Raw genomic sequence first — 57,671 nt, forward strand, 5'->3', positions numbered from 1 at the left:
GGAGGCGGTATGGAACAGGCCTGCGGCCTGGGCGGCGTCGATGACGCGGTCGCCGGGCGCGGCAGCCGGGAAGGCGCGCGTCCCGTCCTCGCCGGTCACCTGGAAGCCGTCGAGCACGGACTGCAGGGTCTGCCCGTCGATGGCGGCCAGATCGCCGCCACGGCCGAACAGCGCGGCGGAGGCGTCGATCGCGGCCTGCGTGGCCTCCTCGCCGTGCACGAAGCTCGTGACCTCCCAGGCGAGCGCCTTCTGCGCCTCGCGGGCGCCCGGGTTCTGCTGAGACTCGGCCACCAGACGCTCGATCTCGGCCTTGGGCAGGAAGGTGAACGCCTTGAGCAGGCTCTCCATCTCCACGTCCGGACGGTTGAACCAGAACTGGTAGAACTTGTACGGCGAGAGCATCGTCGGATCGATCCACACGGCGTTGCCCTCGGACTTGCCGAACTTCTTGCCCTGTGCGTCGGTGATGATCGGGCTGGTGAACACGTTGACGTCCACGCCGCGCACCTTGTGGATGAGGTCCAGGCCGCTGGTGAGGTTGCCCCACTGGTCGGAGCCGCCGAGCTGGAGCGTGCAGCCGTACTCGTCGTACAGGTGCAGGAAGTCGTTGCCCTGGAGCACCTGGTAGCTGAACTCGGTGAAGCTGATGCCCTCCTCGGAGTTGAGACGGCGGGCGACGGTGTCCTTGGCGAGCATGGTGCCGAGTCGGAAGTTCTTGCCGACGTCGCGCAGGAAGTCGATGACCGTCATCTGCGCGGTCCAGTCGTAGTTGGAGACGAAGCGCACCGGGTTGTCGCCGTCGGCGTCGAGGATGCCTCCGATCTGCGCCTTGAGGCGCTCGGCCCATCCGGCGACGACGTCCTTGGGGTTGAGCGTGCGCTCGCCCGACTGGCGGGGGTCGCCGATCAGGCCCGTGGCGCCGCCGACGAGGGCGATTGGATGGTGGCCGGCCAGCTGCAGGTGCCGCATGTTGATGAGCTGCACGAGGTTGCCGATGTGCAGGGAGGCCGCGGTCGGGTCGAAGCCGCAATAATAGGTGATCGGCTCCCCGTTCAGCGCCTTCGCGAGTCGATCCCGGTCCGTGGACTGGGAAATCAACCCGCGCCATTCCAGTTCATCGAGCAGGGTGGAGAACCCCGCTTCCCTGAAGTCGGTGACGTGAGCCATGCCTGGTGCTTCTCCCTATCGCAGTATGGGTGATTCCGCGCTTTTGCGCATCTTCCAGTCTCGCAGTACGCGGAGACACCGCGGCGGGGCGGCCCCGGCCACGGTAAGGTGGTGGCCAATCGCCTCGGCAGGAGGAGAGGGACATGAACCATGCGACACGCAAGGCAATGAAGGCCCAGGCCCGTGTGACGCTGCGCCGTCACTACTGGCTGCTCGTCGTGACCTGTCTGGCCGCGGCGTTCCTCGGCACGGGATACGCCTCCACGCTGCTGCCCCTGACCGCGCAGGTCGATGTCGCCCCGGCGGACGGGACCGGCGACGTGGCCTCGCAGCTGTGGATGCTGGTGGGGGACATCGCCGGCGGAGACGAGGACAGGGCCCGCAGCCAGGTGTCCGCGAACGAGGACGCCATCAGGAACGGAGACGTCAATCCGGCGCTGGGACGCTCCCGCGGGGTGTTCGCCCAGGTGCTCAACGCCTTCTCCTCGGGACGCGTGGTGCTCTCCGTGCTGGACGCGGCACGGTCGATATCCTGCTCGTCCAGCGTGGCCGTCATCGTGCTCGTCCTCGTGGCGCTTGCCGTCCTCTGCTTCGTCTGGCTGTTCCTCCAGGAGACGTACCGCGTCGTGGACCGGCGCATCGTGCTCGAGGCGCGCACCTACGAGCGGGTTCCGGCGGCGCGGTTCCTCTATCCGCTGCAGACCCGCCGGTGGGTCCGCATGGCCTGGGTCATGTTCGTGCACAGCGTGTATCTGACGCTGTGGATGTTCACCGTCGTGGGGTTGCCCATCAAGACGTTCTCCTACTTTCTCGTCCCCTACATCGTGGCGGAGAATCCGTCCGTGAAGGCGAACGAGGCGATCTCCCTGTCCCGTCGGATGATGAAGGGCCACAAGTGGGAGTGCTTCGTGGCGCATCTGAGCTTCGCCGGCTGGTGGCTGCTGACGATGGCGTCCTTCGGACTGGTGGGAGTCCTCTACGCCAACGGATACCGTTCCGCGTTCTTCGCCCACTACTACGCCTCGCTTCGCGCCAGGGCCAGGCAGGACGGGATGCCCGGATCGCAGCTGCTGTGCGACGACGCCCTGTATGTCAGGCCCGATCCGGCCACGGTGCGTGCCGCCTACGCCGATGCGGAGGATGCCCTTGCCCGGATGCACGACGAAGCGGGCACGGCGCGGCGCCCGACCGGGGCCACCGGCTTCCTCGCCCGCTGGTTCGGCATCCTGCTGCGCCGTGACGGCACCGTGGCGCGCTGGGAACGGTACGAGGCCCATCTCGAGGCCGTCTCCGAGGGACGTGAGATTCTCGAGGGACGCCTCTATCCGGGACGCCTCGCCCCCGTGCCGATGCCGCTGCGCATCGGCGTCTCCGCCGTCCAGGGCGCCCTGCGCAGCTACACGCTGACGCATCTGGCGGCCATGTTCCTCATCTTCTGCCTCGTGGGCTGGGTGTGGGAGGTCGTGCTGGCCTTCCTCACCGAGGGCGTCTTCGTCAACCGGGGAACCCTGCACGGCCCCTGGCTTCCGATCTACGGCTCGGGAGGCATCGCCATCCTCGTCCTGCTCCGCAAGCTGCGCAGCCGTCCGGCGCTGCTCTTCGTCGGCGCGGTGGTCCTGTGCGGCACGCTGGAATACGGCGCCTCCTGGTATCTGGAGGCCGCGCACGGCGAACGCTGGTGGGACTATTCCGGCTACTTCCTCAACCTCAACGGCCGGATCTGCGCCGAGGGTCTGCTGGTGTTCGGCCTGGGCGGCATGGCGATCACCTATCTGCTGGCCCCGGCGCTGGACGAGCTGCTGAACCGCGTCGACGGGAAGGCCTTCACCGCGGTCGTCGTGGCGCTGCTGCTCGTCTACGGCGTCGACCAGGTGTATTCACTGTACCGTCCCAACTCCGGCGCTGGCATCACCGACTACCGGGCGGCGCCGGAGCCCTCCGCGCGTCCGCTGCCGCACACGGGGCATGCCGGGTCGGCGGCGGGAAGGTCGATGCGGCGCACGGCCATGGTCCGCGTGTCCACGGTCAGCAGTCTGCCGGACAGCGATTCGCCGACGCCGGTCAGGAGCTTGAGCGCCTCGGCGGCCTCCATCGACCCCACGACGCCGACGGCCGGTCCGAACACGCCGATGTCGTGACTGGTGGGCAGGCTGCCGGCCTCCGGCTCGTCCGGGAACAGGCAGCGGTAGCAGGGCCCCTCCCCCGGCACAATGGCCATCACCTGGCCGGCGTAGCCGACGACGCCGGCGTGGACCAGCGGCGTGCCGGCACGCACGCAGGCGTCGTTGAGCAGGTATTTCGTCGCGATGCCGTCCGAGCAGTCGACCACGAGGTCGTGGTCGGCGACCAGACCGTCCACGGTGGCCGCGTCGACGCGCATCCGCCGCGGCTCGACGTCCACCTCCTGGTTCAGCGCGCGGATGGCCTCGGCGGCGGAATCCACCTTGGGAAGGCCGGCGCGCGCCGTGGTGTGGATGATCTGGCGCTGCAGGTTGCTGACGTCCACCGTGTCGTCGTCCGCGATCGTCAGCGTGCCGACGCCGGCCGCGGCCAGGTAGAGGCAGACGGGAGAGCCGAGGCCGCCGGCCCCGACGACGAGGACGCGGGAGCGGACGAGCCGTTCCTGCGCCGCCTCGCCGAAGCCGTCGAGGATCAGATGGCGCGCGTAGCGGCTGCGCTGTGCCGGCGTCAACGGCGCGTCATGCGCTGGCATCATGCCCGTTCCCCTTTCCCCGGCGCGGCCGGTCAGTGCAGGTAGCCGGTGGTCGGGCTGGAGGGCACGGCCTGCCCCTCGGTGACCTTGCCCAGGCCCGCCAGGTAGGCGGCGCGGCCGGCCGCGATGGCGTGGCGGAAGGCCTCGGCCATGAGCGGGATGTTGCCGGCGGAGGCGACGGCCGTGTAGGCCATCACGGCGTCGGCGCCCATCTCCATCGCCTCGGCGGCCTGGCTGGGCCGGCCGATGCCCGCGTCGATGATGACCGGCACGGTCGCCTGGTCGATGATGATGCGGATGAAGTCGCGCATGCGCAGGCCCATGTTGGAGCCGATGAGCGAACCCAGCGGCATGACGGCCGCGGCGCCCGCGTCCTCGAGCCGCTTCGCGTCGATCGGGTCGGGGAACATGTACGGCATGACGACGAAGCCCTCTTTCGCCAGCATCTCGGTGGCGCGGATGGTCTCGGCGTTGTCGGGCAGCAGGTAGCGGGTCTCGTGCTCGATCTCCACCTTGACGAAGTCGGTGCCGCACACCTCGCGGGCGAGGCGGGCGATGCGCACGGCCTCCTCTGCGTTGCGCGCGCCGGAGGTGTTCGGCAGCAGCGTGATGCCCTCGGGAATGTAGTCGAGCACGCTGTTCTCGGTGGTGGTGGCACGGCGCAGCGCCATCGTGACGATTTGGGTGCCGGCGTGCTCGACGGCGGCGCGGATGAGGTTCAGGTCGTAGCGGCCGGAGCCGAGGATGAAGCGCGAGATGAACTCGTGGCCGCCGAGGTTCAGCGGCGTGTCCTCGACGGCGCCCTGCGGCGCGGCTGTGCCGACCGGGTTGTGCGTCTCGGGCTGCGGGGGCAGCGGCGTGGCGGCGACGGAGGCTTCGGTGACGGGTTCGATGACGGACATGGGTGTTCCTTTCGATGGAGGCATGGACGTGGATGGGCGGGGACGGGGCTCAGCCGCCCTGGACGATCTGCACGATCTCCATGACGCTGCCGTCCGTGAGCATCGTGTCGGCACGCCGGTCCCTGGGCACGATTCGCCCGTCGAGTTCCACCGCGACGAGCTCGGGCCGGTACCGGTGCGCCGACAGATAGTCGGCGACGCTGACCGGCGCCTCGAGCGTGACGTGTTCGCCGTTGACCTGCATGGACGGCTCCTTCCTGACGGGTGTGGCTGCGTTCAAAAAAAGGGCGCACGGAACCGAGCCGTACCCTGAGTGGTGCGCCCATCCATGAACCCTGTCATGCGACCGGCGGACCGCTGCGGTGGGGCAGGGTCCGGCGGCTTGATTATCGACGTCCGTGGGTCCGGTGCGGCGGGGATTGGCCCGGCATGGCGGGAAAGCTCTCCGTCGGGCTCCCGCACTGGGCGGCGACGTGTCCTTCCGGCGGCATGACCCGCGTCAAGTTCCCCGGTCGAAGCCTGTCGCTTCCTCTCAGCCCGTGGGCTCCCGGTCGTCCTGCGCGTCAGTGTAGCCCGCGAGCGGGACGTGGCCGGCTCAGTCGACGGACTTGAGCGACTCGACCATGTCGATTGCGGCCAGCCTGGGGCGCATCGCCAGCATCACGACGGCGGCGAACAGTCCGGTCAGCAGGAACGCCCACAGGTAGCTCGCCGCGTGGATGGTCCGTCCGAACATGACGACGTCCACCTCCACCGTGGTGATGACGAAGCCCTCGAGCCAGGTGCCGAGCCCCAGCTCGGCCAGCGCGCCGACGAGGACGAGCACCCCCACCTCGCGGAACACGTAGGCGTCGACCTCGCCGCGGCGGAAGCCCAGCACCTTGAGCGTGGCGATTTCGCGGATCCGCTCGCCGATGTCGATCGTCGTCAGGTCGTACAGCACGATGAACGCCAGCGCCGCCGCGACGATGAGCACGACCACGATCACGTCGATGGCGCTGAGCATCGTGCGGTACGTGTCGACGCTGGTCTGCACGTATCCCACGGTGGCCACGGCCCGGTCGGCGCGCAGCGCGTCGGCGAGCCGGTCACGCGCCTCCTGCCCGGCGGGCGCGGTCGCATACTAGGTGCCGTAGGCCAGGTCCGTGTCCCAGCCGTCGGCGCCCCGGGCGAGCCGGGCCCAGGCGTCGGGGCCCAGGTAGACGACGTTGCCCACGTAGTTCTCGACGACGCCGGTCACCGGAATGCGCCGGGCGGCGCCGGTCGCATCTCCCATGGCGTTCTGCCGGGACAGCGCCAGGTCGTCGCCCGCAGCGACGCCCAGCGTCCGGGCGGCCTTCTCGGTGACGAGCACCGAGTCCGCGCCGAAGGCCACGGGCCGGTGTCCGATTCGTTCGCGAAAGTCGATCGAGCGGGACAGACGCGCGGGGTCGCGGGCGACGACCACCTGCACGGCCAGGTCGTCGGAGCCGGAGCCCTTCGCCAGCATGGCTCGCGCATCCACGCGCGTCAGATCCTTCGCCCCGCCGTCGGCGAGCATGCGCCGCACCCGCCCGGCCGAGGCGTCGTCGAGGCCACGCGCGGTGGAGACGGTCATGTCGTAGCGCTGGATCTGGCCGAACTGAACGTCGATGATGTCCCAGATCGCGTCGTGCAGGCCGAAGCCGACGAGCATCAGCGCCGTGCAGCCGCTGACGCCGATGACGGTCATGAGGAAGCGCCGCTTGTAGCGCAGGATGTTGCGCGCGCTGACCTTCCAGGAGAACGACATGCGTCGCCACAGCGGGCCGATGCGCTCCAGCAGGATGCGCCGGCCGGCCTTGGGCGCCTTGGGCGTCATGAGCGCGGCGGGCCGTTCGCGTAACGGCCGTCATGTCCTTATACGGCCGCGCATCCGCGCCGCGGACTCAGTGACGACGGCCCTTGACCGTCTTCAGCGCGAGCGCGGTGGAGACCAGCGCGGCGATCAGCACGACCACCGCAGCGATCGCGGAACCGGTCTTGTCGAGCACCCCGGCCACGCCGGTCTGCTGGCCGGCGGCGGAGGTGTTGTCGCCGGGGTTCTCGACGGTCTCGCCGGGCACGACCTGGGAGTCGTCGCCGGCTGCGGCCGCCGGGGCCTGGAAGTCCTTGGCCACGACCTTGCCGGACTGGCGGCCGGTGATGGTCACGCGGTAGGTCTTGCCTTCGGTGAGCTTGCCGGTCAGGTCGATGCTCATGGTCTGGTCGGTGCGGACGCGCACGCCGGAGACCGGGTCGGTCGCCTCGCCGGAGGTGGCGATCACGGCGTCGCCATTCGTCGGGTCGGTGACGGTGTAGGTGACGGACGCATCGCCGTTGAAGCCGGAGAACTCGACGCGCTGACCCTTCTCGTCGACGACGAGGTTCGCGTCGGCGCCGTCGGACAGGGTCTTCATCTGGTCGGTGGTCTCGGCCAGGTCGAGGGCGTTGGCGATGGTGAAGAAGTTGTCGGTCTGGTCGGTCAGGCCGTTGACGCGCTGCGCGCCGGGGCCGGAGGCGGCGATGCGCAGCTGGGTGCCGGTGTGCTCCATATCGCCCTGGCCGTAGCCCTTGGTCGGGTCGGCGGCGTCCGGGTCGGCGCTGGGGGCGGTGCCATAGGAGACGACCATCCGCTCGCCGAGCTTGTTGACCAGGATGGTGCTCAGCGCGTAGGCCGGCGGCTCGTTGACGATCTGCGAGGTGTGCGCGTGGTCGGCGGTCACGATGATGAGGGTGTCCTTGAGGTCCACCTTCTTCAGGGCGGCGGAGATGGCCTTATCAAGGTCGTCGGTTTCGCCGATCTGGCCGCAGGCGTTGGCGTTGTGGTCCTGCTTGTCGATCGAGGCGCCCTCGACCTGCAGGAAGAAGCCGTTCCGGCTCTTCGGGTTGGCCTGGAGCAGGTCGATCGCCTTGTCGGTCATGTCGGCGAGCGAGGCGGAGTTGCCGTTGGCGTTCTTGTTGCCGAGCCAGTCGGGGTTGACCGCGCACTGGATCGGGTCCTCATCCTTGGCCGGGTCCTTCTTGGTGGCCACGGACGGGGCGAACTGGGTCTGCAGGTTGCCTTCCGCCATCAGGGCGAGGACCGGCTTGCCGGTGTACTCCAGCGCGTTGAGCGCGAACCACAGTCCCCGTTTCAGCTCGCGGCTGACGGTGGCCTTGTCCCGGCCGACCAGCCTAGCCGTTTCCCTGACGCTCAGACCCTGCTCGCAATGCAGCCTCTCGATCCGGATCCGCTCGTCCGGGGACAGGTGCGAATAACATGTACCCACGAGTGCAACACCTCCAGCTGGAACCTAGACACTTCCAACCCTAGGCAGGTGTTGCACTTCTATCTAGAACCCGCGCGAGGTAGTGCGAACCACCGCTGGGCATAAACTCCTCAGCAGTACCTCTTCCAAGGCGCCGATCACGCTTTCGGGCATATGCGACTGGAAGAAGTCACGCTCATTGCACTGCTCGCGCTCCAGCGTGCGCAGCCCCGGAATCGCGGCCACACCGTAGCGGCTGATCTGCGTCATGGCATGCTCCTTGGTGGTGTACAGCATCTGCGCGTCAAACAGGATGCGTTCGCAGTCCGCCTCGACCGGGGATTCGGCCAGGGCAAGCCCTTGCGGGAACAGCACCTGGATCCGCGCCGAGGAGGGCACGTCGTACAGCTTCACGCTCAGGCTCATCGTCTCCGCATCGTAATCCACCATCGTGGTGCCGACCAGGTCCTTGTCCCAGGCTTCGCCGCCGACGATCACCTGCATGGCCGATCGGGCCACGCCACGGAAAATCAGGGTCCAGTCGCGCCGTTCCGGCACCACCGACGTGTTGCCGGTCGGCGCTTCGATGACGAATTGCGGGGAGCGCCCATCATCCCACTGCCAGGTCATGGCGGTCACGGCCGTGGCGGATTCCTGCGCCGCAGCGGCGTCGGCGCACACCTCGCGGAACTCGCCGGAGTCCTCGCGCATGGCGAACGAGCCGTCCGCACCGGGGAAGATCACCACATCCAACGCACGCGGGTTCACGGTCATATCCGAAAGCGGATCGGACTGCATCGGCACGATGCCGCCGGCCTTTGTGAACACCGGAATCCGGTCGATTGTGCGCCACACCGCCAGGCGGCGGCCCGCCGGATCGGCGGCTGCATAGCGGCGGCCGTCGAAGAAGTCGAACCAGTCGCCCTGCGGCAGCCAAGCATCGGCCTTACCGCGCATCGAGGCCTTGTCCATCGGGTCGACCACCGGTGCCACCACCAGCTCGGTGCCGAACCGGAACTCGTCGGGCACCTCGTAGGACTCGCCCAGATTCGGGTTGGCCCAGTACATCGGTTCGACGATCGGATCGCCGTCCACGGCGGCGCGCCAGTTCATCGTGTACAGGTACGGCATCAGCGCCTGGCGCAGCCGCAGCACGTCCACCATCGCCGAACGCACCGGCTCGTGGAAGTTCCATGGTTCCTTGCCGGAGAACGGCGAGCAGCTGGAGTGCAGGCGATTGATCGGGCTGAACGCGCCCAGCTGGTACCAACGGGCTTCCAGCTCCTCGTCGCGGTAGCCGAACATATGGCCGCCGATGTCGTGGCTCCACCAGCCGTAGCCGATGTTGCTCGCGGTTGAGGTGAAGTACGGCTGGAACTTCAGCGACTTCCAGGTGATCACGGTGTCCCCGGAGAAGCCGACCGGGTAGCGCTGCGAGCCGGGGCCGGCGAAGCGCGAGAACGTCAGCGGCCAACGGCCGTCGCGGGCCGAGTCGCAGTAGTGCATGTGGTTGAGCACCCATAGCGGGTCCAGGCCGGGCTGGCGGGTCACGCCGCCCTGCTGCCAGTCGATCCACCAGAAGTCGATGCCGTCGGCCTCCAGGTCGTGGTGCATGTCGAAGTACGCCTGCACGAACTTCGGGTTGGTCAGGTCGAACTCGACCGGCTCCTGGGCCTCCGCATCCACGCCGACCGTGGCGGCGGCCTTGGCGTAGGGCTTCTCGAAGGCGCGGATGCCGTCGCGCGGATGGATGTTCACCGTGGTGCGCAGGCCGCGCTCGTGCAGGCCGTCCAGGAAGCGCTTGGGGTCGGGGAACAGCTTGGGGTTCCACGTGTAGCCGGTCCAGCCGGAGCCGTACTTGGGGTCGACGTCGTCCACCAGATGCCAGTCCATGTCGATTACCGACGCGGTGAACGGAATGCCTTCGCGCTTAAACCGGTCCATCAGGTCCAGGTACTCCTCCTCGGAGTACCGGTAGTAGCGGCTCCACCAGTTGCCCAACGCATAGCGGGGCAGCAACGGCGCCGGCCCGGAAAGCTTCTGGAAGTCGTGGACGGCCTCGCGGTAGCGGCGGCCGTAGCCGAAGAAGTAGATGTCGGTTTCGCGATGGTCGCGCGGGGCGACGCCGATGCCGCCGTACGCCACGACGCCGTCGGGCAGGTTGCCGTCCGCGTCGGCGGTGACGAACACGTTCGACGCGGAATCATCCAGCACGGCCCAGCCATCGCGGGAGATCACGCCTTGTCCGAGCGGAATCGCGCCGTCGGCCTCATCGAGCGTGCGTGCGGTGCCGCCGAGATTGCCTTTGGGATCGTCGCCGTAATGCCAGGTGTTGAACTGCGAGTCCGGCACGCCCTTGACGACGATTGTCAGCCCCTCCTTGCTGAACGGCTTGCGGTCGTAGGTCAGACGCAACGCCGGCGTTTCGACGACGAGCATCCCGCCGCGTTCGCCGGTGGTGTAATCCACGGCACCAGACGGCAGGAAGGCGCGGTCGACGGCCATCAGCGTGGCTCGGTCCTCGAACTCGCCGCTGTCGGACCATTCCAAACGGATCAGGGATTCGGTGATCAGTCCGATGCGCCAGTGCTCACCTTGCAGCGTGGTGGTCGGACTCATTGCGGGATGCATGCCCCGCAGGAAGCGGCCAAAACCCTGAAAGTCCTGAGAAGACATGCGCTTCCAACTCCTTTGTTTCATTGTGCTTCAATGGATGATTACGCTTGCACGCAAGTATAGTGCAAACGTTCGCAAAACACGCCTTACTGTCATGCGCAGAAATTGCCACGCTTGCCGCGCCCTCCGGTGAAGGCCGTCACAGCGGGGCACGCCCGCCCCACCTTGCGCCCGAATCGGGGGATTCTTTGGTTGTTAGCGCAATCATAGGGGCCAAAACGTAAGAATCCCCCGATTCGGACACAAGGGACGGGACCCGGATGGCGTCCGCCCGTCCGACCGAGGCCGCGGGGCTTAAGCTTCCGGTGTTTGGCCATGCCCTGGGCCCGCCCCATCCGCCTGGGAGGGGCGGCTTACTTGCCTCTGCCGGTGGCGATGCCGGCGATGAACTGCTTCTGGAACACCATGTAGACGATGATCACCGGGATGATCGCCAGCGAGGTGGCCGCGAACAGGCCACCGTAGTCGGTACCGTACTGGCCGTTGAACATCTTCAGGCCCACCGACAGCAGCATCTTGTCGCTATCGGTGATCATCAGGAACGGCCACAGGTAGTCCTCCCAGTTCCACAGGAACGTGAAGATCGCGAGCGCGGCGATGCTGTTGCGGCTCATCGGCAGGATGATCTGGTGGAAGATGCGGGCGTCGCTGGCGCCGTCCAGCTTGGCGGCCTCAATGATCTCGTCGGAGATCGAGCCGATGGACTGGCGGAACAGGAACACGCCGAAGCCGGAGACCAGGCCGGGCACGATAAGCGAACGGTAGGTGTCGAGCCAGCCGAACTGCACCATCATCTCGTACTGGGGGATGATCGTCACGGCCCACGGCAGCATCATGGTGCTCAGCACCGCGCCGAACAGAATGTTGCGGCCGCGGAAGTGCATCTTGGAGAAGACGTAGCCGAGCACGGCGCTGATGTAGATGATGAGGACCGTCTTGACCGTGGCGATGACCACCGAGTTGGCGAACAGCCGGAAGAAGTTGAACGTCTCCTGGATGTTGGCATAGTTGTCGAGGGTCGTAGGCGCGGGGAAGATGCCGCCGGTGATCTTGACGATCTCGCTGTTCGTCGCGAACGACGAGACGAACATCCAGATGAACGGCACGATGGTGACGAGCGCCAGCGCAAACAGCAGGATCGTCACGATGATGGAGACAACGTTGCGGGTTTTCTTGGTCATGTCACGCCTCCGTGTTGTCGCCCGACGCCTTGAACATGAGGATCGTCAGGATGCCGGTCAGCACAAACAGGATGACGCTCATCGCCGATGCCGTGCCGAAGTTGTACTTCTGGAACGCCTGGTCGTAGATCAGGTAGCTGATGGTGTAGGTGTCGGTGCCGGGGCCACCCTTGGTCATCACGAGGATCTGCACATACGCCTGCAGGTAGGAGATCAGCGAGGTGATGACGATGAGCAGCGTGGTGGGCTTGAGCAGCGGCAGCGTGATCGACCGGAAGGTCTGCCACCAGTTGGCGCCGTCGATCTGTGCCGCCTCGTACACGTCGCGCGGCAGCGCCATGATGCCGGCGAGATACAACACGGTGGCGTAGCCGAAATCCTTCCAGATGGTCATGATGATGACCGCCGGCATGGCGTAACGCGAATCGTTGAGCCAGCTGATGTCGAGTCCGGTGATCTTGTCGATCATGCCGCACTGCGGATCGAACATCCACATCCACACGAAGGAGACGGCCACCAGCGGGGTGATCGTCGGCATGTAGAACAGGCCGCGCAGCGTGTCCTTGCACTTGACGAGCTTGGAGCTCAGCAGCAGCGCCAGCGCCAGGCCCAGCACCACGCGGAACAGGATGGAGAAGAACGAGTAGATCGCGGTGTTCCACAGTGACTTCCAGAACAGGCCGTCGGTCAGCACGTTGACGAAGTTGTCGAACCCGACCCAGTCGTACTTGTCGATCAGCGGGTTCCAGTCGTGCAAGCTGCCCGCGAAGGCGCTGAAGATCGGGTATGCCATGAACACGGCGAAGTAGACGACGAGCGAGACCACGGCGATGTTGCGCATCGTGAAGATGCGACCCAGCACCTGCCTGGCGCCCGAGACCTCCCCGGAGGCCGGCTGCGCGGCGCGTGCCGCGCTGCGATTGACATTGGTCATGATGTGCGTTCCTCCTTAGTCCTTGCGCTCGTCATAGTGCGCGTAGCGGCTTTCCATCGAGGTGAAGTCGCTGTCTTCCATGTCGCTCATGATCAGCTCCTGCGAGTAGGCGACGGCCGAATCGACATCCTGACCCTTCTGCAACACGTTCTCGAACGCGATCTGCGGACTGGTCTCCAGGGTGGAGGGCGTCGGGCCCGGCCAGATCAGACGATCGAGGCGCGGGGCGATGACGGCCATCATCGGGTTGTCGAGGATCTCCGGATCGTCCTGCAGGGACTTCTTGCCCGGGAACGAATTCAACACGTCGGAGGCGATGCGCATGTAGTCGTCGTTGGCCAGGATGAAACGGATGAAATCCTGGGCGACGGCCTTCTGTTCATCGCTCTGGTGGACGTTGATGCCGGGGGTGGACTCGCCGTTGTACCGGTCGTACGCGAACGGAGTCTCCTCGCTGAACGCCGGCGTGGGGAAGACGCCGTAGTTCACGTCCGGATATTTGGTGGCCAACGTGCCGACGTAGGAGCCCCAGTCGTAGATCATCGCGGTCTGGTTGTTGCCGAAGCTCAGTTCGCGGTCATCGCCGAAGTTGACCGCGCCCACCTGGTACTCGTCGTACAGGGACTGCAGGAATTCGAGGTTCTCCTTGGTGGTCTCGCAATCGTAGTTGGCGGTGTGGCCGTCCTCCTGGAACATCAGCACGCCCTTTTGGTAGTTCAGCCCCTGCCAGGCCGCCTTGTAGCTGCCGTTGATGTTGAAACCGGCCTGCACCATCGTGTCCCCGTCGAACTTGGTGAGCTTCTGCGCCACCTCGATCAGCTCGTCCCACGTGGTCGGAATGTCGGCTTCCGTCAGTCCGGCCTCGGCCCACAGGTCCTTGTTGTAGAAGATGGCGCCGGTGTTGATGACCGAGTCGATGTACTTGACCTCGCCGTTCTCGTCGACATGGGTGTCGACGAATGTGTAGTCGGTCTCAAGGTCCTCGAGCGGAATGTCGTATGGCTCCATATGCGGGCGGATCAGCGCGTCATAGGAGTTGTGGACGTTGAACAGCACCGGGGCGTTCTTGTTGCCCTTGAGCGAGAGCGGCAGTTTGGTCCAATAGTCGTCCCATGCCACCACGTTGACGTCGATACGGACGTTGGGATGGATCTTCTCGTACTGCTGGATCATCTGGTAGATCGGGTCGGTGGCGGCCTGCCCCCACGTCCAGTACTCCACGGTGATCTGCTGTCCGTCATTGACCAAATGGTTGGGGTCGTAGGTAATGGCGTCGCCCATCACCTCGAGGCCCTTGTCCGCTTGGGTATCGACCACAGGAGAGTCTTCGGCGGCACCGCAACCGGCAAAACCGATGATGCCACCGGTTGAACCACTGGAAACACTTGTTTTACTCAACTAATTTGACTATGTTCTGCAACCCGTTACAATACTTGGAAAATTCTTCGGCATAAAACCGGTTCGACTCACATCCTCCGGCGTGTCGCACCTGCATACACAGCCTGCGGTCCGCGGATCAAGGATCAGGCTCCGCCGAAACCATCGCATCCCGCACACGGCCTCAGCATTCCGCCGCGTCAATCCCAGACCTCGCGCGGATCCCACCCAAGGCGGACCCGACCCGCAGCCCCGTCGCCGAACCTCACCGCAGACCGCTCGGATACCCGCCGCTACACCTTGACTCGCGTACGATAGAATTGCAACATGCAGTCACCCAACCATGCACTGCATAAACCAAGTCCGCAATACCGCGCCATACTGCCCCGCAGCGGCATTGCCACCGATTGCAAAGAGGACGTATGAAAGCAAGCGTCAACGATGTGGCCGAACGGGCCGGCGTCTCCGTCTCCACGGTCTCCCGCGCATTCACCCGCCCCGAGCTGGTTTCCGAACGCACCCGGAAGAAGGTGCTGCAGGTGGCCGAGGAGCTGAACTTCTCCGTCTCCCGCTCCGCCGCCGCGCTCAAGCGTGGCCAGACCTTCCGCATCGCACTGTTGTCGGGCGGCCATATCGACTGGTTCTCCGCACGCATCCTGGAGGGACTGAACTCGGTGCTGCATGAGACCGGCTACGACTTCTCGATCTACGCCATCTCCCATGACGAGGAACGCGCGCGCTTCTTCGAACAGCTCCCGGTACGCCGCAACGCCGACGCGATCATCGTTTCCTCCTTCAACCTGAATCGGGACGAAACCGAACGGCTACGCGCCATGGGCATCCCCGTGGTCGGCATCAACGTGGTCTCGACCGACGGGTTCGACGCTTCGATCGGCATCGACGACACCGGCGCCATCCAGATGCTCGTCCGCCATCTGGTATCGCTCGGGCACCGTCGCATCGCCTATCTCTATGAGGAGGCCATATCCCCGCTCCGATTCAGCTCATACCGACGCGTAACGGGATTCACCGATCTGTGCGACGAGCTCGAAGGGGTCTCAGTCACCGCCATCAAGGTCGGCAACGGCGATGATTGCATCAACGCCGCCGTCACCGCCCTGTTCAGCAGTTCCGAACCACCCACCGCCATCTGCGTCCACCAGGATTCCTGGGCGATACCGCTGTTCCTTCGCCTGCCCCAATATGGCATCCGCATCCCCGAGGATCTGTCCATCACCGGATTCGACGACAGCGATTTCGCCGAAGAGGTCGGCCTGACCACCATCCGCCAGCGCCCCGGGATATGGCGGCGACGGCGGCGCGCATGGCGCTCGACCTCATCGACGGCAAAACGCTTGAGACCCCGCACATCACCGCACCCGTGCAGCTGATGCTGCGTCATTCCACCGCCGCCCCGCGGGCCTGAGCGGGGCGGTTCGTCCGACACGCCGAGGGGTGCGGCAAACCACCCCCAGAAGTTTGCCGGGTTCCTTGGAAAATCAAGGAAGCCGGCAAAACTTCGGCACCAGGTTTGCCACACCCCTCGGCGTGTCACACCCTATGCACCGGCCCGAGCCGCATAGACCCAGGCCGCGAAGACTCAGACCATGAGCATCGACCTGACCGGCAAGCTCACCGAAGGCAAGACCTACCGCGTGACCATCACCGGCCGCCAGTCCGGCAAGGTCGTGGCCAAGGACTTCCAGGCCCCGGCGGCCGCAGCCGGCGACGACTCCCAGGTCGTGCCCGGCGAGACCGTCGAGAACCCCGGCGACAACACCTCCGCCGCCGGCCAGCAGACCGGCGTGGCCGGGGTGCTCGACAAGACCGGTTCCGCGATCGCTGCGGTGGTCGTGCTGATCGCCGCGCTGGTCTCCACCGCGCTCGCGCTGAAGACGGTCAAGGGCCGTCGTCACTGAGTCCGCGGCGCGGATGCGCGGCCGTATAAGGACATGACGGCCGTTACGCGAACGGCCCGCCGCGCTCATGACGCCCAAGGCGCCCAAGGCCGGCGAGACGGGCAGCGGGAACGGGATGGGCGGCACCGCGTAGATGATCGCGTATGCGTTCATGACCACGACAGGCAGCAGCTGGCACAGCGCCGCGATGCTGTCCATGCGTTCGCTGTCGGCGCGGTAGGTGGCGTGGGATTCGCTGGCCGTGCGGTCGAGGACGACGATGTCCGGCTTGGCGATGGACTCGGCCTGCCGGGTCGCCTCGTCGATCCGGGCCTGGGCTTGGGCGGCCTGGTCCTGGGCCGCCTGCAGCGCCTGCGCGGATTGCGGCGACGGCTGCTGCTGTGCGGCCTGGGCTGCCTGGGCGGCGGCGAGCTGGGTCGTGGTGCGTTCCAGCTGGGCGCGCATCGCCTCGACCTGTGCCATGGCCTGGTCGCGCAGGTCGTCGCGGCGGGCGGTGGCGAGGCGCGGCACCTGGTCGCGGATCCGGTCGGCCACGGCGTCGACCGTGTTCCGGTAGCCGTCCGAGCTGTCCTGTTCGCCCCGGGCGCCGTCGACCGTGAGATACAGCTCGGTGTAGGGCGTGTCGCCGAAGGTGTCGCGTGGCACGTACAGCACCTGGTCGAGCTGTCCGGTGCCGAGCGTCGTCGTCCCGAAGCTCACGGTGTACGGATAGTTGGGCGAGCTGACGGTGCCGACGATGGTGAGGCGCCTGCCGTCGATCGAGGTGTCGCCGCCTTCGGCGACGGAGCCGATGCGCGCCGTGCCGCCGATGCGCACGTCGTCGTGGGCGTCGGCGAGCGCGACGGCCTCGTCGGCGGCGCGGGGCCATCGTCCGTCGCGCAGGATGAGCCGGTTGAGGTAGTCCCCGTCGTCGGAGGAGACGGCGGCGTCGCCGTCGGCGTGCGACCAGGCCGCTGCCTCGGGCAGGAGGGAGACGCGCACGGCCTGCTGGCGGCCGCCGATCCGCGCCATCGCATCGGTGGCGATGGACGGCATGACGGCGTCGACGCCGTCGACGGCAGCGACGCGGCGCGCGTCGTCGTCGGAGAAACCCAGCGTGGAGACGAGACGCAAGTCCCACAGGTGCGTGCCGTCGTAGTAGCGGTCGGCGGCGGCACGCATGTCTGGGCCGCCCATCGTCAGGCCGGCGAGGAAGCCGCATCCCAGCGCCACGATGCCCACGATCGCCAGGAAGCGGCCGAGCGTGGCCCGGATGTCCCGCCGGACGATGGTGCCGAACGATCCATGTCCGCGCATGCTCCGACCTCCCAGCCTCGATGCTCGATATCCCCCATTCTCGCGCGTCCCGGGACCTCGGCCCTGCCGGCCCAGTCGGCAAGCGTCCGTGGCTTCCGTAGCGACATGCGCGAGGCGCTCGGCAGGGACGTGGACATGGTGCGCAAGGGCTATCTGACGGATCCAATCGAGAACCGGTTGGCCTCGTTGCAGCGCGACTACTTCCTTGATTCCCTATCTGGTCTTGGTCCGTGTCCATCTGGCGGACATGACCGGCCGGCGCCCATGCTCCACAGGCGACGATGGGCGCATGGGGATGGATGTTCGGATCGTTCGGCTGACCGACGGGTGGCTTGACCGGAAGGCGCAGCTACATGCGCAGACCTGGCATGAGACGTACGCGGGACTGCTGGCGGCGCCGGCGGTGGCGATGGTCACGCCCGAGTTCGCCCGCCGGTGCACGATACGCCACGACTATGCGACGTGCCTGCTTGTCACGGTCGGTGACCGGGCCGTGGGATACGCCGAGTTCCTGGTGCCGGCCCGGCCTCCCGTCACCGACCCGACCTGCGCCGAAGTCGCCTCGCTGTACGTGCTGCGGAGTCATCAGTGCCTTGGCATCGGCCGGCGGCTGCTCCGGGCCGCCATGGAGGCGACAGGACGCCCAGACCGGATCGTGCTGTGGATGTTCGCCGGTAACGACCGGGCGCTGGGATTCTACCGTCACATGGGTTTCCATCCGACCGGGCGCAGGCAGCACGAGGACATCGGCGACAGCATCGAACTCGCCAATTTCACGGCGCAGAGCGCCGACTACTGACAGCCCGCCACCCCCACGCAAGACGCTGTGCCGCCAGACGACGGCATCCGCACGATGCCCGTGCGGCAAACCGTACTCTTACGGACGGTCAGCGTACGGTTCGCCGCAGTCTTACGGTCTCCATGCGACAAACCGTACGCTCACGCGCGCTCAGAGTACGGTTCGCCGCAGGGGGCTGCGCGCCATGCCCCCCTACGCCGCTTCCCCGCGGCGGGACTGGGCGGCGGCTCAGAAGGTGCCGGGGGCGCGGTAAGCGGGGCCGTCGGAGGTGGAGTCGGCGAAGACGCGCATCTCCTCGACCTGGCGCTTGGCGTCGGCGATCTGCTCGCGCACACGCCCGTAGGCGGTGCCTCCCTTGCCGTTGCGCGCGTTGACCGAACCGTGGCTGGAGAGCACCTCGCGCACGCCCTTCGCCTCGTCGGCGGGCAGGAACGCGGCGAAGGTGGAGGCGAAGTCGTCGTCCGTCAGGTCCCACAGCTCGCAGCCGCGGCCTTCGGCGATCTTCACGCAGGCGCCGGAAAGCTCGTGGGCGTGGCGGAACGGCACGCCGTGCTTGACGAGCCATTCGGCGATGTCGGTGGCGAGCGCGAAGCCGGTGGGGGCCTCGGCCTCGAGCCGGTCGGCGTCGAAGCGCATCGTGCGCACCATGCCGGTGAAGGCGGGCAGCAGCACCTCGAGCGTGTCGACCTGGTCGAACACGGCTTCCTTGTCCTCCTGCAGGTCGCGCGCGTAGGCGGTGGGCAGGCCCTTGAGGGTGGCGAGCAGGCCGGTCAGGTCGCCGATGAGGCGGCCGGACTTGCCGCGCGCCAGTTCGGCGATGTCCGGATTCTTCTTCTGCGGCATGATCGAGGAGCCGGTGGAGTAGGCGTCGTCGAGGCGCACGAAGGCGAACTCCTGCGTGTTCCAGATGATGATTTCCTCGGACAGGCGGGAGATGTCCACGCCGGTCATCGCGGCGACGAACGCGAATTCGGCGACGAGGTCGCGGGCGGCGGTGCCGTCGATGGAGTTGTCGGTCACGCGGGCGAAGCCGAGCTCGCGGGCCACGGCCTCCGGGTCCAGGCCGAGCGTGTTGCCGGCGAGCGCGCCGGAGCCGTACGGGGAGGCGTTGACGCGGCGGTCCCAGTCCATGAGACGTTCGATGTCGCGCAGCAGCGGCCACACGTGGGCCATGAGCTGATGGGCCAGGAGCACGGGCTGGGCGTGCTGCATGTGGGTGCGGCCGGGCATCACGGTGTGGCCGGCCTTCTCGGACTGGGCGATGAGCGCGTCCACGAGCGCGATGAGCTCGCGGGCGATATTGCGCGCATGGCGTCGCAGCCACATGCGGATCAGGCAGGCGATCTGGTCGTTGCGCGAGCGGCCGGCGCGCAGCTTGCCGCCGAGCTCGTCGCCGGCGATCTCCAGCAGGCCGCGTTCCAGGGCCGTGGCCTCGTCCTCGTCGTCCTCGACGGGCGCGAAGGCGCCGGAGTCGACGCGGCGCTGGAGCTCGTCGAGCGCCGCCTCCATGCGCGCCAGCTCGTCGTCGGTGAGCAGTCCGGCGCGGCCGAGCGCGCGGGCGTGGGCGCGGGAGCCGGCGATGTCGTCGTCAGCCAGGCGCCAGTCGAACTGGGTGGACTTGGACAGGCGCGCGAGTTCCGGCGAGGGGCCGGAGGAGAAGCGGCCGCCCCACAGGGCGAGATGTTCGGTGTCGTTGTGTTCAGCCATGCCACCCACTGTAGCGGCATGGCCTCCCCCGCCGCCGGAGTCGCCCTCATACCGGATGCGCGGGCCGTGCGACGAATACGGCGGGAGGCTCCCGGATGGGGAGCCTCCCGCCGTGACTAGGCATGGACCGGCCGGAGCCGGTCAGCGCAGGCACGTCACTCGACGGTGTTCTCCGGCACCTCGATGCCGTTGCCGAAGCGCACGTCGCGGGCCGCGGCGACGCGGGACGGCAGGCCGTAGATGTCGATGAAGCCGTTGGAGGACTTCTGGTCGAAGGTGTCGCCGGAGTCGTAGGTGGCCAGCTTGTAGTCGTACAGCGAGGTATCGGAGCGACGGCCCGTGACGACGGCGCGGCCGCCGTGCAGGGTCATGCGAATCTCGCCGGAGACGTACTTCTGGGTCTCCTCGATGAACGCGTTGAGCGAGCGGACGGCGGGGCTGAACCACTGCGCGTCGTACACGAGCTCGGCCCAGCGCTTGTCCAGGTCGCGCTTGATGCGGTGCTGCTCGCGCTCCAGGCAGCAGTTCTCGAGCTCCTGGTGGGCGGTGATCAGGGCCACCGCGCCCGGGGCCTCGTACAGCTCGCGGGACTTGATGCCCACGAGGCGGTCCTCGATGAGGTCGATGCGGCCGATGCCCTGGGCGCCGGCGCGGCGGTTCATCTCCTCGATGGCCTGCAGCGGGGTCACGTCGCGGCCGTCGATCTTCACCGGCACGCCTTCCTTGAACTCGATGGTCACCTCGTCCTCGACCGGTGGGAAGGCCGGGTCGTCAGTGTAGGTGTAGCAGTCCTTGGTCGGCGCGTTCCACGGATCCTCGAGGAAGCCGGTTTCGATGGCGCGGCCCCACACATTCTGGTCGATGGAGTACGGGCTCTTCTCGGTCTGCTCGATCGGCAGCTGGTGCTCCTTGGCGAAGGCGATCTCCACGTCACGGGTCAGGGACAGGTCGCGGATGGGGCTGATGGCCTTCAGCGTCGGATCGATCGAGGCGATGGACACCTCGAAGCGCACCTGGTCGTTGCCCTTGCCGGTGCAGCCGTGGGAGATGGTGTCGGCGCCGAACTGGTGGGCGGCGCGCACGAGGTGCTTGGAGATGAGCGGACGGGAGATGGCGGAGACGAGCGGGTACACGCCCTCGTACATCGCGTTGGCTTTGAGGGCCAGCATGCAGTACTCGTCGGCGAACTCCTCGCGGGCGTCCACGACGTACGCCTCGACGGCGCCGCAGGCGAGCGCGCGCTGCTTGATGGTCTCGAGGCTCTCGCCGCCCTGGCCGACGTCGAGGGACACGGCGACGACGTCCTTGCCGGTGCGCTCCTTGAGGTACGGGATGGCGACGGAGGTGTCCAGGCCGCCGGAATAGGCCAGGACGAGGCGGTTCTTATCGCTCATGGTGACAACCTTTCTTCAACGTTGCTGCAAGTATATGCATAGGTCTGTATAACTATGCATGGCGTGTGGCCGTGGCGTTCCGTTTCGCCCACACGCGCCCCCTCATTTGGCGGATACGAGGCCCAGGAGCCAGTGGCTCCACGCCTCGGCGGTGGCGTCGTCGGCGCAGACGGCCATCACGGTGTCGTCGCCGGCGATCGTGCCGAGCACGCCCTCGATGGGCTGCCGGTCGATGACGCTGGCCACGTACTGGGCGGCCCCGGAGGGCGTGTGCACGACGACGAGGTTGCGCGCGGCCGCCACCGACACGACGAGGCCGCCGAGCACGCGGGCCATCTGCTGCTCGGTGCGTTCGGCGACGATCCCGGCCGTCGCCTGTTCCAGCGGGGTGGCGTTGCCGGGCACGGCGTAGGCTATCGTCCCGTCCTTGAGACGGGTTTTCGTCGCGTCCAGCTCGTCGAGGTCGCGGCTCAGCGTGGCCTGCGTCACCTCGATGCCCTCCCGGGCCAGGATGTCGGAGAGCTGGGACTGGGAGGTGACGACGTGCCGGGCCAGGGCCTCCTCGATGGCGCTGAGGCGGGCGGCTCGGGTGGCCGGCCGCCTCAGCGGCATGCTCGCATCGCTCATGCGGCGTCCATCCGCTACGCCAGCAGGCTCTCGTCGCCGCGGGCCATGCCGGTCAGCCAGGTGAGCAGGGCCTTCTGCGCGTGCAGACGGTTGCCGGCCTCGTCCCAGACCACGGACTGCGGACCGTCGATCACGGAGCTGGTGACCTCCTTGCCGCGGTAGGCGGGCAGGCAGTGCTGGAACAGCGCGTCCGGCTTGGCGAGCGCCATGAGCTCGTCGTTGACCTGGTAGTCCCAGAACGGCTTGGATCGGATCGCGTACTCGGCTTCCTCGCCCATCGACACCCAGGTGTCGGTGAACACGCAGTCGGCGCCGTCCACGGCCGCACGCGGGTCGGTGGTGACGGTGATGGAGCCGCCGGTCTCGGCGGCGATGCGCTTGGCGTCCTCGACGATGTCCGGGCGCGGCAGGAAGCCCTGCGGGCCAGCCACGCGCACATCCATGCCGGCGACGGCGCCGCCGAGCAGATAGGAGTTGGACATGTTGTTGGCCGCGTCGCCCAGGTAGGCGATGGTCTGGTTGCTCAGGTTGTCCACGCCGCCGCGGTGCTCGGCGATGGTCTGGAAGTCGGCGAGGATCTGGCAGGGGTGGAAGTCGTCGGTCAGGGCGTTGACTACCGGATGGGTGGAGTACCGGGCCATCTCCTCGACGTTGGCCTGGCCGAAGGTGCGCCAGACCACGCCGTAGGCCATGCGGTCGAGCACGCGGGCCGTGTCGGCCACGGGCTCGCCGCGGCCGAGCTGGGAGCCAGACTTGTCGATGACCAGCGGGTAGCCGCCGAGCTCGGCCACGCCGATCGAGAAGCTGGAGCGGGTGCGGGTGGAGGGCTTGTCGAAGAGCACGGCGACGGCCTGCGGACCGTCGAACGGGCGCCGGTAGAAGCGGTCCTGGTGGAACTTGATGGCCAGTTCGAGGACTTGCTTCTGCTCCTCGTGGTTGAGGTCGTCGTCGCGCAGCATGTGGCGCAGCTGGGGGGTCATGGGCGCTTCCTTTCGTGGGTGATGGGGTGTGGGTCGGGTCGGGGCGGCTCAGTCGTCGGGCAGGTCGGCCGGCACATCCCGCAGGATGGCAAGCGCCTCGTCGACGTCCGCCGCGCTGACGATGAGCGGCGGCGCCAGGCGCAGCGCGTCGGCGCGCACGGCGTTGACGATGAGGCCGTGTTCCATGCACCAGGCCATGGCGGCGTGGGCGCAGGGGTGGGCGAGTTCGACGGCGTCGAGCAGGCCGCGACCGCGCACGGAGACGTACAGCGGGTTGCCGGTCGCCATGATGCCGTCGCGCAGCTGGCGGCCGCGCTCCTCCGCGTTGGCGACGAGGCCCTCCTGCTCGATGACGTCGAGCGTGGCCATCGCGGCGGCCGCGCCGAGCGGGTTGCCGGCGAAGGTGGAGCCGTGCGACCCGGGGGTGAACAGGGCGGAGAGCTTGGCGCCGAAGGCGATCATGCCACCCATCGGGAAGCCGCCGGCCACGCCCTTGGCGAAGGTGACGATGTCCGGGGTGATGCCGCCGGACAGGTCCTCGCGCTGGAACGCGAACCAGGCGCCGGTGCGGCCGATGCCGGTCTGTACCTCGTCGACGATGAGCAGGGCGTGGTGGGCGTCGCACATGGCGCGCACCTGGCGCACATAGTCGGCGCCGAGCGGCTTGACGCCGGCTTCGCCCTGGATGAGCTCGAGGATGACGGCGGCGACCGGCCCCTTGCCGTAGGGGCCCTGGCCGGTGGCGGCGAAGGCCTCGTGTAGGGCGTAGATGTCGCCGGCCTGCGCGAACTCGATGCCCGGCACCAGCGGCTCGAACGGCTTGCGGATGGCGGGTTTCCAAGTGGCGGAGAGAGCGCCGAGCGTGCGGCCGTGGAAACCGTTGGTCAGCGCGACGATGCGCGCGGGCTTGCCGCCGAGGGCGGGGGCTGCGCCGGGCAGCGTGCGCCCGTACAGCTTGGCGAGCTTGAGGGCGGCCTCGTTGCCCTCGGCGCCGGAGTTGCCGAAGTACACGTGGGAGCCCTCGGGTGCGCCGGCGAGCTTGATAAGCCGGGCGGCCAGGCTGATCTGCGGCTCGGTGGCGAAGTAGTTGGAGGTGTGCGCCACCTTGGCGGCCTGTTCGGCCACCGCCTTGACCCACGCGGGGTGGGCGTAGCCGATGGAGTTGACGGCGATGCCGGCGAGGAAGTCGAGGTACTCGTTGCCGTCGACGTCCCAGATGCGCATGCCCTCGCCGTGGTCCATCACGCGCAGCGGCGTGCCGAACACGCTCATGTGCACGTCGGCGTACTCGCCGAGCCACTTCGAGTCCTCGGGCCCGAGCGTCTCCGGGCCGTGCTGCTCAGCGTTCATAGGTGCTCCTCATCTCGATGCCGTCCTCGGGCACGACCATCGTGCCGATGCCGGCGGTGGTGAATATCTCGTTCAGGATGGAGTGGGGCTTGCGCCCGTCGATGATGTGCGCCTGGGGCACGCCGCCGTCGATGGCGCGCACGCAGGCCTCCATCTTGGGCCGCATGCCGGTCTCCAATTCGGGCAGCATGTCGCGCAGGTTCTCCACGCCGATGCGTCCGATGAGCGAATCGCGGTCCGGCCAGTCGGCGTACAGGCCCTCCACGTCCGTCAGGATCACCAGTTTGCGGGCGCCGACGGCGGCGGCCAGCGCGGCGGCGGCGGAGTCGGCGTTCACGTTGAGCACCTCGGTCGCGTCGTCCTCGTTGGGGGCGACGGAGGAGACGACAGGGATGCGCCCGGCGGCCACGAGGTCCTCGACGGCGGAGGCGTCCACGGACACCACGTCGCCCACCAGGCCGATGTCGGTGGGCTTGCCGTCGATGATGGGCCGGCGCTGCATGGCGGAGAACAGGCCGCCGTCCTCGCCCGACAGTCCCACCGCCAGGGGGCCGTGCGCGTTGATGAGGCCGACGAGTTCGCGCGAGACCTTGCCGGTCAGGACCATGCGCACCACATCCATCGCCTCGGGCGTGGTGACGCGCAGGCCGCCCTTGAACTCGCTTTCGATGTTGAGGGCCTTGAGCATGTGGGAGATCTGCGGCCCGCCGCCGTGCACGACGATCGGGTGCAGCCCCACCTGGCGCAGGAAGACCATGTCCTCGGCGAAGCATTGCTTGAGATGCTCGTCGACCATCGCGTTGCCGCCGTATTTGACGACGATGCGCTGCCCGGCGAACTCCTCCAGCCACGGAAGCGCCTCGATGAGCACCTCCGCCTTCTGGTCGGCGCGCAGGTCGGTGTGCACGTCGAAGTGGAATCCGGGTCCCTTCAGTTCGGCCATATGCGGTCAGTATTCCCTTTCCCGGGCGTGTGCGCCCTCTGGCTCACGACTCGTAGTCGGCGTTGATGTGGACGTATTCGTGCGTCAGGTCGTCGGTCCACACGGTGGCCTCGGCGTCCCCGGCGTTCAGGTCGATGTCGATGTGCACCTCGCGCGGCGTCATGTCCACCTCGGAGCGGTCGCGGCCGGCGCCGCCATGCTCGCAGATGCGCACGCCGTTGACGTCCACGGTCACGTCCTGCGTACGGTAGGGCGCGATGTCCTCCGGCACGGTGCCGAGGGAGGAGACGATGCGTCCCCAGTTCGGGTCGTTGCCGCTGATCGCGCATTTGAGCAGGTTCGACGCGGCGACGGCGCGGCCACAGGCCAGGGCCGCCTCCTCGCTGGTGGCGCCGGTGACGCGGATGCGGATGTCATGGCTGGCGCCCTCGCCGTCGCCGATGATCTGGCGGGCGAGCGAGGCGCAGGCCTCGCGCACGAGTCGGTTGAACTCGTCGTGGTCGGGTTCGACGCCGGAGGCGCCGGAGGCGAGCAGGATCACGGTGTCGTTGGTGGACATGCAGCCGTCCACGTCGATGCGGTTGAACGTGGTCTCCACGCCGGCGGTCAGCGCGGCCTGGAGCTGGCCGGCGGTGACGACCGCGTCGGTGGTGATGACGGACAGCATCGTGGCCAGCTGCGGGGCGATCATGCCGGAGCCCTTGACCATGCCGCCGAGGCGCCAGCCGGTGGAGCCGGAGAGTTCGACGCGCTTGGGCTTGGTGTCGGTGGTCATGATGGCCTCGGAGGCGTCCGCGCCGGCCTGCGGCGTGGCCGCCAGCGCGGCGTGCGCGGCCTTCGCGCCGTCGAGCACATGGTCGAGCGGCAGCAGCTCGCCGATGAGGCCGGTGGAGCAGACGGCCACCTCCTCGGGGGCGCAGCCGCACAGCCCGGCGACGGTCTCGGCGGTGGCGACGGTCTGCGCATAGCCGGCCTCGCCGGTGCAGGCGTTGGCGCCGCCGGAGTTGAGGATGACGGCCTTGGCCTTGCCGTCGGCGAGGATGCGGCGCGACCACTGCACGGGCGCGGCGCAGAAGCGGTTCGAGGTGAACACGCCCGCCGCGGCCTCGAGCGGTCCCTCGTTGACCACGAGGGCGAGGTCCTTCTTGCCTTCGACCGCGGAGATGCCGGCGGGCACGCCGGCCGCGGAGAATCCTTGTGCGAATGTGACGCTCACGGTGCGACTCCGATCTTGGTCAGGCCTTGGTCCTCGGGCAGGCCCAGGGCGATGTTGAGTGATTGCACCGCCTGGCCGGCGGTGCCCCGGTTGAGGTTGTCGATGGCCGCGAAGGCGAGGAGCCGGCCGGCCTTGCGGTCGACGACCACCTGCACGTGGGCGGCGTTCGAGCCGATGACGTTGGCGGTGGCGGGCAGCGTGCCTTCCGGCAGTACGACGATGAAGTCCTGGCCGGCGTAGGCCCGCTCCCACACGGCGTGGATTTCGGCATCCGTCATCGAAGCGGCCCGCGGGGTGAGCTTGGCGGAGACGGAGGCGAGGATGCCGCGCGCCATCGGGGCGAGGATGGGGGTGAAGCCGAGGGTGAAGCGGCCGGCGTCCGCAGCGTTCAGGCCGGCGGCGTGGGCGAGGTTCTGGAGCACCTCGGGGATGTGGCGGTGGGTGCCACCCACCGAGTAGGGCACGGCCGAGCCGATGGCCTCGGCGGCGAGCAGGTTGGTGCGCTTGAGGTTCTTGCCTGCGCCGGAGTAGCCGACGACAAGGTCGGCGACGATGTCGGTGGGTTCGACGAGTCCTTCGGCGACGCCGGGTTGGAGCGCGAACGTGGCGGCGGTCACGTTGCAGCCGGGGCCGGCGATGCGCGTGGCGCCGGGCAGTTTGGTTCGCTGGCGCAGGATGGAGCCGTCGGCCGCGTGGCCGAGGATGAGCTCGGGCATGCCGTAGGTCCAGGGCTGGTGGAAGTCGCCGCCGTAGAACTCGTCCCAGGCGGCCTGTTCCTCCAGGCGGTGGTCGGCGCCGAGGTCGACGACCACGGCGTCCGGGTCGAGCGTCTCGGCCAGCGCGCCGGAGGCGCCGTGGGGCAGTGCGAGGATGATGACGTCATGGCCGTTGAGCACCTCGGGCGTGGTGTCCTCGACGATAAGGTCGGCCAGCTGGGGGATGTGGGGCATATGCGCGCCGAGCCGGTCCCCCACCGAGGAGTGGCCGGCCACGCAGGTCACCTCGAACGCGGGGTGCGCCGCCAGGATGCGCAACGCCTCGCCTCCCGCGTATCCCGTGGCGCCCGCCACGGCCACCGTGTATTTCGCCATGCCGCAGTTCCTTTCCTTCTCGTCGCGATACACCGGCAGTATACGAAGTTATGCAGACATCTGCATAATTATGCAACGCGCCCGCGCGATCCGCCCGGCCTCCGCTGATACGGCGGGGCCGGCGGCTCCCCGTGGGAGGCCGCCGGCCCATGGACGCCGGGACGGGGCGCCACGTCAGGCGCTGAGCGTGGTCTGCTCGCTGCCGGAACCATCGGAGCCGCCGGAGCCGCCCATCGAACCGAGCAGCTGGGCGGTGAGGTCGCTGGCGCTCATGCCGGAGGCGAGCATCCACAGCCACACCAGGGTCATGAGCACGTTGAGGATCACCGCGGCGAGCGCCAACCCGAAGCCGCGCATATGGAAGGTCTTGGTGCGCCACATCGCCATGCCGCCCATGAGGGCGGGCAGGCCGGGCACGAAGAACACGCTGAACACCAGCGCCAGGATGGCGTACAGATCCCATTTGCCGTAGAGCGGGTTTTGGTTCGGATCGGCCATGTCGATGCCGTAGCGCCAGTCGGGCGTATGCCCGTCCGCGGTCGGCTGGTTCGGCTGGCCGTAGCCGGGGGCGCCATAGGGGTTGCGCTGGCCCGCCTGGCCGGGGTTCGCCGGCCCCTGCGGCGGTTCGGGCGCGCCGTAGGGGTATGGGTTGAACGGCGCTGCGCCCTGGGGCGCGCCGGGCTGGGGCGCCGCGGGCGGGACCGCGCCCCCGCCCGCCGGGGCGGGGGCGGCGGGGACCGGACCGGGCTGCCCCTGCGACTGCCGCGGCGGCTCGGGCCTGCCGTACAGGTACGGGTCGTAGCCGGGGTAGTCGCTGGCCATCGCCCCGTATTCGGGGCGGCCGTTCTGCCGCGGCGCGGAGTCCTGCGGCGCGGTCCCCTGCCCGGGGCCGGCGTCCTGGGGCGTGTGCGGTTCGGTCATCGGTCTCCTTGCGGTCCTTGGAATCAGGCGCGCAGCTGCGCGCCGAGCTTGGAGGCGCAGGCCTCCACGATGCGCGCGCGGATCGCCTCGCTGTCCTCGGCGGACAGCGTGCGGTCCACGGCGCGGAACACGACGGCGTAGGCCAGGGACTTCTTGCCCTCGCCCACCTGCTCGCCGGTGAACACGTCGAACAGCTCGATGGACTCCAGCTCGTCGCCGGCGGCCTCGCGGATGGTCTCCTCGAGCGCGGCGGCGGTCACCGCCTGGTCCACCGTGAACGCGAGGTCCTGCTTGACCGGCGGGAAGGTGGAGACAGGCTTGGCCTGCACCGGCTTGCCGTCCATCGTGGAGAACAGGGCGTTCAGGTCGAGCTCGAAGGCGGCGGAGTGGGCCGGCAGGCCGAGCGCCTCGTTGACGTGCGGGTGGAGCTCGCCGACATGGCCGACGAACACGTCGCCGCTCATCACGCGGGCGTAGCGGCCGGGATGCCACTGGGCGGGCACGTCGGCAGCGGCCGGCTGGTCGAAGGCGAGCGCCGCGCCGATCCGGTCGGCGATGCGGTGCACGGCCTCGGCGGCGTCGGACCAGTCGACGGCGCGCTTGCCGCCCATCCAGCCGGTGTCCTCGGCCAGGCCGGTCAGGATGCCGGCCACATGGTCGGGCTGGTCCGGCAGGCCGGCGTCGAGCGCGGCGAGCTGCTCGGGCGTGGGCTTCACACCGCCGGGCAGGGCCGGGATGGCGGGCGCGTCCGGGTTCCACAGGTACACGTGGCCGAGCTCGTACAGGGACACGTTCTCGATGCCGCGGCGGATGTTGCGCTGCACGATGCCGGCGAGGGTCGGCAGGATGGCGCGGCGCAGGAACGGACGGTCGCCGTACAGCGGGTTGGCGATCTGCACGCTCACGCGCTTGGTGGCCTCCGGGTCGTAGCCGAAGGCCTTGTAGTCCTCGTCGCCCACGAACGGGTAACTCAGCGCCTCGGTCATGCCGTATTCGGCGAGCTCGTCGGCGATGCGGCGGCGGCGCAGCTGGTTGGCGGTCAGTCCCACGCGGCCGTTGACCGGCGCGGCGGGCACGCGCACCGGGATCTTGTCGTAGCCGACCAGGCGGGCCACTTCCTCCACGAGGTCGCACGGCTCATTCAGGTCCGGGCGCCAGCTCGGCGGCAGCACGGAGAACTCGCCGTTGCCGCCGCCGGCCACGCCGCAGCCGATGTCGGTGAGGATGTCGCTGATGGTGTTCACGTCGCAGTCGAGGCCTGCCACGCGGGCCACCTCGGTGGCCTTGAAGTGGATGGGCTTGCGGCGCGGGGTGCGGTTGACGTCGGTGGGGGCCTCGCTGGGCTCGCCGTTGCCGTAGCGCACCAGCAGGTCGGCGGCCATCTGCGTGGCGGCCGGCTGCAGCAGGAAGTCGACGCCGCGCTCGAAACGGCGGGACGCCTCAGAGGGGATCTTGTGGCGGCGGGCGGAGCGGGCGATGGTCACCTGGTCGAAGTGCGCGGCCTCGAGCAGGATGTTCTTCGTCTCGGCGGTCACCTCGCCGTACAGGCCGCCCATCACGCCGGCCAGGCCGAGGATGCGCGAGCCGCGCTGGCCGTCCGGGGAGTCGGTGATGAGCAGGTCCTCGCAGCTGAGCTCATGCTCCTTGCCGTCGAGGGTGGTGAGCTTCTCGCCCTGGCGGGCGCGGCGCACCACGATCGGACCGCTGATCTTGTCCAGGTCGTAGGCGTGCATCGGCTGGCCGAGGTCGAGCATCACATAGTTGGTCACGTCCACGGCCAGGGAGATGGAGCGCATGCCGGCGCGGATCAGGCGGCGGCGCATCCAGTTGGGCGTCTTGGCGGACGGGTCGAAGCCGCGGATGGCGCGCGCGTAGTAGCGGTCGCAGCCGGGCACGCCGTGGATCGGGGCGTCGTCCTCGATGGCCACCTCGATGTCGGGGGCCTTGCCGGTGGCCTCGCCGGCCGGCATCGGGGCGCGCTTGGTGAGCGCCACGGCCGGGTCCACGTACTTGGCGCCGGTGGAATGGTGGAACTCGCGGGCCACGCCACGGTAGGAGAGCGTGTAGCCGCGGTCCGGGGTGATGTTGATCTCGAGCAGCGGCTGGTCGAGGTGCAGCAGGTGCATCGCGTCCTGGCCGGGCTTCAGGGCCTCGTACTCCTCCTCGGTGAAGCCGTAGTCGCGCAGCAGGATGATGCCGTTGTGGTTGTCGCCCAGGCCGAGCTCGCGCTCGGAGGCGCACATGCCGTCGGAGATGTGGCCGTAGGTCTTGCGCGGCTCGATGCGGAAGTCGCCGGGCAGCACGGCGCCGGGCAGCGTGACGACGACCTTCTCGCCGGCGCGCATGTTCGGCGCGCCGCAGACGATGCCGCGCGGCACCTTGTTGCCGTGTTCGTCGGTCTCGTTGAACTCCTCGCCGCAGTCCACATGGCACCAGTTGATCGTCTTGCCGTTCTTCTGCGGCTCCGGCGTGGCGTCCACCACATAGCCGACGACGATGGGGCCGGTCACCTGGGAGGCGTGGATCTGCTCCTCCTCCAGGCCGACCTTCACCAGGTCCTTGGCGAGCTGCTCGTAGGTGAGGCCCTCGGGGACCTCGACGTGGTCCTTGAGCCAATCGATGTCGATCATAGGCATGGTTGATTCACTCCCCCATCACGAATTGTCCGGCGAAACGCACGTCGCCCTCGACGAGGTCGTGCATGTCGTTGATGTCGCTGCGCAGCAGCAGCGTGCGCTCGATGCCCATGCCGAACGCGAAGCCGGTGTACTGCTCCGGGTCGATGCCGGCGGACTTGAGCACGTTCGGGTTGACCATGCCGCAGCCGCCCCATTCGAGCCAGCCGGGGCCGCCCTTCTTGTCCGGGAACCACAGGTCGAGCTCGGCGCTCGGCTCGGTGAACGGGAAGTAGCTGGGGCGCAGACGCGTCTTGGCGCCCTCGCCGAACATCGCGACGGCGAGCTTGTCGAGCACGCCCTTGAGGTCCGCCATGGTCAGGTGCTTGTCCACGGCCAGCGCCTCGCACTGGTGGAAGACGGGGGTGTGGGTGGCGTCGAGCTCGTCGGTGCGGAACACGCGGCCCGGCGAGGCCACGTACAGCGGCACGCCGTACTCGAGCAGCGCGCGCACCTGGTCGGAGGAGGTCTGCGTGCGCACCACCATGTTGGAGCCGACGAAGCCGGCGGCGTCGGTGGCCTGGTTGCCCTTGACGTAGAAGGTGTCCTGCATCTGGCGGGCCGGATGGTCCGGGCCGAAGTTGAGGGCGTCGAAGTTGTACCATTCGGCCTCCACCTCGGGGCCGGAGGAGATGTGCCAGCCCATCGAGACGAAGAAGTCCTCCCAGTCCTCCATGAGCTTGGCCAGCGGGTGGCGCGCGCCCAGCGGCTTGCGCGTGACGGGCAGCGTCATGTCCACGGTCTCGGCGGCCAGGGCCTCGGCCTCGGCCTTCGCCTTGAGCTCGGCCTCCTTGGGGCCGTAGGCGCGGCCGAAGTCGGCGCGCAGCTTGCCCATGAGCTTGCCCGCGTCCTTCTTCCGGTCGGCCGGAAGGGAGCCGATGGCCTTCGAGGCGAGCGTCATCGCGGACTCGGCGCCCGCGTACTCGGTCTTGATGGCCTTGAGCTCCTCGAGATCGGTGGCTTGTGCGATCTTCGCGATGCCCTCGGCGACCGCCTCGGTCACCGTCTGGGCGTCGAACGTCAATGATTCAGCCAAGACTTGCCTTTCGCTTGTTGTGCTTGTTGTGCTTGTTTTCCAGCGTTTTCCCAGGTGCCATTGTCCTCAGATGGGTTGACATAGGCCTGCCCCGCCCTCCCGCCGGCGCGCGGCCGTTCCGCGGCTCGGACGGGGGTGTCTCAGCGGTGCGCCGCGGCGGCCATGCCCATGAGCATCACGGCCGCGGAGGTGGCCAGGTTGAGCGACTCCGCCTTGCCGTAGATCGGGATCGTGGCCACGCGGTCGGCCTTCGCCAGCATTGCCGGCCCCAGTCCGTGCGCCTCGTTGCCGAAGAGCACGGCCTTGCCTCCGCGCACCAATGCCTGGTCCTCCAGCAGGGCGGGCAGCGGCTCGGGGGGATTGCCGTCGGCGCCGTGCACGTCAGCGGCGACGACGGTCATGCCGTGCCCGTGCGCCCAGTCCACGAACCCGTCGGCCTCCATCCGCAGCACCGGCAGGTGGAACAGGGAGCCGGCGGTGGCGCGGACGACCTTGGGGTTGAGCGGGTCCACGCAGTCGCCGACGAGCGCCACCGCGTCGCAGCCGGCCGCGTCGGCCGCGCGGATCACGGTGCCAGCGTTGCCTGGGTCGCGCACCTCGTAGCAGGCGGCGACGAAGGGGGCGTCGCCGACGGCCACGGCGCCGGGGTCGGCGGCCACGGCGCCCATGTCCACGACGGCGAGGATGCCCTGGGCGTCCTTGCTGATCCTGTCGAGCACCTCCGGCGTGGCCAGATGCACGTAGATGGGGCTGTCCGCCTGCTGGGAGGCGTCGACGATGGCCTCGAGCACCGGGTTGGCCACGACCCAGGCGTCGGGCTCCTCCTCGACGGCCACGTAGAGGTCGCGGATGGCGCCGGGCGTCCACGCGACGGCCTCGCGCACGGCCTGGGGCCCCTCCACCAGGAAGCGACCGGCTTTGTCGCGCCCCTTGGGGCGGGCCAGGTCGGCGATGCGGCGCACGCGGTCGGCCTTGGGATTGGTCAGGATCTCGCTATGAATCGGCATGGCTCACCACCCTACCGCACGTCCTGCGGCGGACGCGGCCTCAGGCGCCGCCGAAGAACGCGAAATGCCCGGTGACGAGCGCCGTGGCCAGGGCGATGACGGGGATGGCCAGGCAGCCCGCCAGATACGCCTTGTCGCGCGCGTGCACCTCGCTGACGCGGGCGTGGCTGCGGGGCGCGTCGCCGCCGAAGCCCCTCGCCTCCATCGCGGTGGCTAGCGTGGTGGACCGGCGTATGGAGAGCACGAGCAGCGCGAAGGCCTGGGGCATGAAGGCCTTGAGCTTGTTGTCGTCGCCCAGGCCGCGGGAGCGGCGGGAGGCGGTGAGCGCCGCCCAGTCGTCGCGCAGCACGGAGAACAGCCGCATGCCCGCCAGACCGCCGTAGACGAAGCGGTCGGGCAGGCGCAGGATCTGGCTGAAGGAATCCGCCAGGTCGGTGGCGTCGATGCCGAGCACCGCGATGATGGCGGGGATGCCGATGGCCAGGATGCGCACGCCGGTGGCGACGGCGAGTTCGGCGGAACGGTCGGTGATGTGGATGAGCCCCCACTGCCACCAGGTGTCGCCGCCCTCCTTGCCGTACAGGAGCACGGCGAGCGCCGAGCCGGGGGCGCCGATGAACACCGGCCAGGTGGAACGCACGATACGCCAGGGGGTGAAGCCGAGGCAGCCGAGCACGACGGCCTCGAGCGCGAGCGCCGTCACGGCGGACACCCAGTCGAGGCTGAACAGCAGCGGCAACGCGACGAGGAAGCCGCCGATGAGCCGGTACGAGGGGTTGAGGGAGGCGAGGAACCGCGAGCGACTGGAGGGCTTGGCCTCCTCCTCGCGCGTGTTCACCGGGCTGACGGGAACGATGTCCGCCGTCTGCCCGGGCTGCGGCTGCCGATCCGGCTCCGGCTCGGTCACCCACTCGCCGGCCGCGTCATCGGGGACGAGCTCGACCACGCGCGCCCCCAACGCGGTCACCAGGTCGCGGTCGTGCGTGACGACGATGATGCTCACGCCGTCGCCGCGCAGCGAGTGGATGAGGCGCACGATCTGCATCCAGGTACGCCGGTCCTGGCCGAAGGTGGGCTCGTCGAGGATGAGCACGCGCGGCGCCGCGGCGAGGCTGGCCGCGACGGTGAGGCGACGCTTCTCGCCGCCGGAAAGCGTGTAGGGGTTGGCCTTCGCGTACTGGATGAGACGGAAGCGGGTGAGCAGCTCGCGGGCGCGGCGCTCGGCCTCCTCCTCGCCGACCCCGGTGCGCAGGGGGCCGAGCATGACCTCCTCGAGCACGCTGCCGCGGGCGAACTGGTGCTCGGGGTTCTGGAACACGTAGGAGATGCGCGAGGCGAGCTGGGTGGAGGTCCAGCCGATGGGTTCGTCGCCGCGGGCGCCGCGGGCGAGCTCCGGCGCGGCCTCGACCTTGCCGCCCACCGGTTCCAGCAGGCCCGCCAGGGTCAGGGATAGCGTCGATTTGCCGGCGCCGTTGGCGCCGACCAGCGCGGTGATCTGCCCTGCGGAGAACTCGAGGTCGATGTGGCTAGCGATGGCCTGGCCGTCGCGGCCGATGGCCAGGTCGCGCGTGGACAGCAGGGTCTGCCCGTTGCCAGTGCGGGCCGGATAGTCGGGTTCGTCGTCGGTGTGGATGCGGCGGATCTCGTCGCCGGGGCGCCAGTAGCGCTCCGGCACCCAGATGCCCAGCGCGGCGAAGTCGAGGGCGGGGTCGCGGAAGACCTCGTCGGGGGTGCCGTCCGCCACGACGAGCGTGCGGCGGAAACCGGAGTGGTCGATCTCCTCGTCCATGCCCTGCTGGGTGAGGCGGGCGGCGGCCTGGTCCTCGGTCTCCAGGCCGAGCACGACCACGCGGTCGATGAGGTCGATCCACGGGGCGGCGCGGTGCTCCACCAGCACCATCGTCGAACGCTGCTCCTCGAGCACGTCGCGCACGGCGGCGACCACCTGATCCACGCCGTCGGGGTCGAGGTTGGCGGTGGGCTCGTCGAGCAGGAGCACGCCGGGGCGCATCGCCAGGGCGCCGGCGAGCGCAAGGCGCTGCATCTGCCCGCCGGACAGGTGCAGCACGGAGCGGTGCAGCTGCACGCCCTCCATGCCCACGGCCGCAAGGCTGTCGTCCACGCGTCGCCAGATCGCGTCGCGCGGCACGCCGAGGTTCTCGGGCCCGAAGGCCACGTTGTCGCCCAGGCGCTGGAACACGCATTGGGCGTCCGGGTCCTGGAGCACGAGGCCCACGCGGCCGCGCGCCTGCTGGACGGGCACGCCGTCCACCAGCACCCGGCCTTCGGTCACGCCGCCGTCGGCGTCCTCGACGGGGGCGCCCTGGCCGGTGTCAGTCTGGCCGGCGTCGGCGCCGAGCAGGCCGGCGGCGCCTTCCAGGATCGTCGATTTGCCGATGCCGGAGGCGCCGAGCAGCAGCACGCGCTGGCCGGCCTCGATGGTCAGGTCGAGCCCGCGCACGGCGAAGTGCCGGCGCGAGGCATGGCGGTAGCCCCAGTGGTCGAAGACGAGGGTCGCGTTGTCGATCATCGTTCCATCCTTGCCGTCATCCGGCGGGAGTCGCCCGCCGTGGCCGTGGTGGCCTGCTCCTGCGCGTCATGGCGACGCCCGGCCGCACGGGGCGGCCGGGCGTCGCACCGGGGGTCACAGGCCGCGCACCTCGCGGCCGGAGGCGAACTTGTCAAGCGCGCCGGTCTTCGCGATGGCACGGTAGGCGGCCCACATGAGCAGGCCGGCGAACACGGCGCCGGAGATCACCGAGGTGATGAGGTAGACGATGCCGTAGGAGCCCGTGATGCTCATGCCCTGCATGTGTTCGACGAAGGAGTAGGCCCAGCAGCACACGCCGGAGAGCACGCCGGACAGCATGGTCAGGGCGAGGTTCCACTTGCGGTAGGCCACGACGGCGAACGCGATCTCGGCGCCCAGGCCCTGGACGAGGGCGATGGCGAAGGTTTCGAGGCCGCCCCACTGGTTGCCCATGAGGGCCTCGAGCACACCGGCGACGATCTCGGCGTAGATGGCGGCGCCGGGCTTGCGCACGATGATGGCGGCGAGCGGGCCGGCGAACAGCCACAGGCCGTTGATGATGCCGGGCAGGCCGGGCACCAGCGCGTCGAGGGCGCTCCACGGGCCCGCGGTGACGATCGCCACGCCCCAGTAGATGAGGGCGGAGGCGACGCCGATCATGGAGGCGACGGCGATGTCCACCACGCGCCACCGGTAGTTGGCCTTGGCGACGGTGTTCTTGATCTCAGTCATGGTATGCCTTTCTCGTTCACGGCCAGGCGGCCGCGCTTGCGAAGGCACGGGGGAAGTAAGAGACGACAATCCGTGCCCGGCATTGCCCGGGCCACGTTCCATCGGTCGAGGCGTTCCCGCCTCCTCTCAGCCGCCGGTGTTCAGGCAGCTCCCGTGTCCAGAGGCCACAGTGTAGGCCCATGGGCGGTCAAACGGCCGGCCGCGGCACAACACGCGGCCTGCCGTGGTCGTCTCAGCGGCGGGCGAGCTTGTCGAGCATCAGCGCCTCGGCGATGACGTTCGACTTGAGGCCGGGCAGGCTCACGGACTCGTTGGGGCTGTGCGCGTTGGCCTTGGGGTCCTCCGGGCCGGTGACGAGCACCTGGGCGTCGGGGAAGATGCGCTGTAGCTCGGGGATGAACGGGATGGAGCCGCCCTGGCCCTGGTTGATGGGGGCGACGCCGAACGCCTCCTCCATCGCCTCGAGGGCGTCCTTGGTGGCCTCGGCGTCGGGGTCCATGCCCCAGCCCATGCCGTTCTCGCCGTTCTCGACGCTCACCTCGGCGCCGAACGGCGCGTGCTCCACCAGGAAGCGGGCGAGCGCCTCCTGCGCCTCCTCCGGCCGCTGGTTGGGGGCGGTGCGCAGGGACAGACGGAACGTGGTCTCGGGGCTGATGACGTTGAAGGAGCCTTCCACCGGGTGGGCGTCGAAGCCGATGACGGTGATGGACGGCTTGGTCCACATGCGCGCGGCGATGGAGCCGGTGCCGGCCAGGCGGTAGGAGTCGACGATGCCCGCGTCGCGGCGCATGCCGGCCTCGTCCACATCCTGCTGCAGGCCGCCGATTGGCTCCTCGGCCATGACGCCCGGCACGGCCAGGTCGCCGGCCTCGTCGTACATCGAGGCGATGAGCATCGCGGCGACGGTGTTCGCGTCGAGGATCGGGCCGCCGTACTGGCCGGAGTGGACCGGGTGGTGGAGCACCTTGACGTGCACGTCCACGGTGGTGTTGCCGCGCAGGGAGGTGGTCAGGCTGGGGATCTCGGCATCCCAGTTGCCGGAGTCGGCCACAACGATGACGTCCGCGTCGAAATCCGCGCGATGGTCCTCGATGAACGGGATGAAGCTGGCCGAGCCCATCTCCTCCTCGCCTTCGACGAACACCTTGACGTTGACCTTGAGGTCGTCGCCCAGGGCCTTCAGGGCGCCGGAGTGCATGACCAGGCCGCCGCCGTCGTCCGCGGAGCCGCGGCCGTACAGGCGGTCGCCGACCTCGGTGGCGATCCACGGGTCGGTGTCCCAGTCGGCGGCGTCCGGCACCGGCTGCACGTCGTGGTGGGCGTACAGCAGCACGGTGGGGGCGGCCGGGTCGACGACCTTGGAGCCGATGACCTCCCAGGCGCCGGGGGTGCCGTCGGGGTTGTGGGACTGGGCGACGGTGGCGTCCACGCCGACCTTGCGCAGCTCCTCGGCCACGAATTCGGCGGACTGCCTCATATGCTCGCCGGTGATGCCGTCGGCGGAGATCGACCTGAGGGCGATCTTGCGGGCGATGAGGTCCTTGAGCCGGTCCCAGTCGGCGTCGACGCGCGCGCGGACCTCGTCCGCGGTGAGCTGTGCCATGCGTGTGTCTCCTTGTTCGATTCCTGATGTGCGCGCGTGCGGGACCAGGCCCCGCACGCCCCCTCGCCGGGGGCCGTGGACAGGCCGTCAGCGGCCAAATGACGCCGTTCCGCGGCAGGGGTGTGTCTCAACGTCACCGTAACCTCAAAGCATGACATGGAACCCGTTCAAGAAGAAGGACGAGGCGCAACGGCCCGTCGCGGCGGACGCCCCGGCCCCCAAGGCCGATCCGAACGCGGGCAAGGGCCGGCCCACCCCCAAGATGAAGGCCGCGCAGGCGCAGAACCTGCGCCCGCTGGTGCCGCTTGACCGCAAGGCAAGCGCGAAGGCCGCCAGGAAGCGCCTGCGCGAGAAGGAGAACCTGCAGTACGAGGCGATGCAGAAGGGCGACCTGCGCCATATGCCGCGCGCCGAGCAGCTGCCGTGGCGCATCTACATCCGCGACTACGTGGACGCCCGCTTCAACCTCGGCGAGTACTTCATCCCGGTGGCGTTCATCATCCTCATCGGCTCGATGCTCATCACCACCGTGGTGGCCAACCCGTATGTGTCGATGGGCCTCATGCTGCTCATGTACGCCTATCTCATCGCCGTCATCATCGACATTGTGGTGATGTGGCGCAAGCTCAAGAAGAAGCTCGTCGCCAAGTTCGGCGAGGTCTCCGTGGCCAAGGGCTCGCGCTCCGCCTCCTACGCGTGGAGCCGCGCGATCCAGATGCGCCGCTGGCGCCTGCCCAAGCCCCGCGAGAAGAAGCGCGGACACTTCCCCGAGTGACCCGGAGCACTCCGCGACCCATCCCAAGCCCCTCGCCCATGCGAGGGGCTTTTGTTATATCGTCCGCCGCCTACGATGGAAGTCCGACCTCACCCGCACCGAAGGAGGGCATCATGACCGAGGCACACGAGACGACACGCCTGACATTCGACCTGGCCATCATCGGAGCAGGCCCGGGCGGCTACGCCGCCGCCCTGCGCGCGGCCGAACTGGGATTGACGGTCGCGTTGGTCGAACGCGACGCCACGCTGGGCGGCACCTGCCTCAACCGCGGATGCATCCCCTCGAAGGCGCTCATCACCGCCTCCCACACCATCGACACCGCGCACCGGGCGTCCGAACTGGGCGTCAACACCACGGTGGAGGGCATCGACTACGTCAAGCTGCGTGACTGGCGCCTGCACGTCGTGGACACCATGACCAAGGGCCTGGCCGGACTGGTCGCCCACCGCGGCATCGTGGTGTTTCGCGCCGAGGCGGCGCTGGCCGCGGGTGCGGCCGGGCAGTCCGCGCCGCGCGAGGTGCGCCTCTCCCCCGCCCCCGGCCAGACGCAGGTGCTGCGCTACGACAAGGCGGAGGAGCCGCGGGAGCAGGGCGAGGCCCTGACGATCGCGGCGCGCGACGTGGTGCTGGCGATGGGCGCGCGCCCCCGCCCACTGCCGGGCATTCCGTTCCGCGGCGCGCTCATCGACTCCACGCAGGCGCTGGAGCTCGACGAATTCCCCTCCAGCGCCGTGGTCATCGGCGCGGGCGCCGTGGCGATCGAATTCGCCTCGATGTGGAACGCGGCCGGCGTGGACGTCACGCTGCTCATCCGCAAGGACCGCGTGCTGTCGGGCTGGGACCGGCGCACCGGCGTCACGCTCACCCGCGAGCTCAAGCGCCTGGGGGTCGCCGTGGTGACGAACACGGCGGTCACCGGCGTGGACACCGGCATGAACCTCGGCGCCACCGTGCGCTACACGCGCCGCGGCGAGGACGGCGAACGGGAGGTCTACGGCGAGATCGTGCTCGCCGCCATCGGCCGCGATCCGGTCACCGACGCCGCCTGGCTGGCCGACGCCGGCGTGGAGGTCGGCGGGCGCGGCCATATCGCCACCGACGCGCTGGGGCGCACGTCCTCGCCGCATGTGTGGGCGGTGGGCGACGTGACCGCCGGCCACGCGCTCGCGCACCGCGCCTTCGAGCAGGGCGTGACGGTGGCGGAGGCCATCGCCGGGCTCGACCCCAAGCCGGTGGACGAGGAGACGGTGCCGCAGATCGTGTTCTCCTCCCCCGAGGCCGCGTCCGTGGGCCTGACCGCCGCGGAGGCGAAGGGACGGGAGTATCTGGCCGATGTGACGGAGACCTCGTTCCCGATGATGGGCAACGCGCGCATGCTGATGACCGGCGCGGGCGGTTCGCTGTCCGTCGTCTCCGGCCGCTACGTGGGGCCGGACGCGCCCGCCGACGGCCGGCCGGTGGTGCTGGGCGTGCACATCGTGGCCCCGGTGGCCTCCGACCTCATCGCGGAGGCGGAGCAGCTGGTCGGCAACCGGGTGCCGCTGTCCGAGGCGGCCCGGCTCATCCACCCCCACCCCACGTTCAGCGAGACGCTAGGCGAGGCGCTGCTCAAGGCGGACAGGCGCCCATTGCACACCCGGTGATACGCTATTGGCCAGTATGTGTTCATTCTGACGCAAGTGAGGACCGCATGGCCGACAAGGACAAGAAGAACAAGAAGGACCGCAAGCCGAAGCTGTTCAAGCAGATCGCGCAGATCTACGGCTTCACCTACCGCGACGACAAGCAGCTGCCGTTCTGGCTGGCCGGCGCCTTCCTGCTGCCGATCGTGGTGGAGGTGATCGTCGGCCTCGTGTTCCACTGGAGCGTCATCACCTGGGTGTTCCTGACCATCACCTGCGTGATGCTCGGCCTGCTGCTCGCCACGATGACGCTCACCCGCCGCGCCGACGCCGTGGGCTTCCGCCAGTTGGAGGGCCGCCCGGGCGCCGCGATCAGCGTGCTCGGCAACGTGTCCAAGGCCGGCTTCGCGTTCCCGCAGGAGCCGGTGTGGATCGACCCGAAGACCAAAGACATGGTCTGGCGCGGCACCGGCTACAACGGCATCTACCTGCTCGGCGAGGGCGACCCCGGCCGCGTGGCCAAGGCGATGGACCGCCAGGAGCGCGCCATCAAGGGCGTGACCGCCGGCTCCAGGATCCCGGTGTACCGGATCATGGTGGGCACCGGCCCCGGCCAGGTGCGCCTGAAGAACGTGCGCAAGGCCGTCATCAAGCAGAAGAGCTACACGCCGTTGCATCACAAGCACGCCTGGATGGACAAGATCCACGGCCGCACGCGCTTCGTGCTCACCAAAACCGAGCTGGCCGTGCTCAACGAGCGTCTGCGCACCCTGCAGACCAAGAACGGATTCGGCGTGCCCAAGGGCATCGATCCGACGCATCCGCAGAAGGTCAGCCGCCGTGCGATGCGCGGCCGCTGACCCACGGTCCCTCACCAGGAAGGCCCCGTGCGCTATGATGGCGCACGGGGCCTTCCCGTTATCGGTCCGCCGGCCTTACGGCCGGCGGCGCGGACTCACTGGACGGACGTCACCTCGTAGCCGGCGTCGGCGACGGCGGCCGTGATCTGGGCGTCGGTCACCTCCGGCGGCACGTCGAGCGTGGCGGACTTGCCCTCCAGGCTCACCTGCACGCCGCTGGCGCCGGGCAGCGACTCCAGCGCGCGCGTGACATGCTTGACGCAGTTGCCGCAGGTCATGCCTTCGATGGCGAGGGTTTTCATGGTCATAGTTCCTCCTTGTTCGGTTGGTTGGGTGGAAGTGATGGCGGGAGCCGCGATCGTGGTCTGCGCCACCGGTCCGGGCCCGCCGGCGTCCACTGCCGTGGCCTCGGACGCCGCGGCGTCGCGGCGCGGCTTGAACAGGCGCAGGCGCAGCGCGTTGCCGACGACGAACACCGAGCTGAAGCCCATGGCCAGCGCGGCGACCATCGGGCTCATCCTCAGGCCGAACGCGGCGAAGCAGCCGGCGGCGATCGGGATCGCGATGACGTTGTAGCAGAACGCCCAGAACAGGTTCTCCTTGATGTTGCAGATCGTGGCGCGGCTCAGGTCGATCGCGGCCGGCACGTCGCCCAGGTCGCTGCGCATGAGCACGATGTCGGCGGATTCCATCGCCACGTCGGTGCCCGCGCCGATGGCCAGGCCCACGTCCGCGCGCACCAGCGCGGGCGCGTCGTTGACGCCGTCGCCGACCATGGCGACCGTGCCGCCGGCCTCCTGCAGGCGGCGCACCTCGTGTTCCTTGTCCTGCGGCAGCACGCCGGCCACGACCCGGTCGACGCCGGCCTGCCGGCCGATGGCGCGCGCGGTGCGTTCGTTGTCGCCGGTGAGCATGACCACGTCGAGTCCCATCGCCTTGAGGCGGGCGATGGCGGCGCGGCTCGTCGGCTTGAGCGTGTCGGCCAGGGCGATCAGGCCGACCAGCCGGCCGTCGGCCGCGAAGCACAGCGGCGTCTTGCCGTCCTGCGCCAGCGTGTCCGCGAGGGTCTGCGCCTCGCCGAGTACCACGCCGGCCTCGCGCAGCATCGTCGGGTTGCCGCCCAGGCAATCCCGGCCGTCGACGCGGGCGCGCACGCCCCGGCCCGCCACCTGCGCGAAGCCTTCGGCGGGCAGCGTCTCCAGGCCGCGGCGCCGGGCCTCGGCCACGATGGCGCGGGCGAGCGGATGCTCGGAGGGCAGCTCCAGGGAGGCGGCGAGGCGCAGCAAGCCGTCAGCGTCCTGGCCGGCCACGCAGGCCACGTCGGTGACGCGGGGCTCGCCCTTGGTGATCGTGCCGGTTTTGTCAAGCACGACGGTGGTCACGTCATGCGCGGTCTGCAACGCCTCGGCGGATTTGACGAGGATGCCGTTGGCGGCGCCGCGGCCGGTCCCCACCATGATCGCGGTGGGCGTGGCCAGGCCGAGCGCGCACGGGCAGGAGACGACGAGCACGGCCACGGCACTGCCCAGCGCCGTTCCGACCGAGGCGCCCAGCGCCAGCCAGACGACGGCGGTGACGATGGCGATGGCGATGACCACAGGCACGAACACGCCGGCCACCTTGTCGGCGAGGCGGGCGATCGGCGCCTTCGAGCTCGTCGCCTCGTCCACCAGGCGGATGATCTGCGCGAGCGCCGTGTCGTCGCCGACCTTGTCGGCGCGCAGCACGAACCAGCCGCTGCGCACGATGGTGGCGCCGATCGCTGTGTCGCCCACGGCCTTGTCCACGGGCACGGATTCGCCGGTCAGCGCGGATTCGTCCACGGCGGCGGCGCCCTCGAGCACCGTGCCGTCCACGGGCACGGATTCGCCGGTGCGCACGACGATCCGGTCGCCGGGGCGCACGCTGGCGGCGGGCACCTGCGTCTCGACGCCATCGCGCAGCACGGTGGCCGTGCGCGGGCGCAGGTCGAGCAGCGCGTCGACCGCGGCGGTCGTGCGGCCCTTGGCCCGGGCCTCGAAGGTCTTGCCCAGCGTGATCAGCGCGAGAATCGTGCCGGCGCCTTCGAAGTACAGGTCGTGGGAGGCGTGCGCGGCCGTGGCCAGGTCGCCCTGGCCGAGCGCGGCGGCCATGCGGTACAGGGTGGCCACGCTGTAGAGCACGGAGGCGCCGGCGCCGAGCGCCACCAGCGCGTCCATGTTCGGGCTCAGATGCAGCAGCGAGCGAAACCCGCCCGTGAAGTACTTGGCGTTGACGGCGAGCACCGGCAGGAGCAGCAGCAGCTCGGTCAGCGCGGCCGTCATCATGCCCGCGTCGCCGGCGAACACGGGCGGCAGCGGCCAGCCCATCATGCGGCCCATCGCCAGGTAGAACAGCGGCACGGCGAAGCCGAACGACCAGGCGACGCGGCGCAGCATGGCCCGGTATTCGCGCCTGGCCCGCGCCGACGGCGTGTCCTGGCCGTCCACGGCGGAGGCGGCGGGCGTCCCGGCGGCGGCATCGGCCGGCGCGTGGACCGGCGAGGCGCCATAGCCGGCCTTGTCGACGGCGGCGACGATGCGTGCGTCGTCCGCCACATCGGCGTCATAGTCGACGACCATGGTGTTCTTGAGCAGGTTGACCGACACCTGCGTGACGCCGGGCAGCGAGCCCACCGCCTTCTCGACGTTCGCCTGGCAGGCCGCGCAGGTCATGCCGGTCACGTCATACTGTCCCTGGGTCATCACCCATTCCTTCCTTCTTATCTTGCGGCGTCCGGCCGGCGGCGCCCTGGCCGCAGGCCGGCGACCCACACCGGCCGCGGCACGGGCAGACGGCCGGATCGCACCGGCAGTCCCCGTCGCAACGGAACCGGTCCATCACATCGCTCAGCGACAGCGAGGCCATGGCCCCTTCGGCCGCCTGCTGCACCTCGGCGAAGCAGTCCCCCACCGCATGCTGGATGCACATGCCGACCCCGCATTCGGGATTGATCTGCGTGTCCTCGTGCAGCAGCGGGGTCTGCCCCTGCACGGCGCGGTACACGTCCAGCAGGCTGATCCGGTCGAGCGGACGGGTCAGCCGCGGCGCGGCCTGGCCGCGTGTGCAGGCCAGCAGACCGCCGCGGCGCAGCGCCGACATGAGCTGGCGCACATACGAGGGGTGCGTGCTCACGCTCGCCGCGATGGCGGCGCTACTCAGGTCGCCGCCCGGGTCCACGGCGATGAACAGCAGCACGTGGATCGCGTCGCTCAGCCGCGTGGAACACCGCATCCGCTCCTCCTGATTCCCCTGCGCGGGGCCCTTCCGGACGCCGGCATGGTGTTAGTTTTCCCATAACAGGTTCGGCCTCCATAGATACTCCAACGACGCGCCTTGCGCAACCGTGCCGAAACATTCCCGTAACCAAACGCGCGTGTGCCCGAAACCGGAAGCCATAGACTTGACCCTCGTAAGCATTTCATGAAAGGAGCGGTCCCGTGACCGACGAACTCAAGACCAAGGCCGACGCCGAGGCTCTTATCAACAAGGAAGGCGTGGAGTACGTCTCCATTCGCTTCACCGACCTGATCGGCGTGCAGCAGCACTTCACCGTGCCTGCGAGCGAGTTCCTCAAGGATGCCTTCGACGAGGGCATGCCGTTCGACGGTTCCTCCGTGCAGGGCTTCCAGGCGATCAACGAGTCCGACATGAAGCTCGTGCCCGACATCACGACCGCGTTCATCGACCCGTTCCGCAAGCACAAGACCCTCGACGTGGCCTTCTCCATCGTCGACCCGCTGACCGACGAGCCGTACTCGCGCGACCCGCGCCAGGTGGCCGGCAAGGCCGAAGCCTACCTCAAGTCCACCGGCATCGCCGACACCGCCTCCTTCGCCCCGGAGGCCGAGTTCTTCATCTTCGACAAGGTGCGCTTCGAGAACTCGATGCAGCGCTCCTTCTACGAGGTGGATTCCATCGAGGCCCCGTGGAACTCCGGCGTGGACACCGAGGAGGACGGCACCCCGAACATCGGCTTCAAGAACCGCGTCAAGCGCGGCTACTTCCCGGTGCCGCCGCTGGACCACAACCAGGATCTGCGCGACGACATGGTCGCCAACCTGCAGAAGGTCGGCCTGATCCTCGAGCGCAGCCACCACGAGGTGGCGGGCGCCGGCCAGCAGGAGATCAACTACCGCTTCAACTCGCTGCAGCACGCCGGCGACGACCTCATGAAGTACAAGTACGTCGTGCACGAGACCGCCGCCCTAGCCGGCAAGTCCGTGACCTTCATGCCCAAGCCGATGGCCGGCGACAACGGCACCGGCATGCACTGCCACCAGTCCCTGTGGAAGGACGGCAAGCCGCTGTTCTACGATGAGAAGGGCTACGCCGGCCTGTCCGACATCGCCCGCTGGTACATCGGCGGCCTGATCAAGCACTCCTCCTCCGTGCTGGCCTTCACCAACCCGTCGCTGAACTCCTACCACCGTCTGGTGCCGGGCTTCGAGGCTCCGGTCAACCTGGTGTACTCGGCCCGCAACCGTTCCGCGGCCATCCGCATCCCGCTGGCTGGCTCCTCGCCGGCCGCCAAGCGCATCGAGTTCCGCGCCCCGGATCCCTCCTGCAACCCGTTCCTGGCCTTCTCCGCCCAGCTCATGGCTGGCCTGGACGGCATCCTCAACCACATCGAGCCGCCGGAGCCGGTCGACAAGGACCTCTACGAGCTGCCTCCGGAGGAGCACGCGGGCATCAAGCAGGTGCCGGCCTCCCTCGGCGAGGCGATGGACGCCCTCGAGGAGGACCACGACTTCCTCACCGCCGGCGACGTGTTCACCGAGGACCTCATCGAGACCTGGCTGGACCTCAAGCGCGGCGAGATCGACATGGCCCGCCTGCAGCCCACGCCGCTCGAGTACGAGCTCTACTACCACATCTGACGGTGGCTCCGGCCACGTCGCTGTGACGATGGGAAGGCCCCGACGCAGTCCGCTGCGTCGGGGCCTTCCCGTCTCTTGTCTGTCTGGTCCGAACATGCGCCGGAGCCGCCAGAACGGTGCGCCGGCGCGGCGGGACCGGCCTGCGCGGCTAAGCTGAGCTCGGGGCGTCGCCCACGGGGGCGCGCCATGCACCAGGAGGTTGCCATGAAGGTTGTCATCATCGGAGGGGTCGCCGGCGGAGCCACGGCCGCCACCCGACTGCGCAGGCTGGACGAGCATGCCGAGATCGTGATGCTCGACAAGGGCCTGCACGTCTCGTTCTCCAACTGCAGCCTGCCGTTCCGTCTGAGCGGCGCCGTCGACGCGACGGACAAGCTGGTCATGATGACGCCGCAGGCCTTCGCCGCCCGCTACGCGATCGACGCGCGGACTATGAGCGAGGCGACCGCAATCGACCGCGCCGCGCACACCGTGCATGTGAGGAACCTGGCCGACGGCAGCGAATACGACGAATCGTACGACAAGCTCATCCTCTCCCCCGGCGCCGCGGCCGTCATCCCGCCGATCGACGGCATCGACGGGGCGGATGTGTTCCCCGTCAAGACGGTCGTCGACGTCGACCGGCTGCACACCTTCCTGACCTCCCGGGGCGCCCGGCGTGTGAGTGTGGTCGGCGGCGGGTTCATCGGCGTGGAGGTCGCCGTCAACCTGGCCGAGGCCGGCTACCAGGTGTCGCTGGTCGAGGCGGCGCCGCAGATCCTGGCGACCTTCGACCATGACATGGTCCAGATCCTGCACAAGGCGATGGTCGACCACGGCGTCGACCTGATCGTCGGTGACCAGGTGTCCCGCTTCGACGGCGACGACATGACGCTCGCCTCCGGCCGCGTGGTCGGCGGCGACGCGGTCGTCATGGCCGTCGGCATCCGTCCGAACACGGCGATCGCGGCCGCCGCCGGCCTGGACGTCACCGACCGCGGCCTGATTCGCACCGACGCGGACTACCGGACCGCCGACCCGGACATCTACGCGATCGGCGACGCCATCGAGGTCACGAACGCGCTGACCGGCCGTCCGATGGCGCTGCAGCTGGCCGGTCCCGCGCAGAAGCAGGCGCGCCAGGTCGCCGACCATATCTGCGGCAGGACCGTGCGTAACACCGGATACTTGGGCTCCAACTGCATCCGCGTGTTCGACTGGAACGCGGCCGGCACCGGCCTGACCGCGGCCCAGTGCGAGCGCGAGGGGCTGCGCTACGACTACGCCTATGTGATCCCGCAGGACAAGGTCTCGCTCATGCCGGACGCCTCCCCGCTGCATCTCAAGCTGATCTTCGAGGTGCCGACCGGACGCGTGCTCGGCGCCCAGGCCATCGGCAAGGGCGACGCGGTCAAGCGCATGGACGTGGTCGCCACGGCGATCAAGTTCGGCGCCACCGTGGACGACCTGCGGGACTTGGAGCTGTGCTACGCGCCGCCGTTCTCCAACGCCAAGGACCCGGTGAACATGGCCGCGCTCGTGGCCGGCAACCTGTTGGACGGCGACTTCCGCCAAGTGCACGTCGACCAGGCGCGCGGGCTGGTCGAATCCGGCGCGACCATCATCGATGTGCGCGACCCGACCGCCTTCCAGGCCGGCCATCTCAAGGGCGCGGTGAACATTCCGCTGGCGCAGCTGCGCGACCGGCTGGACGAGGTCCCGCGCGACCGGACCGTGTACCTCAACTGCATGACCTCGCAGACCAGCTACACGGCGATCCGCCTGCTGCAGGGGCACGGGTTCACGAATGTGGTCAACATGGCCGGCAGCATGCTCGGCATCAGCCTCTATGAGTGGTTCACCGACCGGACGACCGGACGCGAGCCGATCGTCACCGGATATTGCGGGTGAGCTTCCGGTTCACACGATGGGCCGGCCCCAACATGTGAGCCGACGGCCGTGCGCGGTTCACCTTGAAAAGGCCGGAACCACGCCATTCTGTCCGGCGGTCCGTGTTCGTTTGCGTTCACTTCCGGTTCACACGTTGGAGCCGCTCCAGAGTGTGAACCAGGTTCCGATCAGTCCAGACGCCGGTGCGCCAGATGGGCGGTGAGCGCGGCCACGCCGCAGGCGATGACCGCCAGCACTGCCCCGGCCAGTCCGACAAACCTCAGGCCCGGGCCGGAGACCACGGCGCCGCCCACCGCGGTGCCGAAGGCGATGCCCAGATTGAACGCCATCGGCTCCAGGGAGCTCGCCAGGGTCAGCGCCTTGGGATGGCGCAGGCGGGCGCTCCTCATGTACAGAGACACGCAGGGCACGCTGGACAGGTACATGAGCACGGCCACTATGAGCACGAAGCCGAGGCCATAAGAGGCCCCGCCGGCGAGGAACAGGCCGCCGAGCACGGCGGCCAGCAATAGGAACACACCAACCGTGGCCTTGATGCCGAACTGCCGGTCGAGGATACCCGACAGCAGATTCGACAGGAAGGTGAGGCATCCGTACACCATGAGGATCCCGCTGGCGGCCACGGCCCCTAGGCCGAGCACATCCTGCAGATACGGGGTCACATAGCCGTAGAACACGTACACGGAGCCCACGCCGAAGAGGAACACCAGGATGCCGGTGATGACCTGCGGCTCGGTGAGCAGCGACGCCTGGTCGCGGAAGGTGGCCGGCTCGTCGGTGGCGCCGGTGCGGGGCAGGATGGCCAAGGCCAGCGCGCACACCGCCACCGCGAACACGGCGGAGCCGGCCATGGCCACATGCCAGGTAAGCAGTTCGGCGGCGAGCTTGCCCAGCGACGTGGCGACGACCATCGCCACGGAGAACGCCGCGTACACCAGAGAAACGCCGATGGAGATCCGGCGCACGCCCATGAGCTCGGGGATGTAGGTGATGCCCAGCGCCAGCAGGGCGCCGGAGACCATGCCCAGCAGCACGCGCGAGACCAGCAGCACCGTGAAATTCGGCGCGAACACCATGAGCAGGTTGGCCGCGCAGAACACCGCCGAGTACACGGCCAGCAGCGTGTACCGGCGGAAGCGGCCGGTGGCGATGGCCAGGATCGGCGTGGCCACCGCGTACGCCACCGAATACAGACTGATGAGCTCGCCGGTGCGGGCGATGCTCACGCCGAACGCGTCGGCCAGCTGCGGCTGGATGCCGATCGGCACGAATTCCGAGCATCCCAACGCGAATCCCATGGTGACGAGGATCGCCACGCACACGGTGGCGTGGAGGGAGGTCCGGGTGGTCGCCATCATCGGTCCTTTCTCATCGGGGAGGATGCCGGGATGCCATTGTGCCCGCAGGTGTGCCCATCCGCGGCCTGTGCGGTGCATGCGGAGAGGTACATGAAGACTTCGGCCATGATGTCGCCCCGATACCACGGTTGAAATGTTGGCATTCCGCCGTTCCAGACTACTCGGCATGCAACTGACCTTGCGCGCAGGCCCAGTTCCTTTCGAGCCGTTCGCGAAAATCAATCGGGACAAGCCCCGCTATGAGCCGACCATACGGATGGGCCGGCGGGCATTCGCTGTTCTTGCCCTACATACCGCAATACCGATTTACCGACATACCGTGAGATATGGGAAGGCCCGGCTTTCGAGGAAGGCCGGGCCGCACATCACAACGTGTGCCGGTCACGGGCAGGTGGAGCATTCTCCGCCTATGCACACGGGACGGCAAGGGCCGGTCGGGCCGGGACCACCGCCGCCGATGACGAAGTGGCCGTCGCCCCAGCCGGGCGGGAGCGAGGACGAGCCACTGGAATCGCTGGAGGAGCTGCCGCCGCCTGTGGAGGTTCCGCTGCCGCGAGAGCTGTTGCCGGAACTGTAACTCCGGCTGCCACCGGTGTACCGCGACGACGAGGAGGCAGCGGCCCGCTGCCGCGCAGCCGCCGCGGCGGCTTCCTCGACGGCCTTGCGGTCCGCTTCCTCCTTGGCTTTCACGCTGGCGGTCACCTGGTCGGCGGACTGCTGGACGGCGGCGGCCTTGTCCGTGTAATCCTTCGGCGTCTTCGAGCCAAGCGCGTTCGCCTCGTCGATCAGCTTCTGCAGGCTGGTGCGCGTGTTCTCGTCCTGGACCCTGCCATTGCTGTCCGCCAGAATCTTCTTCGCGGCCTCCACCTTCGACTTGAGCGCGGCCTTCGCGTCGGCGAGTTCCTTCGCGGCCTTGCTGGCCTGGACCGCCTTCACGGCGGCCGCCACCCGCTTCGCCAGACCATCGGTCTTACCGGCCGCATCGCCAAGCGCGGTCCCGCCCCGCCTGAGTTCCCACAGCAGCCACTGGTTCGCATCCGCCGCAGGAATCCTCACGGCCTTCGCCTGCTTGAGCAGCTTCGACAACACGTCCAGAGTCTCCGCGTCCTTGACCTGCTCCGGCTTGACCGACCCCACCGTCGTCTCCCCGGTTTTCACCGCCTCGGCCAACCGGTCGGCCGCCTCGCCGGCGGTGGCGGCAGCCGACCGGTAGACGGACTGCTCACGGTGCGTGGCCACGCCATAGGCGGTGCCGCAGCCAGCCAGCACGACCAACACGGCCGCCGTGACAGCCACCGGGACCAGCCACTTCGGCCGCGGCTTCCGCGCCGGCTGTTTCTCGCCCGAAGCCGTGCCATCATCGTTCTTCCACGCGGCGAGAAGCGGCGTCTCCGCATCCACGCCGTGGAGATCCTTGGTCTCGTCGTTGTTTTCCATAACGGTTCCTTTTCCTATGTCTCATCCCATGTTCCCACCATCGGGATACCGGCATGTCGAAAGAATGAATTATCACGATACCGGCAGAGTTTCTGGATTCATGACTTCACCCAAGGACTGCCGTCATAGCCACGCCAATAGAGCCGTCATTTCGGTTTCATACCGAAAGAGGCGTGGGAATCGAACCTGTTCGCCAAACAATAGAGTCAGCTCGGCAGCCGAATCGTCCCTCAAAGAAACCAATCAGACAGTTGATGACCAGAGAGCTGATGAAAATCCACCCCAACACGGTGTACGGTTCGTACATGCTTGATCATTTCCTCTTCCTGCCCTACCGGAAGGTCGAATTACTTGGTTGCCAAATTATCGGAGGGGCTCCACTCTGCTCAAGTACCGTCACTGACAATGAGGCCGGAACAACATAGCAACACATCAGACTTATGACATGCTGATTCTCAAGATTCGGTGAGCAGTCGCCGGGCGATGTCGAGCAGGTTTTCATCCCTGCGACCATTCAAGTCTTTGCATGCTCGGTTGAGCCAGTTAGGGTCCGTCTCCAACGTCAACGAGGAGCATGTTCTGCGATTTTGGCAGGTGACCCTCAGATCAAATGATTCGGTCAGTTGTACCCCACTGGTATGATATTTGTGATTAGCCAAATGGAAGTCAAGGCTGAGGAATCCCCGAATGGTCTTATCAACCTGGCTATACTGCGCAGAACGTGTGGGCGTCAGTCGGACTTCGGGAATGTTCGACAACGCGGTATGCAGTTGACCGGTCTTGACCACGTACATTTTGACCAGGTTCCTAGCCGGCGCCCCATAAAACAAGGTCTGAGGAAGGTTCTGGTATGTCGCTTCGTAATACCGCCATACCTCGTCACCGGCCCACCGACACAGGGCTTCCTCGGCCGCTCCGGCACCAAGGTGGAGGCCGGACCACGCTTCCCACGCCTGGACGACACGATCGAACTCTGCACGCATCACCCGGTACAGCCCCAATCCAGTACGGCTTTTCGGCAGGCGACGGCGACCAGACCTCCGACGATCGGGGTTCGCATACGGACAGGACAGATACGCATCCTCATCGTATTGGCATAGTTCTGGCACGTCAAACGGCACGTGACGCCCATAAGGGCGTCGTGCGCGAGATTCCTCTTGGGAGCGGAACAGTCCGACAAGGACTATGGGATTATCACAGGCTGGACACACCGCATAATACGTAGTGGTGCGCTCACCATCATAAGACATGACATACGGACACTTCATCTGGGTCGCATCCACATAATTTCGTTCCGTGATCATAATGCTGATTGCCTCACCCGGCTTAGTTTTGAATACGTCCACGCGCAATTTCTTTCCCGTGGTATCACTGCCTTCTCCTCTTAATGAGAATTCACCAGTCGACAGGCGCTTGAGACTATTATGTCACATAATATACAGCTGCCCTAGCCTTTAATTTTCTCATTTACCGAAGGCATGAAAAAGTCAACCAAGAAGCTGGTTTTAATAAGTCGACAATTCCCTTCATCAAGACATTCACATATTCAGCCATCATATTCCGCTGATTCTCAATATATTTACTATATTCAACTATATTAAACTCTCAGATAAGCCATAATGTTCATTCTGATTGAATGCGAAAAATTAAATCAGATTCAACCTGCTTCGATGGGAATTGATGACTTGCTGACGAGAACACAGCCGACAAGGACACCACACTTCTCCATGCAGAACGTTGCGAAGCTGCCATCAGCAAAAACGTCCGATTCTATTGGGCAGTCAGAGGCATTCCGCAGACTAGGCTGGCTGAAGTCCTGGGACTCCAACCCAGCTCTTTGTCGATGAAACTTGCGGGGAGGACAGCATGGTCTGTGGCTGACTTGGTGAAAACAGCTGACTTCCTTCAGGCCAAGCCCGAAGAACTGATGGATGACGTAATGGTCAATCAAGTGGAGGCCAGATACAAGAAGGCGCCCGAGCCTGTCGGCGCGGGCGCGTCCTGTGTCCAATATTTCGTGATGCCGTGGAATGAAGGGTGCCCCCGGCCGGACTCGAACCGGCAACCTGCGGATTAGAAGGCCGTTGATCTATCCATTGATCTACGGGGGCGCAACCCCACAGTCTGCCACAGGGCGTGGAGAAGCGCCGCCGGTCGCATGGCGCGTATCCGGCTCCTACAATCGGGTGGAAAAGTCGTGCCATGCGCACGGAGAGGGGACACATCACCATGGCTGAATCGCACACACAGGAAGCCGCCACGGCCCCGTCGGCCAACGAGGCGGCGGCGAAGGCGGAGCAACATCAGACCGGCATGGCCGTCAAGGCCGCGCTGCTGGCGAACATCGGCGTCGCCTGCGCCAAATTCGCGGCGGCGGCGTTCACCGGATCCTCCTCGATGTTCTCCGAAAGCGTGCATTCGGTGGCCGACTGCGCCAATGAGATCGTGCTCATGGCCGGCGACCGGGCCTCCGACCGCCGCTCCGGCGGGGACCACCCCTTCGGCCTGCACCGTGTGAAATACCTGGCGAGCTTCATCGTGGCCACGCTGCTGTTCTTCGTCGGCGGCGTGTTCGCGGTCTCCCAGGCCGTGGGCAAGCTCACCGCCCTGCTCGACGGCTCGCTGAGCCGCCAGGCCGAGCCGCTGGAACTGTCCGCCGCGCTGGCGGTGGTCGCCGTCTCCGCCTGCCTGGAGGGCTGGGGCTTGCACACCTCGGTGCATGAGGCGCGCGGGCGCATGAGGCGCGTGCGCGTGGAGGAGGGATCCCTGGTGCGTTTCTGGCGGCGCACGAAGTCGGCCGAGCTCGCCTCGGTGATGATGGAGGACACGCTGGCCCTGATCGGCCTGGCCTTCGCCGGCTCCTGCATCGCGCTGTCGATGGCCACCGGCGACGAGCTCTACGACGCGATTGGCGGCCTTATGGTCGGCCTGGTGCTGGTGACCGGCGCGGCCGCGCTCGCGTTCAAATCCGGCTCGCTGCTCATCGGCGAGGACCTCGACCCGGAGACGCGCGGGCAGGTGGTGGCCGCGGTGGAGCGCACGCCGGGCGTGGACCGGCTCATCAACCTGCAGGCCATCCATATGGACGAGGACGCGGTGCTGCTGTGCCTCAAGGTCGAGACCTCCAAGCTGGACCGTGACTACGACGTGCAGACGGTCGACCGAATCGAAGCGAATGTGCGCGCGGCGCTGCCCTGGTATGAGTTCGAGATCTACGTGGAGCCCGACATCTTCCGCACCTCCGGCCCGGCCCACGCCGCCCCGTCAGCCAAGTAGCCGGCCTCGCCCGGCCGCTAGGCCATCAGCGCCCGGGCGAGGCCGGCGAAGCTTTCGGCCAGCGGAGTGCCGGCCAGGCGCCCGTCGGCCCCGAGCACCGCGGGACGGCCGGCCTCGCCCCTCTCGCGTACCTCGGGCAGCAGCGGCAGCTGCGCCATAAGCGGCACGTCGTGGCCGAGGGCGGCGGTGAGCTGGTCGGCGACGCGTTGGCCGCCGCCGTGCCCGAAGATCTCGAGCCGTTCGCCGTGATGGTCGAACCAGCTCATGTTCTCGACGACGCCGCGGACGCGCATCGGCACCTGCAGCGCCACCAGTCCGGCGCGCACGGCCACGTCGGAGGCGGAGGGCTGGGGGGTGGTGACCACGATGAGCTCGGCGTTGGGCAGGGTCTGCGCCACCGAAATGGCCATGTCGCCGGTGCCGGGCGCCAGGTCGAGCAGCAGCACGTCGGGCTCGCCCCACCACACGTCGGAGAGGAACTGTTCCAGCGAACGCTGCAGGCGCGGACCGCGCCACAGGATCGCCCGGTCGGCGCCGGCGAACATGCCGATGGAGATGAGCTTGACGCCCCAGGCGGTGACCGGCATGAGCATGCCGTTGAGGTTGGTCGGCTGGCTGGTGACGCCGAACAGCCCGGGCAGGGAGAAGCCGTAGATGTCCGCGTCGATGGCGGCGGTGTCGTAGCCGAGGGCGGCGAAGGTGGCGGCGAGGTTGGCGGTGACGGAGGATTTGCCGACGCCGCCCTTGCCGGAGGCGATCGCGAAGATGCGGGTCTTGACGCCGGGCTTGGCGAAGGGGTTGCGTTTGCGCTCGGCCTTGAGGCCGGCGACGAGGTCGGCGAGCTTGGCCTCGCTCATCGTGGCGACCTCGATGCGCGGGGTGAGCGCGGCGTCCGGGTAGGAGGCGATGGCGGCGGTGATGTTGCCGACGATGGTGTCGCTCAGCGGGCAGCCGGGCACGGTCAGTTCCACGCGCACGGTCACGTCGTAGGCGGGGCGGCCGCCGTCCGTTCCGGCGGGGGCGACGTCGATGCCGGCGATCATGCCGAGGTCGGTGACGGAGCGTCCGAGCTCGGGGTCGATGACCTTGCCGAGCCGTGCCATCAGCGCGTCCTTGATCGCCTGGTCCGTCGTGTTCGCATCCATCGTCGTCTCCCTTCGTCTGTGCTCCGGTGGCGCCGCGTCCTGCCGGCGGCGGCGCGCCACCCCACCCTAGCCGCTGTCCCCCGCCGAAGGCAAGGGCCGTCAGTCGCCGGCCGGCTGCGCCCCCGCGTCGGCCAGGGATTCATCGTCCTCCTCCAGGGTGCCGGCGAGCAGACGTTCGAACTGGGCCTCGTCGAGCATCGGGATGCCGAGCTCCTCGGCCTTGGCCGCCTTGGAGCCGGCGTTCGCGCCGACGACCACATAGTCGGTGTTCTTGCTCACCGAGCCGGCGGCCTTGCCGCCGCGCGCGATGATCGCCTCCTTGGCGGAGTCGCGGCTGTAGCCTTCGAGCGAGCCGGTGACGACGACGGTTTTGCCGGCGAGCGTCTGCGGCAGGCTGCTGGACTCGGCCTTCACGCTGCCCACGCCGGCGGCGCGCCAGGCGTCGAGGATCGCACCGCGCCAGTCGCCGGGCTCGCGGGCGGCGGTGAACCAGTGGACCACCGATTCGGCGATCTCCGGACCCACGCCGTCGATTTCGGTTAGCCGTTCCACGCTGGCGTGCGCGATGGCGTCGAGCGTGCCGAGCGCGGTGGCGATGAGCCGCGCGGTGGGCGGGCCGAGCCGGCGGATGGACAGGGCCACGAGCACGCGCCACAGGTCGGCGTGGCGCGCCTTGTCGATCTCCTCGAGCATCTTGCGCGTGTTCTCCATCGGCTTGGTGACCACGGGCACGACCGTCACGTCGCCGCTTCGGGAGACCTTGCGTTCCTCGCGCACGACGATGGCGTCGGCGGGCACGTCGTAGCCGGGGTAGGCGCTGTCCGGGGCGGCCGCGTCCTGCCGGCGCCGTTTGGCCGCCGGCGCGGGCGTGGTCCAGAACGCGGGCACCTGGTGCCACAGGCCGGAGCCGCCGAGCCGCCGGCGCACCTTCTTCCTGCGTCCGTCCGCGCCCACGTTCTGGCGCACCTCGATGACCGGCGCCTCGCGCCACACCATCACGTCCTTGAGGTCGTCCACGCCCAGCGCGAACAGGCCGGCCTCGCTGGCGAGCGCCGGCGTCTGCCGGGCGGGCAGCGCCAGGCCCGGCGCCGGCTCGTAGGGTTCGGGCTCCTCGCCCGGAGCGACCACGATCTCCGTGAGGTTCGGCGCGTAGGTGGCCGTGGAGTCCGGCCGGTTCTCCTCGGGGTTGGTCAGCGCGATGGCGGACTGCTCGCCCAGATGCTCGATGTCGAAGGCCTTGCGCATGGCCAGCGAGATCACGCGTTCCGTCAGCTGCGCGGGGCAGCGTTCCACGTTCGGGCAGCGGATGTCCTTGTCGCCTTCCTTGGCGGGGGCCAGCGGCGCGCCGCAGGAGGGGCAGCGCGTGGGCATCACGAAGTCGCGCAACCGCTCCTCGCGCCCCTTGCGGCGTTCGAGCACCGGCCCCACGAGCTCGGGGATCACGTCGCCGGCCTTGCGCACGATCACCGTGTCGCCGATCTTGACGCCTTTGCGTTCCACTTCGGAGGGGTTGTGCAGCGTGGTGCGGGCCACGGTGGAGCCGGCCACGTACACGGGTCTGAGGATGGCGACCGGGGTCACGCGTCCGGTGCGGCCGACCTGCACGGTGATGTCGAGCAGCTCGGTGTACACCTCCTCCGGCGGGTACTTGTAGGCGATGGCCCAGCGCGGCGCGCGCGAGGTGGCGCCGAGCGCCCGCTGGAGCGCCAGGTCGTCCACCTTGACCACGATGCCGTCGAGCGCGTGCTCGATGTCGTCGCGGTGCTCGCCGTAGTAGTCGATCATGTCGAGCACCTCGGCGAAGGTGCCGACGGTGCGGTTGTGCGGGGAGACCGGCACGCCCCATTTGCGGTACAGCGCGTAGGCCTCGGACTGGTCGGCCACCTCGTCGTGGCTGCCGGCCGGCCGCCCCGGCCCCCAGTCGAGCCGGCCGATGCCGTGCGCGTAGAAGCTCAGGCGGCGGGTGGCGGTGATGCGCGGGTCCTTCTGACGCAGGGAGCCGGCGGCCGCGTTGCGCGGGTTGGCGAAGGGGGCGCGCCCGGCCTGCTCCTGCTCGGCGTTGAGCGCGCGGAAGTCATCCCAGCGCATGAACACCTCGCCGCGGATCTCCACGAACTCGGGGATGTCGTTCGCCTCGCCGCCCAGGGTGGCGGGGATGGAGCCGATGGTGCGCACGTTGAGCGTGATGTCCTCGCCGGTCACGCCGTCGCCGCGCGTCAGGCCCTGTTCGAGCACGCCGCCACGGTAGATGAGGTTCAGGGCCAGGCCGTCGATCTTCACCTCGCAGCTCATCGGCAGCGGCTTGCCCTCCGGCCAGTCGAGGTCGCGGCGCACGCCGTCGTACCAGTCGCGCAGCTCCTCGAGGGAGAACACGTCGTCCAGG

Annotated in this window: 42 protein-coding genes, 1 tRNA gene and 3 pseudogenes (2 of these 46 running past the window's edge); 10 read left to right on the plus strand and 36 right to left on the minus strand. The window is 68.4% G+C overall.

What is annotated here, in order from left to right; genetic code table 11:
• Positions 1–1,167, minus strand: partial view of a tyrosine--tRNA ligase gene (gene tyrS / locus H7U32_RS01900; protein WP_204467561.1) — the 5' portion only. Its footprint begins 156 nt before the window's first position; only the first 1,167 of its 1,323 coding nucleotides appear in the window; it begins with the start codon at positions 1,165–1,167; its stop codon lies off the left edge, out of view.
• Between the two features lie 338 nt (positions 1,168–1,505).
• On the opposite strand from tyrS, the pseudogene H7U32_RS10690 reads away from it, so the two are divergent.
• A pseudogene (locus H7U32_RS10690) lies at positions 1,506–3,035 on the plus strand (DUF975 family protein); the annotation flags it as partial.
• A 47-nt stretch (positions 3,036–3,082) separates the two neighbouring features.
• Here the strand turns inward: H7U32_RS10690 and H7U32_RS01910 are convergent.
• The 11 genes and pseudogenes from H7U32_RS01910 to H7U32_RS01955 form a co-directional block, all read right to left on the minus strand.
• Positions 3,083–3,883, minus strand: coding sequence for a HesA/MoeB/ThiF family protein (locus H7U32_RS01910; protein WP_239457417.1), 801 nt, complete (start codon positions 3,881–3,883; stop codon positions 3,083–3,085).
• A 29-nt stretch (positions 3,884–3,912) separates the two neighbouring features.
• On the minus strand, positions 3,913–4,782 hold the full coding sequence (locus tag H7U32_RS01915; protein ID WP_204467563.1) for a thiazole synthase: 870 nt from the start codon (positions 4,780–4,782) through the stop codon (positions 3,913–3,915).
• A gap of 49 nt (positions 4,783–4,831) precedes the next feature.
• The gene (gene thiS, locus H7U32_RS01920; RefSeq protein WP_204467565.1) at positions 4,832–5,026 is read right to left on the minus strand and encodes a sulfur carrier protein ThiS; all 195 of its coding nucleotides are present in this window, start codon (positions 5,024–5,026) and stop codon (positions 4,832–4,834) included.
• A 351-nt stretch (positions 5,027–5,377) separates the two neighbouring features.
• Positions 5,378–5,836: an FtsX-like permease family protein gene (locus H7U32_RS01925; protein WP_204467567.1), complete on the minus strand. Its 459-nt coding sequence runs from the start codon at positions 5,834–5,836 to the stop codon at positions 5,378–5,380.
• A 69-nt stretch (positions 5,837–5,905) separates the two neighbouring features.
• Positions 5,906–6,622 carry a hypothetical protein gene (locus H7U32_RS01930; protein ID WP_204467568.1) on the minus strand — a complete coding sequence of 239 codons (717 nt, stop codon included), beginning with the start codon at positions 6,620–6,622 and terminating at the stop codon, positions 5,906–5,908.
• A gap of 67 nt (positions 6,623–6,689) precedes the next feature.
• The gene (locus H7U32_RS01935) at positions 6,690–7,907 is read right to left on the minus strand and encodes an alkaline phosphatase (protein WP_306452346.1); all 1,218 of its coding nucleotides are present in this window, start codon (positions 7,905–7,907) and stop codon (positions 6,690–6,692) included.
• A pseudogene (locus tag H7U32_RS10695) lies at positions 7,890–8,051 on the minus strand (helix-turn-helix domain-containing protein); the annotation flags it as partial. The gene H7U32_RS01935 and the pseudogene H7U32_RS10695, both read right to left, overlap by 18 nt.
• 63 nt (positions 8,052–8,114) lie before the next feature.
• Positions 8,115–10,706, minus strand: a complete 2,592-nt coding sequence (locus H7U32_RS01940) for a TIM-barrel domain-containing protein (RefSeq protein WP_440201420.1) — start codon at positions 10,704–10,706, stop codon at positions 8,115–8,117.
• Positions 10,707–11,059: 353 nt separating this feature from the next.
• Positions 11,060–11,887 (minus strand): carbohydrate ABC transporter permease, encoded by an 828-nt coding sequence (locus tag H7U32_RS01945; RefSeq protein WP_204467574.1) that lies wholly within the window; start codon positions 11,885–11,887, stop codon positions 11,060–11,062.
• Position 11,888: 1 nt separating this feature from the next.
• Positions 11,889–12,821 carry a carbohydrate ABC transporter permease gene (locus H7U32_RS01950; RefSeq protein ID WP_204467576.1) on the minus strand — a complete coding sequence of 311 codons (933 nt, stop codon included), beginning with the start codon at positions 12,819–12,821 and terminating at the stop codon, positions 11,889–11,891.
• A gap of 15 nt (positions 12,822–12,836) precedes the next feature.
• The gene (locus tag H7U32_RS01955) at positions 12,837–14,219 is read right to left on the minus strand and encodes an extracellular solute-binding protein (protein WP_239457418.1); all 1,383 of its coding nucleotides are present in this window, start codon (positions 14,217–14,219) and stop codon (positions 12,837–12,839) included.
• A 401-nt stretch (positions 14,220–14,620) separates the two neighbouring features.
• Between H7U32_RS01955 and H7U32_RS01960 the strand changes: the two are divergent.
• Positions 14,621–15,624 (plus strand): annotated as a pseudogene (locus H7U32_RS01960) (LacI family DNA-binding transcriptional regulator).
• A 73-nt stretch (positions 15,625–15,697) separates the two neighbouring features.
• Here the strand turns inward: H7U32_RS01960 and H7U32_RS01965 are convergent.
• Positions 15,698–17,413 (minus strand): hypothetical protein, encoded by a 1,716-nt coding sequence (locus tag H7U32_RS01965; RefSeq protein ID WP_204467578.1) that lies wholly within the window; start codon positions 17,411–17,413, stop codon positions 15,698–15,700.
• Positions 17,414–17,702: 289 nt separating this feature from the next.
• Between H7U32_RS01965 and H7U32_RS01970 the strand changes: the two genes are divergently transcribed.
• Positions 17,703–18,212, plus strand: coding sequence for a GNAT family N-acetyltransferase (locus H7U32_RS01970; RefSeq protein WP_204467580.1), 510 nt, complete (start codon positions 17,703–17,705; stop codon positions 18,210–18,212).
• 228 nt (positions 18,213–18,440) lie between these two features.
• Here the strand turns inward: H7U32_RS01970 and argH are convergent, their stop codons facing one another.
• From argH to H7U32_RS02045, 15 genes are all read right to left on the minus strand, one after another.
• A complete protein-coding gene (argH, locus tag H7U32_RS01975) occupies positions 18,441–19,919 on the minus strand; it encodes an argininosuccinate lyase (RefSeq protein WP_204467581.1) in 1,479 nt (492 codons plus the stop codon).
• 155 nt (positions 19,920–20,074) lie between these two features.
• Positions 20,075–21,313, minus strand: coding sequence for an argininosuccinate synthase (locus tag H7U32_RS01980; protein ID WP_204467583.1), 1,239 nt, complete (start codon positions 21,311–21,313; stop codon positions 20,075–20,077).
• Between the two features lie 102 nt (positions 21,314–21,415).
• Complete coding sequence (gene argR, locus H7U32_RS01985; RefSeq protein ID WP_204467585.1) at positions 21,416–21,940, minus strand: arginine repressor; 525 nt, start codon at positions 21,938–21,940, stop codon at positions 21,416–21,418.
• A 14-nt stretch (positions 21,941–21,954) separates the two neighbouring features.
• Complete coding sequence (gene argF / locus H7U32_RS01990; RefSeq protein WP_204467586.1) at positions 21,955–22,920, minus strand: ornithine carbamoyltransferase; 966 nt, start codon at positions 22,918–22,920, stop codon at positions 21,955–21,957.
• A 48-nt stretch (positions 22,921–22,968) separates the two neighbouring features.
• Positions 22,969–24,270 carry an acetylornithine transaminase gene (locus H7U32_RS01995; RefSeq protein ID WP_204467588.1) on the minus strand — a complete coding sequence of 434 codons (1,302 nt, stop codon included), beginning with the start codon at positions 24,268–24,270 and terminating at the stop codon, positions 22,969–22,971.
• Positions 24,260–25,213 (minus strand): acetylglutamate kinase, encoded by a 954-nt coding sequence (gene argB / locus H7U32_RS02000; RefSeq protein ID WP_204467589.1) that lies wholly within the window; start codon positions 25,211–25,213, stop codon positions 24,260–24,262. The genes H7U32_RS01995 and argB overlap by 11 nt, the downstream gene beginning before the upstream one ends.
• A gap of 43 nt (positions 25,214–25,256) precedes the next feature.
• Positions 25,257–26,429, minus strand: coding sequence for a bifunctional glutamate N-acetyltransferase/amino-acid acetyltransferase ArgJ (argJ, locus tag H7U32_RS02005; RefSeq protein ID WP_204467591.1), 1,173 nt, complete (start codon positions 26,427–26,429; stop codon positions 25,257–25,259).
• Entirely contained in the window at positions 26,426–27,520 is a 1,095-nt protein-coding gene (argC, locus tag H7U32_RS02010; protein WP_204467592.1) for an N-acetyl-gamma-glutamyl-phosphate reductase, read from the minus strand. The genes argJ and argC overlap by 4 nt, the downstream gene beginning before the upstream one ends.
• A gap of 174 nt (positions 27,521–27,694) precedes the next feature.
• Positions 27,695–28,441 (minus strand): DUF4190 domain-containing protein, encoded by a 747-nt coding sequence (locus H7U32_RS02015; RefSeq protein WP_204467594.1) that lies wholly within the window; start codon positions 28,439–28,441, stop codon positions 27,695–27,697.
• Positions 28,442–28,464: 23 nt separating this feature from the next.
• Positions 28,465–31,077: a phenylalanine--tRNA ligase subunit beta gene (gene pheT, locus H7U32_RS02020; protein WP_204467596.1), complete on the minus strand. Its 2,613-nt coding sequence runs from the start codon at positions 31,075–31,077 to the stop codon at positions 28,465–28,467.
• 7 nt (positions 31,078–31,084) lie between these two features.
• Complete coding sequence (pheS, locus tag H7U32_RS02025) at positions 31,085–32,152, minus strand: phenylalanine--tRNA ligase subunit alpha (protein ID WP_204467598.1); 1,068 nt, start codon at positions 32,150–32,152, stop codon at positions 31,085–31,087.
• Positions 32,153–32,292: 140 nt separating this feature from the next.
• Positions 32,293–33,159: a TrmH family RNA methyltransferase gene (locus H7U32_RS02030; protein ID WP_204467600.1), complete on the minus strand. Its 867-nt coding sequence runs from the start codon at positions 33,157–33,159 to the stop codon at positions 32,293–32,295.
• A gap of 40 nt (positions 33,160–33,199) precedes the next feature.
• Positions 33,200–35,689, minus strand: a complete 2,490-nt coding sequence (locus H7U32_RS02035) for an ATP-binding cassette domain-containing protein (RefSeq protein WP_204467602.1) — start codon at positions 35,687–35,689, stop codon at positions 33,200–33,202.
• A gap of 114 nt (positions 35,690–35,803) precedes the next feature.
• Complete coding sequence (locus H7U32_RS02040; RefSeq protein ID WP_204467604.1) at positions 35,804–36,421, minus strand: ECF transporter S component; 618 nt, start codon at positions 36,419–36,421, stop codon at positions 35,804–35,806.
• A gap of 232 nt (positions 36,422–36,653) precedes the next feature.
• Positions 36,654–38,024, minus strand: coding sequence for a dipeptidase (locus tag H7U32_RS02045; RefSeq protein WP_204467606.1), 1,371 nt, complete (start codon positions 38,022–38,024; stop codon positions 36,654–36,656).
• Between the two features lie 151 nt (positions 38,025–38,175).
• Between H7U32_RS02045 and H7U32_RS02050 the strand changes: the two genes are divergently transcribed.
• The 3 genes from H7U32_RS02050 to H7U32_RS02060 all read left to right on the plus strand — a co-directional run bounded on the left by H7U32_RS02050 (position 38,176) and on the right by H7U32_RS02060 (position 41,284).
• Positions 38,176–38,799 carry a DUF3043 domain-containing protein gene (locus H7U32_RS02050; RefSeq protein WP_204467607.1) on the plus strand — a complete coding sequence of 208 codons (624 nt, stop codon included), beginning with the start codon at positions 38,176–38,178 and terminating at the stop codon, positions 38,797–38,799.
• A 113-nt stretch (positions 38,800–38,912) separates the two neighbouring features.
• Positions 38,913–40,445 carry an FAD-dependent oxidoreductase gene (locus H7U32_RS02055; RefSeq protein ID WP_204467609.1) on the plus strand — a complete coding sequence of 511 codons (1,533 nt, stop codon included), beginning with the start codon at positions 38,913–38,915 and terminating at the stop codon, positions 40,443–40,445.
• A 47-nt stretch (positions 40,446–40,492) separates the two neighbouring features.
• Entirely contained in the window at positions 40,493–41,284 is a 792-nt protein-coding gene (locus H7U32_RS02060; RefSeq protein WP_204467611.1) for a DUF4191 domain-containing protein, read from the plus strand.
• A gap of 95 nt (positions 41,285–41,379) precedes the next feature.
• Here the strand turns inward: H7U32_RS02060 and H7U32_RS02065 are convergent, their stop codons facing one another.
• Both H7U32_RS02065 and H7U32_RS02070 read right to left on the minus strand, forming a co-directional pair.
• Entirely contained in the window at positions 41,380–44,007 is a 2,628-nt protein-coding gene (locus H7U32_RS02065; protein ID WP_204467616.1) for a heavy metal translocating P-type ATPase, read from the minus strand.
• Positions 43,988–44,536, minus strand: coding sequence for an Rrf2 family transcriptional regulator (locus H7U32_RS02070; protein ID WP_204467618.1), 549 nt, complete (start codon positions 44,534–44,536; stop codon positions 43,988–43,990). The genes H7U32_RS02065 and H7U32_RS02070 overlap by 20 nt, the downstream gene beginning before the upstream one ends.
• Before the next feature lie 206 nt (positions 44,537–44,742).
• On the opposite strand from H7U32_RS02070, the gene glnA reads away from it, so the two are divergent.
• Together glnA and H7U32_RS02080 are read left to right on the plus strand one after the other, a co-directional pair.
• Positions 44,743–46,182: a type I glutamate--ammonia ligase gene (gene glnA, locus H7U32_RS02075; protein ID WP_204467620.1), complete on the plus strand. Its 1,440-nt coding sequence runs from the start codon at positions 44,743–44,745 to the stop codon at positions 46,180–46,182.
• Between the two features lie 204 nt (positions 46,183–46,386).
• Entirely contained in the window at positions 46,387–48,072 is a 1,686-nt protein-coding gene (locus tag H7U32_RS02080) for an FAD-dependent oxidoreductase (RefSeq protein WP_204467622.1), read from the plus strand.
• Positions 48,073–48,239: 167 nt separating this feature from the next.
• On the opposite strand, the gene H7U32_RS02085 is transcribed toward H7U32_RS02080, so the two are convergent.
• From H7U32_RS02085 to H7U32_RS02095, 3 genes are all read right to left on the minus strand, one after another.
• Entirely contained in the window at positions 48,240–49,430 is a 1,191-nt protein-coding gene (locus tag H7U32_RS02085) for an MFS transporter (RefSeq protein WP_204467624.1), read from the minus strand.
• A gap of 381 nt (positions 49,431–49,811) precedes the next feature.
• Positions 49,812–50,867 carry a hypothetical protein gene (locus H7U32_RS02090; protein ID WP_204467625.1) on the minus strand — a complete coding sequence of 352 codons (1,056 nt, stop codon included), beginning with the start codon at positions 50,865–50,867 and terminating at the stop codon, positions 49,812–49,814.
• Between the two features lie 455 nt (positions 50,868–51,322).
• Positions 51,323–52,213, minus strand: a complete 891-nt coding sequence (locus H7U32_RS02095; RefSeq protein ID WP_204467627.1) for a hypothetical protein — start codon at positions 52,211–52,213, stop codon at positions 51,323–51,325.
• A gap of 458 nt (positions 52,214–52,671) precedes the next feature.
• Here H7U32_RS02095 and H7U32_RS11760 point away from each other — a divergent pair, with 458 nt between their 5' ends.
• A complete protein-coding gene (locus H7U32_RS11760) occupies positions 52,672–52,944 on the plus strand; it encodes a hypothetical protein (RefSeq protein ID WP_369122464.1) in 273 nt (90 codons plus the stop codon).
• On the opposite strand, the gene H7U32_RS02105 is transcribed toward H7U32_RS11760, so the two are convergent.
• A tRNA-Arg gene (locus tag H7U32_RS02105) sits at positions 52,906–52,978 on the minus strand. The genes H7U32_RS11760 and H7U32_RS02105 overlap by 39 nt on opposite strands.
• Positions 52,979–53,096: 118 nt before the next feature.
• Here H7U32_RS02105 and H7U32_RS02110 point away from each other — a divergent pair.
• The gene (locus H7U32_RS02110) at positions 53,097–54,143 is read left to right on the plus strand and encodes a cation diffusion facilitator family transporter (RefSeq protein ID WP_204467629.1); all 1,047 of its coding nucleotides are present in this window, start codon (positions 53,097–53,099) and stop codon (positions 54,141–54,143) included.
• A 17-nt stretch (positions 54,144–54,160) separates the two neighbouring features.
• Here H7U32_RS02110 and H7U32_RS02115 read toward each other — a convergent pair whose 3' ends face one another.
• Positions 54,161–55,288 (minus strand): Mrp/NBP35 family ATP-binding protein, encoded by a 1,128-nt coding sequence (locus H7U32_RS02115; protein WP_239457419.1) that lies wholly within the window; start codon positions 55,286–55,288, stop codon positions 54,161–54,163.
• Between the two features lie 99 nt (positions 55,289–55,387).
• Positions 55,388–57,671, minus strand: partial view of an NAD-dependent DNA ligase LigA gene (gene ligA, locus H7U32_RS02120; protein WP_204467631.1) — the 3' portion only. Its footprint extends 413 nt past the window's final position; 2,284 of the gene's 2,697 nt are visible here — the last part of the coding sequence; its start codon lies off the right edge, out of view; the stop codon is at positions 55,388–55,390.

Origin of the sequence: Bifidobacterium pullorum subsp. saeculare, from assembly GCF_016899725.1 — a bacterium.
In the GTDB taxonomy this organism is placed as follows: domain Bacteria; phylum Actinomycetota; class Actinomycetes; order Actinomycetales; family Bifidobacteriaceae; genus Bifidobacterium; species Bifidobacterium pullorum_C.

What these genes read in the sequence shown, in the direction of transcription:
- H7U32_RS01940 (WP_440201420.1), bottom strand. Translation starts at nt 10,706, where the DNA reads ATGTCTTCTCAGGACTTTCAGGGTTTTGGCCGCTTCCTGCGGGGCATG.
- H7U32_RS02060 (WP_204467611.1), top strand. Translation starts at nt 40,493, where the DNA reads ATGGCCGACAAGGACAAGAAGAACAAGAAGGACCGCAAGCCGAAGCTG.
- pheT (WP_204467596.1), bottom strand. Translation starts at nt 31,077, where the DNA reads ATGCCTATGATCGACATCGATTGGCTCAAGGACCACGTCGAGGTCCCC.
- H7U32_RS01995 (WP_204467588.1), bottom strand. Translation starts at nt 24,270, where the DNA reads ATGAACGCTGAGCAGCACGGCCCGGAGACGCTCGGGCCCGAGGACTCG.
- H7U32_RS02045 (WP_204467606.1), bottom strand. Translation starts at nt 38,024, where the DNA reads ATGGCACAGCTCACCGCGGACGAGGTCCGCGCGCGCGTCGACGCCGAC.
- H7U32_RS01945 (WP_204467574.1), bottom strand. Translation starts at nt 11,887, where the DNA reads ATGACCAAGAAAACCCGCAACGTTGTCTCCATCATCGTGACGATCCTG.
- argF (WP_204467586.1), bottom strand. Translation starts at nt 22,920, where the DNA reads ATGACCCCCCAGCTGCGCCACATGCTGCGCGACGACGACCTCAACCAC.
- H7U32_RS01915 (WP_204467563.1), bottom strand. Translation starts at nt 4,782, where the DNA reads ATGTCCGTCATCGAACCCGTCACCGAAGCCTCCGTCGCCGCCACGCCG.
- H7U32_RS02085 (WP_204467624.1), bottom strand. Translation starts at nt 49,430, where the DNA reads ATGATGGCGACCACCCGGACCTCCCTCCACGCCACCGTGTGCGTGGCG.
- H7U32_RS02040 (WP_204467604.1), bottom strand. Translation starts at nt 36,421, where the DNA reads ATGACTGAGATCAAGAACACCGTCGCCAAGGCCAACTACCGGTGGCGC.
- H7U32_RS01950 (WP_204467576.1), bottom strand. Translation starts at nt 12,821, where the DNA reads ATGACCAATGTCAATCGCAGCGCGGCACGCGCCGCGCAGCCGGCCTCC.
- H7U32_RS02110 (WP_204467629.1), top strand. Translation starts at nt 53,097, where the DNA reads ATGGCTGAATCGCACACACAGGAAGCCGCCACGGCCCCGTCGGCCAAC.
- H7U32_RS01910 (WP_239457417.1), bottom strand. Translation starts at nt 3,883, where the DNA reads ATGATGCCAGCGCATGACGCGCCGTTGACGCCGGCACAGCGCAGCCGC.
- argB (WP_204467589.1), bottom strand. Translation starts at nt 25,213, where the DNA reads ATGGCCGAACTGAAGGGACCCGGATTCCACTTCGACGTGCACACCGAC.
- H7U32_RS02065 (WP_204467616.1), bottom strand. Translation starts at nt 44,007, where the DNA reads ATGACCCAGGGACAGTATGACGTGACCGGCATGACCTGCGCGGCCTGC.
- H7U32_RS02080 (WP_204467622.1), top strand. Translation starts at nt 46,387, where the DNA reads ATGAAGGTTGTCATCATCGGAGGGGTCGCCGGCGGAGCCACGGCCGCC.
- H7U32_RS01930 (WP_204467568.1), bottom strand. Translation starts at nt 6,622, where the DNA reads ATGACGCCCAAGGCGCCCAAGGCCGGCCGGCGCATCCTGCTGGAGCGC.
- H7U32_RS02035 (WP_204467602.1), bottom strand. Translation starts at nt 35,689, where the DNA reads ATGATCGACAACGCGACCCTCGTCTTCGACCACTGGGGCTACCGCCAT.
- H7U32_RS02115 (WP_239457419.1), bottom strand. Translation starts at nt 55,288, where the DNA reads ATGGATGCGAACACGACGGACCAGGCGATCAAGGACGCGCTGATGGCA.
- H7U32_RS02090 (WP_204467625.1), bottom strand. Translation starts at nt 50,867, where the DNA reads ATGGAAAACAACGACGAGACCAAGGATCTCCACGGCGTGGATGCGGAG.
- H7U32_RS01965 (WP_204467578.1), bottom strand. Translation starts at nt 17,413, where the DNA reads ATGCGCGGACATGGATCGTTCGGCACCATCGTCCGGCGGGACATCCGG.
- thiS (WP_204467565.1), bottom strand. Translation starts at nt 5,026, where the DNA reads ATGCAGGTCAACGGCGAACACGTCACGCTCGAGGCGCCGGTCAGCGTC.
- H7U32_RS02015 (WP_204467594.1), bottom strand. Translation starts at nt 28,441, where the DNA reads ATGACCGAACCGCACACGCCCCAGGACGCCGGCCCCGGGCAGGGGACC.
- H7U32_RS02055 (WP_204467609.1), top strand. Translation starts at nt 38,913, where the DNA reads ATGACCGAGGCACACGAGACGACACGCCTGACATTCGACCTGGCCATC.
- H7U32_RS02070 (WP_204467618.1), bottom strand. Translation starts at nt 44,536, where the DNA reads ATGCGGTGTTCCACGCGGCTGAGCGACGCGATCCACGTGCTGCTGTTC.
- H7U32_RS01980 (WP_204467583.1), bottom strand. Translation starts at nt 21,313, where the DNA reads ATGAGCGATAAGAACCGCCTCGTCCTGGCCTATTCCGGCGGCCTGGAC.
- argH (WP_204467581.1), bottom strand. Translation starts at nt 19,919, where the DNA reads ATGGCTGAACACAACGACACCGAACATCTCGCCCTGTGGGGCGGCCGC.
- H7U32_RS01970 (WP_204467580.1), top strand. Translation starts at nt 17,703, where the DNA reads ATGGGGATGGATGTTCGGATCGTTCGGCTGACCGACGGGTGGCTTGAC.
- argR (WP_204467585.1), bottom strand. Translation starts at nt 21,940, where the DNA reads ATGAGCGATGCGAGCATGCCGCTGAGGCGGCCGGCCACCCGAGCCGCC.
- H7U32_RS02030 (WP_204467600.1), bottom strand. Translation starts at nt 33,159, where the DNA reads ATGCCGATTCATAGCGAGATCCTGACCAATCCCAAGGCCGACCGCGTG.
- argC (WP_204467592.1), bottom strand. Translation starts at nt 27,520, where the DNA reads ATGGCGAAATACACGGTGGCCGTGGCGGGCGCCACGGGATACGCGGGA.
- H7U32_RS02050 (WP_204467607.1), top strand. Translation starts at nt 38,176, where the DNA reads ATGACATGGAACCCGTTCAAGAAGAAGGACGAGGCGCAACGGCCCGTC.